Raw genomic sequence first — 45,557 nt, 5'->3', positions numbered from 1 at the left:
ATTTTACCATTCTCTATCACCAAGTCTTTTCTATAAGAAACGATGGCATTTCTGAAAAAATAATAGAGCCTCGTGAGAACAACGAGTTCTCGGAAAAAGCAACAGAGCTTCCTACCATTTTTTATTCTCCCATTATAGTAGACTGGTAATCTTTAAATTCACTACAAAATCTATCGCGAAGGAGCAGATATGCATTACTAAAATCTTAAAAGCGAAACGCGATAAAAAAAGAGTAGATAGTGCACTTAAATGACTTTATCGGGGGTCTGTTTTAAAAACCAGATCGTCTTTGGTCTTAGAAAAAACTTTCATAACCGCTTATCCTTTAAAATTTCATATATTTTCATAGGAGAGATTATAAAAGTTTTCAAAGAGTTTAGAACTAATATACATTTTTTAATATATAGTAGTTTCTCTTAAACCTACTGCATAGTCTAGCGTTTTTAAGATTTGAAATTTTTTTAAAAAATTTGAAAAACCCGTAAAACAGGGCTTTTAAAAAAATCAAAAAACTAAAATTAGGGGTAAAATTTGATAGATGGTGTCCCCGACAGGATTCGAACCTGTGGCCTCAAAATTAGGAATTTTGCGCTCTATCCTACTGAGCTACGAGGACAAAATCGGCAATTTAATCGCCGATAATATTCATAACATCGTCTAGTTTTTTGTGAAGATCTTTGTCGTTGATGGGCTTTGTCATAAAGTCATAAGCACCCTTATTTAAAGCCTCTCGTTTAGCGGTCTCGTCCGTCGTAAGGACAATGACGGGGATATGAGCTATACTTTCTCTAGCGTGAAGATTATCTAAAAATTCCAGCCCATTCATCACAGGCATTACGATATCTAATAAAATCAAATCAACGGGTTGAACTTCGAGTACGGCAAGAGCGTCCAAACCATTTTTGGCTTGGAGTATGGTTTGGAATTTGCCGTATTTTTTTAGCATAACTTCAAGTAGCTTTAAATTTATAGCGTCGTCATCAACTGTTAAAACTTTCAAATCTCTCATTTAAGACCTCATCCTTATATATATTTTTGTGCGAGTTTCTCAAGACCCGACTTGGTGATATTGTAACTAGCGACTTCGCTAAATAGTGGATTTTCATCGTTGTCGTTAGAAAACAGCACTAGCTTGGTCGCAGGCGCTTTTCGGCGTAAGCTCTCTAACGCCGCTAAGTCTAGCCCCGCTAGCTTTTTATCAACCAAAACAAGCTTATAGCTGCCCGTAGCCGCCATAGAAATAAGCTGGTCGAAATTGCCCGCAATTTCTACGTCTTTATACTGGTGTTTTAATATGCTGGCAAAAATTTTACTTTCCATAATGTTTGCCTTGCATATAAGTATATCTTTTGTCGGCACTCGCGCACCCTTAGCTTTCACTACGTCATCGGAAACTATGCTTTTTTTAGGAACTAGCTTCATTATCGTCTTTGGCACTTTGACAGTTTTAATGACCGTCTTAGGTACCTGGCGTTTTACAAGCTTTTTAACCAGCTTCTTTGTAGTTCCACCGGCGGGCGCTGCATCAGATCGTTTATCACCGATAAAATTATCTAGCATTTGGGCTAAGATATCCTTTTTGATCGGCTTGGTGCAGTATTCGTCAAGCCCCGCCGCCATAAATTTCTCTCTATCGCCCTTTAACGCATTGGCAGTAACAGCCACGATCGGGATGTGGCGGAGATTATTCTCGTGTTCGTATTGCTTGATCTGCTTTGTAGATTCGATACCGTCCATAACAGGCATCGAAATATCCATAAATATGAGATCATAGTCGTTATTGGCTTTTCTGGCTTCCAGCGCCAAAAGTCCGTTTTCGACTATCGTCAAATTCATATTAAAGCTATTTAACGTATGTTTCATAAGCTTTTGATTGATCTCATTATCTTCCGCTATAAGAATTTTAGCGTTATATTTTCTATTGACCAAAGGTACATTTTCATCGGCAGGATTTCGCTCTACCGGCACTTCAACCTCTTCTTCGACTTCGACATCCTCTTCGACCATAATGGTTTCTTCCTGTTGCTCGTCTTCGTATACGGTGACGGGCACCTCGACCATCTCCTCTTCCTCAGGTTGTGGGATAACTACCGGTTCGACTTTTACGCTAACAGGCTCGATCTCAGGCTCTTCGACATGGTCGTTTTGAGTAGCAGGCTCCACCTTCGGAATATCTACAGGCTCTAGCTCAATATTCGGCTCTTCGGCAGGAATATTTTGAGCCGCTGGTTCTACTACTGGCGTTATCGATTCAAACTCGATATTTGAAGGCTCCTGTTTAACCTCTTCAAGTTTTGGCTTGATAGGTTTTAGTTCAGGCTCAATTGCTACCGGCTCTGGCTCAACAGCGATAGGTTCTGGTTCGATTGTATTTTCAGTTGGAATTTCAGGTTCTGAAAGTTTAACACTTGAAATTTCATCTTCATGAGCAGAAACACTTGAAGTATCAGGCTTCGAAGCTTTAGCGATAGGAATTTCAGGCTCGGTTTTAATGGCTACCGGAATTTCTTCTTCTACGCTTGGAATTTCAACCTTTTTGGCAGGCTCTTGCACCTTGGCACTCGGTTTGATATCCGAAAGATCGATCTCTATATCAGGAATTTCAATCTCAGCCTTAGGCGTCTCAACCTTAGCCTTTGGAATTTCTACTTTTGCAGGCTCAGCCTTTACTTCTTCTTCCTCTTTTTTAATCTTAGGAAGCTCTATTTCGATATCAGAAAGATCAATGCTAGGAGTTTCGGCTTTAGGAGCCTGGGTCTGCGCCGCATGTGTTTTGAGCCCCACAAAATCATCAGGGATTTCCAAAGATATAGGCTCATCAATATCGGTCTGGGCATCCTTTGTGCTTGAAGGCTCTACTTTTGGCTTTTCTGCGCGTGGAATTACTATTTCAGGAATATCAACATTAATCTTTGGCGATTCAGGCTCTGTCTTTTCAATCTTAATATCACTCATAGGCTCGATATCTATAGGCTTAATGACCGGTTCTTCTGCTTTAGGAGCTTCTTTTTTGATCTCTTGAGCAATACTAGGCTTACTAACAGTTTCCTCTTTATGCATAGAATGAACTTCTGTATCATGCGTACGCCTTCTGCTTTGCAAGATAGCGCGTAGCTCGTCTGCCGACGAAGTAGTAGCATGTCGTAATTCATCGAGCTTATTGATGATAGGTCTTTCTTTTACTACCGGCTCTTCCATAATCATTTCATCAGAGACAATAGGCTTTTCTACCTCGGCATCCAGCTTAATCTCATGCGTCTGTGGAGCAAAATCCGATCTACTTAGAGCAATTCCGGATTTTGAAATTTTATCTAGCGTCTTAACGAATTTAGTTAAATTAAAAGGCTCTGTAAGAGTAAAAATTTTAGAATTTGAAATACTAATACTTTGAAGCTCTTTTGGCTTAAGAGTCAAGATCGTAGGCATACTCAATATATCGCTAACCTCGCCGTAATTCTTAAATCTAGTGATAAGAGCGTCATATTTGTTATTATTTTGCGCTGAGCGGAACTGCGCGTTCGTATTAAATATCGAAATTTTACCGCCTAGCTTGCTGATGTAGTTTTTAACGATATCATTATACATCGTATCGGCGCTATCGGCTAAAAGCGCGAAATTTAATCCTTTGATACTTTCAAATACTGCGTCCGCATCGGTCTTTTGTGTCTCTTTAAAAGCAAGGGTGAAGTAAAATCTAGTACCCTTTCCTACGGTAGATTTAACCTGAAGTTTACCGCCCATCATAGCTACGTATTTAGACGAAATCGTAAGACCAAGACCTGTTCCGCCATATTTACGTGTAATTGTAGAGTCAGCTTGAGAAAAGGCGTTAAATACATTTGCGAGCTTATCTTCAGAAATTCCAATGCCGGTATCCTCGACGCTAAACGTTACGATCGCCTCTCCTGGAGCTTTGCTAGGCTCCCTTAAAATTTCAACTACGATAGTGCCGTGCTCAGGCGTAAATTTGACAGCATTTGACATGAGGTTGATAAGAACCTCTTTGATCTTCGTAATATCGCCGTATAGATGATGCACGAGTGTAGGATCGATGTAGAGCAGGATGTCGATATTCTTTTCGGCAGCCTTGGCAACGTAAATTTCAACCGCGCTTTCGAAATCTTGAATAGGGTTAAATAAGATATCCTCAAGCTCGACCTTATTACTTTCGATCTTGGAGACATCCAAAATGTTATTAATGATCGTTAGAAGGTTTTCGGACGATTTTTCGATAGTATCAACGTAATCGCGCTTCTCCTCATCCAAATCGGTATTTTTAAGAAGCTCCGTAAAGCCGATGATGCCGTTAAGCGGCGTCCTGATCTCGTGAGACATATTAGCTAAAAAGATCGATTTTGCCTTGTTGGCATCCTCCGCAGCGCCCTTTTGATACGCAATCAGATCGAGCGCGTCCTCGATAAGCGAATATGCCTTGTTAACACCCTCACTAGTCCTAACGTCGATATGCTCGTGCTGATTCGTCAAATCGCCGATTCGGCTAAGCACATTGCCGAGGTCGGTAACGTTCTGTCTTAAACGTCTTGTAATACCCAAGGCAAAAACGACCAAAATAGCCGCTAAAGCCCATATACCAAGAGCGATAAATAGGTTTCTTAGCCTTTGCGCCAAGTAAGTATCGGCATGCGCCGCAAGCTCAGCATTGATCTTTTCAGAAATTTCGCTTAGCTTTTTATATTTAAGTGTAGTAGAGGCAAACCACTCTTGAAAAGGCACGCTATAGTGTCCCTCGTCCGCTTCTTGCTGCAATGTGGCCGAAATTTTAGCAGTCTCTCTTAATGCGTTTTGAAATTCCTCTCCGTCTAGAATTTTTAAAATCGCGGCTCTAGCATCCGATTCCGGCAAGAAGTAGTAATTAGGAAGCGAACTAGATAGGTTGAAGCTAGCCCAAGTCCTTAGCTGCGCCTGATTCATCGCCTTGCTACCGATGATGTATTCGATAATATAGTCGCGCTCCGATGCGGTGGCATCCATCGCCTCATAAGTATTAAGCAATGAAACCGTCCAAACGGTGATATTTGAGCTTACAAGACCCTCTCTTAGCACTCGTTGGATTGTTTTTACATCATCATCGAATTTTTGAAAATATGAGCTGAAAAGCTCACCGAAGCTTTTGCTTTGAGCATCGACATCCCTTCTTACCTGCGGAAGTTTGTCTAATAAACCGTCTATATCGGTCTCGGCAGCCAAAAGCTCGTCGTTACCGGTGCCGTAAGCGAAAATATCAAAAATAGTCTTTTTTACGACATTTTCGCTGATATTTTTGCTTTCTTTATACTTTGCAAGCGCATCATCGGTTTTTTTACGTTGACCCGATAGAAGGGTTCCCATACCGGGGTTTCCCTCGCTACCCAAAAACGCCGAAGTGATACCGCGCTCTTTATCTACCTGCTCTACTAACGCTGCGAGATTGCTGTTTTTAGCAATTTGCTGCTGCAAAATTCCCACTCTGGCGTAATCCTGCAAAGATATAAACAAGAAATATGATGCAAACGCGAAAATCAAAAGTAACGGGATACCGCTAACAAGTCTCAAAGCACTTGTAGTATTTAAATTCATACAAAATCCTTCAAAGCGCAGCTTACGCGACGTTAAATTTTATTCAACCGGAGAAACGAAGTCGCTTCCGTCACGCTAGGCGGAGACGATTTAGCCGTCCTGCAAAGTTAATGGGTGATTTTACTAAACAAATCTTTAAATATAGCTTTTTGCGTTAGGTTTTCGTTAATGATTGTTTAAAATTTTTTCCGCGGTTTGGATATTCGTAAGCGATCTGATCTCATCGAAGCTCGCCGCATAAATGCTCTCAAAATCGCCGTAAAAGTCCAAAAGCTTCTTCAGGCTTCCCTTGCTAACGCCCAAGCTTAGCAGTTTTGAGCTTTGCAGATCGAGTTTGCGTTTGCTTTTTTGGTGAAACGAGATTGCAAAGCGGTGCGCTTCATCGCGCAGGCGCTGAAAAAACTGCAACTTTTTATCGTCCGTAGGCAGCGAAAAAATCCCGCCCTTCGTGCAAATTTTATCTTTCGCGGCTCCCTTTGCGCGGTGGGCTTTAGCGTCGATCTTTTCTTTAGAGATAGCGATTATATCGACGTTTGCTCCGACGCTTGAGATTATATCATCTGCTAAGCTTAACAGAGCCGTTCCGCCGTCGATGAGCCACAGATCTGGCGCTGCAAGCTCGTCAAATTTAAGCGCGCGGCTAGTTAGATACTCGCGCATCTGATCGTAGTCGTTGTTTGAGCTAAGGTGTTTGTGGCGGTAGTTTTGCTTGTTAAACTCGCCGTCTTGAAAGCTTATCATAGCTCCCACGGCCGCGGCGCCGAACATATGCGAATTGTCGAAAACTTCGATATTTACGGGCAAATTCGTAAGATCAAAATAATCCTTCAGCTCCTGCAAAAATGCGTAATCGTGCGTTTTTAGATGCTTTTTGATATTGATCTCGCAGTTTTGATATGCAATCTCGCAAATTTTACGCTTTTCACCGATTTTCGGCGCGTAAATTTTAAAGGCTCTTTCGTGCCGCTTGGATAAAATTTCGCATACCAGATCCGCATCGTCAAACTCGTCGTAAACGTAAATTTTAGCGCACGCCACGGGAGCCGCGGCCGGAAAGGCGCTTAAGATCATCTGCTTGTAGGCGTTTGCGATATCATCGGCGCTTGGGGCTTTGCAGTTGATTATATGCGAGCTTGAGGCTGAAATTTTACCCTCGCGTATGCTAAAATGCACGGCGCAGACGAGCCCGTCGCGTGCGGCAATCGCAAAGACCTCGAAATCATCGAGCTTTGCCAGATCGACCTCAACCTTTACGTTCATCTGCTTTAAAATTTCGATCGTATCGCGGATCTGTGCGGCTTCTTCAAAATTTTCGCTCTGCGCGAGCCGCGCCATCCGATCCTGAAGCTGCGGCACCATCTTTTGGGGATTTTTCAGAGCCGCAAGCGCGCTCTGCACGATACGCGCGTAATCCTGCTTTGAAATTTTATCCTCGCACGGAGCGGCGCAGCGCCCGATCTGGTGGAACAAACAGGCCTTTTTGCCCTTGACGCAATTTTTCTTCTGCACGAGCGGAAACTGCATGTAAAGCGTCTGTAAAATTTCCTTCGCACCGTGAAAATAGGGGCCAAAATATCTGATGTTTCTGCCCTTTATGATCTTTCGCGTGATCTCAAAGCGCGGAAAATCGTCGTCTAAATTTACGTAGATATATGGATAGGTCTTATCGTCGCGCAGCAGGATGTTGTATTTGGGCTTAAGCTGCTTGATGAAGGAATTTTCTAGGATCAGCGCGTCGCTCTCGCTGGGAGTTACGATGTATTCTAAATGCGCCGCCTCGCTTATCATCTTGGCGATGCGCGCGCTTAGACGAGGGCTCGGAGCGAGAGCGGGCGTGAAAGAAAAGTAGCTTTTGACGCGATTTTTTAAAATTTTAGCCTTGCCGACGTATAGAAGCTTGCCCGCAGCATCAAAATACTGATACACGCCCGGTGCGGCAGGCAGGCTCTTAATCTCCTCTATTAGCAAGGATCAGCCCTCTTATCTCTTCAAAAATTTTATAAATTTGCGGATCTTGGATTTTGTTTGTAAACTCCCCTTTTGCGCGCTCTGAAGATAAAATTTTGCTGCCAGGACGCAAATGAGCTTTATAAATTTGCGCCCTTCTTCTACTCATCACTCTATCTGCGACGAAAAATTTTATCTCGCGCACGCCGCAAAGCTCCGCCGTCTCTCTAGCAGCTACGAAGCGCTTTAATACGTCTTTTATTAAATTTATATTACTATCGCGTTTTAGTTCGCAAAGCCCAGCCGGGTGCTTCGCGGCTATCATCAAAATGCCATCTTTGACGTAGATGAAAGCGATCAGCCTTTGCCAACTAAGCGGCAAAATCGCTAAAAACTCGCCTCTTTCTCGCATCTTGGCATATAAAGGATCTTTTCTGATATGAGCTATTATTTCTCTTGCATTTTCCATAAGCGGATTTTAGCATTTTTTATCTTAGTTTTGCTTAGCGGCTGCGGATACAAAGCGCCGCCGTTTTACTCGGACGCGGATGAGCAAACCGTGAACGCAAAGGCATCCGCCGCGGATGGCAACAAAACAAACGGCGCGAAAGGCAGCGTTAGAATTTTACGCGATAAATAGCCTACTTTTAGCTTTGCTTTGTTATACTTTTAAAAATTTTTACAAAGGAATTTCATGCAAACGGCAGACATTTTAGTGCTGGACTTCGGCTCCCAATACACCCAGCTGATCGCTAGGCGCTTGCGCGAACAAGGCGTTTACACCGAGCTGATCGCATACGACGCACCGATCGATAAGATAAAAGCCAAAAACCCTAAAGGCCTTATTTTAAGCGGCGGACCCGCTAGCGTTTACGCCAAGGATGCGTATTTTTGCGACGATAGAATTTTTGAGCTTGGAATTCCAATTTTAGGTATCTGCTACGGCATGCAGCTCATCGCGCATAAATTTGGCGCCAGCGTCGTGCCTGCGGGTAAAAAAGAGTATGGCAAAGCCTCTTTGAAACTGCTTCGCGCTAGCAGGCTATTTGGCGGCGTGGAGGATAACTCTACTGTCTGGATGAGCCACTCGGACAAGGTCGAGAGCCTGCCGGAGGGCTTTGAGGTGATGGCAAGCTCGGATGAGAGTGAGTGGTGCGTATTCGGCGACGAGATCCGTAAAATTTATGCGTTGCAATTTCACCCCGAGGTCTGCCACAGCGAGTTTGGCGATAGAATTTTAAAAAATTTCGCTAAAGAGATCTGCGGAATAACCAGCACTTGGAATATGGGTAGCTTCGCCAAAGAGCAGATGATCAAAATAAAAGAACGCGTAGGCAGCGCCAAAGTGCTTTGCGCGGTAAGTGGCGGCGTGGATAGTTCGGTCGTAGCGGCGCTTTTGGCGCATGCGGTGCCGCAGAGCCTAATAGCGGTTTTCGTCGATAACGGACTACTCCGCACTGGCGAGCGCAAGGCGGTAGAGGAGATGTTTAGGCTCAAACTCGGCGTGAGCTTAGACGTGATCGATGCTAGCGAGCTATTTTTAAGCAGGCTAAAAGGGGTGATCGATCCAGAGCAAAAACGCAAAATCATCGGCGCGACCTTCATTGAAGTTTTCAGCAAAGAAGCGGCAAAACACAAAAACGTAAAATTTCTAGCCCAGGGTACGCTCTATACCGACATCATCGAAAGCTCCGTCGCAGGCTCGAGCAAAACGATCAAAAGCCATCACAACGTAGGCGGCCTGCCTAAGGATATGAAATTTGAACTGATCGAGCCTCTGCGCGAAATTTTTAAAGACGAGGTGCGCCAGCTGGGACTTGAGCTAGGTCTTTCGCGCGAAGTCGTTTTCCGCCATCCATTCCCAGGTCCTGGCCTTGCGATCCGCATAATGGGCGAGGTAAATACGCCGAGCCTCGAGCTGCTGCGCAAAGCCGACGTGATCCTACGCGACGAGCTAAAATCAAGCGGCTGGTACAACAAAACATGGCAGGCGTTTTGCGTACTGCTAAACGTGCACTCCGTCGGCGTTATGGGCGATAACCGCACCTACGAAAACGCCGTGTGCATACGCGTAGTGGACGCCAGCGACGGCATGACGGCTAGCTTCTCGCGCTTGCCGTACGATCTGCTAGAAAACGTCTCACGCCGCATCATAAACGAAGTAGACGGCATCAACCGCGTAGTTTACGATATCTCGAGCAAGCCGCCCGCAACGATAGAGTGGGAGTAAGATGAAACAAATCTGCATCATTTTAGCGCATCCTTACGAGAGAAGTCTAAATGCGGCTATTGCAAACGCAGCGGCAGAAAAGCTGCAAAATAGCGGCTACGAGGTTAAATTTCACGATCTATATAAGGAGAAATTTAACCCAATCCTTAGCGGCACCGAGCTCGTGAGCGACGAAAGCGACGACGAGCTGTTAAAAGCGCATCAAAAAGATATCGCAAACGCCCACGGCATCGTGATTGTCCATCCGAACTGGTGGGGCGAGCCGCCCGCCATCCTCAAGGGCTGGATTGACCGTGTGCTAAGGCAGAGAGTAGCCTACGATTTTGCGCCGGGCGATAACGGCGGCGGGCTTCCGATAGGGCTTTTAAAGGCTAAAGCCGCCGTAGTTTTCAACACCTCCAACACCCCCGAGGCCAGAGAAAACGAGATATTCGGCGATCCGCTGGAAAGAATTTGGAAAAACTGCATTTTTGATTTTTGCGGCGTGAAAACCTTTGAGCGGCTGATGTTTAGAGTGGTCGCAGATAGCGACGAGGTCGAGCGAAAGGTCTGGTTAGAGCAGGTAGCGCAGACGCTGGATAGGTACTTTCCGAAGCAGATATCGCTTTAGATTTAAAATGCACTGCTCGCAAAATCCGCGTGGCGTAGAATTTTGATTGCCTATTTTAAACAAATACGCGCCGAATTCGCTCGCACATTTGGCGCAAAATCTATGAAATTTAGGAGGTAATCATGCTTAGATTAATCGCTGCGGTCGCGATTTTAGCGGCTCTCATATACTTCATCATGGGAGGCGGCGGCAAAAAGACGATCAAAGATTACAAAAATTTCAGCCGTGAGGAGCTGGAGACTTTATGCCTCGAAAAGAACGACAAGATCGCCTGCCAGCGTATCGCCGTGGACTATATCAAAGAAAATAAACCGAAAAAATGATCTAAATTTGCGAGGCTAATTTTGTGGTTTCGCTAAAACAGCGCGCGGTTAAATTTCTTTCTAGCCCGGTCCAAACGCTGCGCGGATAAATTTGCCTGCAAAGCACGGCTGAAATGCCAATTAAATCGGTACCGAGCGCCGCGCAAATAGCGTAAATTTAAAAGCAATAATTCAAGTATTAGCATGCGCGCTGAAAAACCGCTAGCCAAAATTAAAAGCGATAAATCGCGCTGTGTTCTTTGCGCGCAGATAAAAGGAGCGACGGATGAAAATTTTATGGCAAAGTAGGCTTCAAAACAGGCTTCGAGATATCGGCGAAAATATCCTGATAAAGGGCGATCGCGCATTTTACGTAGGCGATAACGACGAACAAAAGCAGATGAAGCTTAGAAAATTCTCGCTCGCAAGCGGCGAGCAGCTAGCCGGCGCGCCTTTCCGCGATTTTACCCGTGCCGCGACCTTTGACGATGACGGCCGCACGCTCGTAGTTCTGGGCTTTGTAGACACGATTTATAAATTTAACGCCGCGGATCTCGCGCTCATCTCAAAGCACAAGAAGGGCGTGCTAAAATACGGCAATTTTATCGCGCTAAGTAGCAAGGGCGGCGATAAAAAGGCTATTACGGCGACTGACGACACGCTTTTTATTTACGATTTTGTGTCGCAGACGAGCACGCGAAAGCGATTAAAGGGCTGCGTAGCGATTTTTAAGCAAGATGAGCTAAACTTCTTGATTTTTACGCGCTCGGGTCAAATTTACCGCCTAAATTTGAGCGGTTGCGAGCTTAAAATCATCGCTAAAACTTGCCCTATGACGCAGGTGCAGCGCGCAAGCGGCGGATATTGCATTCGCGTGGGCGAAGCAGGCGAAAACGGCGAAATAGAGGGTGCTAACGAGCTTGTTTTTACGGACGCGAATTTTAACGTTAAATTCTGCGTGAAGCTCGATTTCGATTTCGATAAATTCGAGCTTGCGGCGGATGGACCGGACGGCTGGCGCGGATACTTTATAAACGAGCCGAATGAGCTGAGGGTTCTTGATCTGCGTAGCGAGGCGGGCGGCTTTGAGCACAGCAAAACGGGCGATCTCGAGAGCGGCGAGCACGACGGCTCGGACAAATTTGCGTACGATAAAGCCGAGGAATTTAGATGTGACGAAGCGGACGAATTTAATCGCGGCGGCTCGGGCGAATTTACGCAGGTCAAGGCGAGCAAATCCAGATGCGAAGCGACGGATAAATTTGAGTACGACGAGCCCTTTAAATTTAAACTCGGCGAGCAGGTCCAATACCTCGCGGCAAAGCCTGTGCTAGCGCATAAATTTAAACAAAAGAGTGCAAGAATTTTAGGCGTCGTTACAGCTGCTTCTTGCCGAGCTGCGAGCGCAAAATACGAAGCGAAGAAGAAGGACGCATTTGTCGAACAAAATTTAGCGTCCAGAGGCAACCACGGCATCGAAAACCTTGAATATTCACTCCTCGCTCCCGGTAAAAATGAAAAACGCAGACACATCGCGCACCCGAGCGCGCCCGCGATCTCGTACTAGTCGATAACGCCTACGACGAGGACGCGGAGCAAATTTTAACCTGCTATGAGATATGAGTATGCTCGCCGTGAAGCGCAGAATTGCTTCAAAAGAAATTAACCATTATAAATTTAAAGATTTTAAACAGGTTTTATAAAGCCTTAAGGCCTAGATGCAGCATATTAGCCTAATATAAATATTAGGTACGACTACAATAAAGTAATTCTATTATAATATTTGCACAATGCACTATCCGATAAGTATTTTAAATTTTGCAATTTTCAACCCACTGCTCTATTTTTTCTACCTGTTCTTTTTGTAAATACTTTTGCAGGTGTGCTTTGTTTAATAAGTACAGAAGAGAAAGGATGTCTTTTGCAGTCTTTTGTTTTTCAATTTCGCTAATGCAAGAGAAAAAATCAAGAGTTTTTGTTTTATCCTCTGCATGACTTTCACCGTGCAAAACCAAACGATACATTAAATTTTCAAAATACGCTTGTTGTTCTGGGCTTAAATTGACTACTATTGCCTTGTCTCTTGCGATATCTTCTATACCGCACTGATAATTAAATGTGCCAAAGGTTTCTAGTACTTTTCTCATGTTGTTGCCAATATTTATATTTTCTGATATAGAGTTATTTGCATAATCATAAATCTCGTTCAAAAGAGTTTTATATTCTGAATATTTTTTACCAAAATCCACAAATTGATGTTCTTTGAGCTCTTTTTGTATAAAAATAACATCTTTCTTATTTCTATTTTCTCGTTCATCATAAAATTCTACTTTTGGCAAATTGCTTATAATCTTTTGCATATCAAACGCGCTCATCAAATCATGAGTTAAAATTATCATCTTGCTTTTATTGCAGCCGGTCATAATTTTATGAATTTGGTAATTTAAAAACGACATTATCCCAACTTTATTTTCAAAATCAAAGCTAGAAATCGGATCATCTATAACTATAAATTTTGGTTTTGTATAAAATTCCTTACTATTCTCGCCTTTGAAAATTTCGGTAAAAAAATAGCTTAATGCAATAGCGTTTCGCTCGCCGGTCGAGACGTCTTTGGCTTTTACTCTATTGCCGTTTGATTTTAAGACATATTGCCCTTGATTTTCGCTAAGTTCAAGCCTACCTTCTTTAAAAAATATATATTTTAGATGCTCATTAATCTTATCTTGAGCTATATTTATCTGCTTTTTTTGAGCATTTAGTTCTGAAATTTTACTACTTATACACCCCAGTCGTCTGTCATTATGTTCTTTTTTGATATTTAAAGTCTGCTTAATCCTTAGCTTTTCTTCATAATAGTTAAAGTTATCTTTTATCTCGCAATAGGCTATTTGTTTATTCAATCTTTCAAGCTCTTGTTTTAGCTCGTCTGCTCTAGCTTTTTGTGCCATAAAAGCTTGTCTTTTTTGCTCAAGCTGATCTAAATCTCGATTCAATTCATTAACTAAGTTATCAAAATTTGTATCTAAATTTAGGGCGACGAATGGATTTTGTATCTTTTGATTTAGTTTTTCAGTGACTTCAGTTTGACAAATTTCAATTTGCATTTTTATAGTATCAAACAAATTTTTATCTAGTTTATCCATATCCGGCAAATTTTTTAAATTATTTAGTGAATCCTGAATTTCCTACTTCTTGTTTTCCAAATTCCTCCGATGGTTTCGTATGTCCGGATTAAAGATTGTTTCTAAGCTTGATAAAATTCCTTTTTTATATTCGTCTGTTAGTTTTTGAAAGCAATATGGACAAATATCTTTATCGCTTTCCATTATATTTTTAGTTACTACATGGTCTGCTTCTGCTATAGCTCGTTTTATTTCTTCTTCTCTTGGACTTAATTGTTTTTGCTCTACTTGGTATAACAAAAGCTGTTTAATATCTTCAAAATTTAGCTGTTTTATCTCTTCTGTAAAATTTAAATCGCTTCGGATATCTTCGTAAGATTTAAGTTTTTCATCAAAGTTATTTTTTAATTCATTCACATTTGCATCTATTGCAAAAGCATTTATGATATTTTCTGCACTTTCAAAAGAACAAACATCACCTGATATGCGCTCTCTATTGTTTATTTGTTTCCATCTGTTCCCAAATTTTTCTTTTAAAATTTTTATTATATCATCCTTGTATTTTTCAGGATTATCCGTGTTTTGTCTATCATTATATTTTTGGAACTCTTCTTGATATTTACTTTTTCTTTCTTCTAATTTTTTTGTTAATCCTTTTTGCTTTTTGAAGCTTCTTATCTATATTTGCCACGTCCCCAAGTAAAACTATCGCGTCCAAACCATTATCTTTAATTTTAACTTTACTATTTACATATTCTTCATTAAATACGAAAATATTATTTTTCTGATCTTCGTTTGTTAAATCTACTGCTGCGCCGCTTTTGTCTATAATTTGACTAGCAATAAGAGATTGACTGTTGTGTTTGACGGCATCAAAAGCTTGGGAAATAGTGCTTTTGCCGCTTCCGTTTTTGCCATAGATCAAACACAACCTATGATGCTCTTTCTCGAAAAAATTTAAATTTACTTCGCTTTGAAAGCACTTTCCCTGAATTTTTATGCCACAAAAATTACTAAACATTCTATTTACTCCAATGTATTGTTAAATTTTAAAACCTCTAAAATTCTCTCTATTTTTCGCATATCTTTTATGCCGTTTTCGTCCTCGACTTTTGAGTTTAGATCGAGCACTCGCGGACTAAATTTGATCGCATCGCACGCGTTATGTTCGCCGATACCGCCCGCCATGCCGAAGTCAAATTTGACGCTCCGCAAAATATCCCAATCAAAGCTGATACCGTTGCCGCCCAAATTTGCGCCTTTAGTATCAAATAGCACTAGATCACAGCTCAAACCCTCAAGCAGCGGCATCTCAGCGCCAATGCTTAGCACCTGCCACGCCTCGATGCCCGCCGCGTTAAGGCGCGCTTTGAAATCCGCGCTTATGCGTCCATAAATCTGAGCGCAGTCTAGCTCACAAATCTCACAAATTTTTAAAATTTGCCCCTCGTTTAAAGTTTCCGCGCCAAAAATTTCAGAATTTAGATCTTTTATCGAAGCAGGTGCGTCAGGGTTTGCGTTTAAATTTACGCTCAAATCCTCGCGCTGCTTTTCGCAGAATTCCGCGGCTTCATAAAATTCTACGCTTCCACTAGTGCCCGCGTAAATTTTATTTTCACAAATTTCTTCGCCGCGAGTTTTGCCGCTAAAATTTTTACATTCACACGCGGCGGCGCTGTGTTTTTCGGAGCTCAAAGCAAAGACTCCGACGCACTTTGCGCCGTTTTTATGCGCGATGCGTGCAATCTCGCGCGCCGTTTCTACGCTAACGCGGCGCTTGGAGCTTGACACAAAAATTACGCCTAAAAATTCCACGCGCGCGCCTGAGCCGTCGCCCTGGCCTCGCAAATCGCTGCCAAAATTTTTATCGCAATCGGAATTTTGCTCGGACGTAAAATTTGCATGATTTTGTGCGCGGCAGGTAAAATTCTCGCCGCCCTGATTAAAATTTGGCGCAAAATTTTGGCCGTCAGAATTGAAATTTCGCGTAAAATTCTCGGCGCCCGAATTAAAATTCCGCCCAGAATTTTCGCCGCAAAAATTAAAATTTTTTATTGAGCTCTCACTACCCGATTGCGGTAAATTTTTGGCGCCGTCCGCACGCTCTAAATTTGCACAGAAAGCCGAGCTGCACGCCAGCACCGCGCGGGCTTCGGCAGCGCTTTTGATGCCGCAAATTTTGATCCTACTTCTGTACGACATATAAAAATTCCGTCACGTAAAGCTCGCGCGCGCTTAAATTTCTGCTCGCGCGGTAGGTCGGGTAGCGGATCTCTATCGTGCGCACAGAGCCGATGTGCGCGAGGTTTTTTAAAAATTCCGCCTTCGAGATAAAGCCCTCGGAATTAAAAGAGATTATTAAAAATTTCGCTGGAAATTCCGCCAGCAGCGCGAAAAATTCCTCCGCAGCACTTGATTTTTTGTTGTAAGCCGAGCGGTTCCAGTCTGCAGGGATTCCCGAGACCCTGCTAAGCCCCGCAGCATTTGGGCGCTTGCCATCGTTTATAAAATCCGTGATCAAATTTAGCATAAAATAGTTCGAGCCGTAGGGGTGCTGATTGTAGGGCGGATCAAAATACGCGACGTCAAGCTGCGAAAAACGCTCGCGCGCGCTCTGTGCAAAGCGCGCGGCGTCCTCTTGAAAGACTACGCTTTCGCAGGCGAAATTTGAAAGCACGGGCAGGCGCAAAGAAATCTCGCCCATTATGCGAGCTAGCGCGTTTTCGCCGCTACCGCCGAACTTGCCCACGCCCGCTTTATCCTTGTAAAAGCCCTTAAAAACGCCGCCCGTGTTTGAGTGGATGCTCGCCTCGCTAAGCAGCGGCGCGGTGAAAAAATCGCGAAATTTTTGTGGGATTTTATCGATCTGCTCGCAAAGCCCGCCCAAAATCAGGGCGTTTCGGCGCGTGTAAAAAGCGCGCTCGCCCGCCTTGATATTCTCATCCTTCTTCGGCGCGTACAGCTCGCTAAAAAAGCTCTCCTTCGGCGTAAAATTTCTTAAAATTTCAGCGTGCAGCTCGCTCAAGTCTCGCCACAGCTCGTCGCTGAAATTTGAAAGATAGCAGGAGTTTATCGCGCGCGAGTAGCCCTCCAGGTCGTTTGCGATCACGAGGTTTGAGTGCGCTTTAGCCAGTCGCGCGACGATGCCGCTGCCACTAAAAACGTCCGCGAAGCTGATCTTGTCCCGCCCAAGCTCCGCCTTAATCTCGCAGATCGCCCGCTCTATCGGCGCTAGCAGCGAGCGCTTGTTGCCCAGATAGCTGATGAGCTGCTCGCTTAAAAACTCCCTCTTTTCGCCGCTAGTCATCTAAGCTCTCGCTCCTAAGTAGTTTTCGTAAAATTCCCACGTTTTGCCCGATTTGATCGCCTCTAAAATGAGCGGCTTAGCCTCCGCAGGGCTTGACACGACATCGGCGCAGTATAGCGCAAACATCGCGTTTAGCACAACGATGTCAAATTTCGGTCCGTCTAGCTCGCCTTTTAAAATTTGCTTTAAAATCTCGGCATTAGCCTCGCCGTCGCCGCCTTCGATATCGCTGTGAAACGCTCGCGCGAAGCCGAACTGCTCGGGATTTACGCGGTATTCTAAAATTTTGCCGTTCTTGACCTCGTGGATTAGCGTCTCGTCGCACAGGCTGATCTCGTCCATGCCGTCCATGCCGTGCACCACCAGAGCGTGCTTGCGCCCCAAAATCATCAGCGTTTCGGCGATGAGCCCGTTTACTTCCTCCAGATAATTTCCTACGATCTGATTGCTTAGGCTTAAATTCGGATTTAGAAGCGGTCCCATTATATTAAAGACGGTGCCAATTTTTAGGCGGTTGCGCACCTCTTTGACCTCGGCGGTGATTTTGTGAAAAAACGGCGCGTGAAAAAACGCTAGCCCCGTGCGATCTAGCAGCGCTCTAATCTGCGCAAGATCGCTAAGTAGCGGCACGCCCAGAGCATCCAGAGCATCGGAGCTGCCCGATCTGCTAGTAATCGCGCGGTTGCCATGCTTGGCGACGCGCACGCCGAAGCTTGCCGCGATAAAGGCCACGGTCGTGGAGATATTGATCGTCTTTAGCCTATCGCCGCCCGTGCCCACGATGTCAAACATCGGACTCGGATCGTCGTAGGTGATCGAGTATTTTAATATACTGCGCACGAGCGCCGTGAGGCTGCTTGGGTAGAGCGATTTTTCGCTGATCAGCACGAGCAGCCCCGCAAGCTGCACGATGTCGTAATCCTGCTCGTAAAGCGCCTTGCAAATGACGGCGTAATCGTCGCTGTCTAGCGGGAAGCCCTTTTGTAGCTTCAACATAAACGGGGCGAAATTTATCACGAGTTTCTCCTTTAAAATTATCTTTTTGCCGTAATTGATGAAATTTTCGATGATCTTTTTGCCGTATTGCGTAAAAAAGCTCTCGGGATGAAATTGGATGCCGAAAACCGGCTTATTTCGGTGCTTCATCGCCATTATAACGCCATCATTTTCGCTCTTTGCTAAAATTTCAAACTCGCGCGGCAACGTCGCTTCGTCCACATAAAGCGAGTGGTAGCGCATCACTTCAAATTTACGCGGCAGCCCGCTAAAAAGCACTCCATCTGCGTAAATTTCGATCGCCGAGCTCTTGCCGTGCAGCGGTACATCCAGCTGCTTTATCTTCGCGCCCGCCGCATATCCGATCGCCTGATGCCCCAAGCACACGCCTAAAATCGGCACGTCCAGATCCGCGCGCAAAATCTCTAAGCAAACGCCGCTATCTTTTGGGTGATTTGGCCCGGGGCTTAGGATTATGTGCGACGGGGCAAGCTCTCGCACCCGCTGCAGCGTTATCTCGTCGTTGCGGAAGTAACGCACCTCCTCACCCGTGAGCTCCAAAATGTATTGATAAATATTGAAAACGAAGCTGTCGTAATTATCTATCATTAAAATCAAAATTTTATCCTTTTTTAGGGCGTTTGCGCCTCTTTAAAATTCTAAATAGTTTAAATTTAGCCGCTTTGCGGCGAGCAAATCCGATGCCGCTTTAACGCCGCTAGCGGGCTAAATTAAAATTCCGCGTCGTCTGCGACATTACCGCATCTGTCGCGACGTTGCGCGCTTTACGATGCAGAATGAAGCTAGCCGTAAATTTTAACGCTCTCACAGCGAACACGCTTTAAATTTAGCCGAATCAAACTCGCACCGAAAAGCGGCGCGTCAAGCTAGCTAAATTTAAAGCGTCTAAGCTTCCTCGCATAGCTCTTCGATCGCCTTGAGCGGGCTTTTGCGCTTTTTGCAGATCTCCGCGTATTCGCTCTTTGGCGAGCTGTCGTAAACGATACCCGCGCCCGCGCCGATAAATACGAGATTGCTTAGCCCTTCGCAGCCGAAATTTTCCGCGTTAAATTTAGCAGCCTCAAACCGCATCGCGCGGTTAAAGCTCCCGTTTTCTAAATTTAGCGCCCCACAGCCTGCGCGAGTTTTTAAATTTAATCTCGCGTCGCGCTCGCTTGCGCGAGCTAAATTTTGCGCCTCTCCGCTGCCCTTTTGCGCCGCAGCACCGCAAAGCCCCGTCGTCTTGGGATTTTCACCGTCGCAAAGCTCCGTCGTTTCGGGATTTTCACCGCTGCAAACAGCGTCTAAATTTAAGCTGGAATTTCGTTTAAAATCCTCGTCCGAGCAGGAATCTTGCGCGTAGCGATTTACGAATATCGCCGAACGGATCAAGATCGCCTGCATTACGTCGCCGCTAAAGCGCCAAAATCCGATTCCGCCGCCGTAGATGCCGCGCTCATAGCGCTCCAGCTCGTTTATGATCTGCATCGCGCGGATCTTTGGACTGCCGCTTAGAGTGCCCGCAGGAAAGATCGTGCTAAGCACCTCAAACGCGCTTACCCCGCGTGGTTTGGTGCCGTAGACCTCGCTTACGATGTGCATCACGCTTTCGTAGCGCACGACGCGCATCGCGTTTTGCACCCGCACTGAGGCGGGCGCAGCGAATTTACCGATGTCGTTGCGAGCTAGATCGATCAGCATCCGATGCTCCGCAAGCTCCTTTTCGTCGCTTAAAAGCTCGCGCTCAAGCGCCGCGTCCGCTTCGGCATTCGCGCCTCTGCTGCGCGTGCCCGCGATGGGAGCAACGAAAATTTCGTCCTTTTTGATCTCCATAATGAGCTCGGGACTGGAGCCCGCGACGCAGCCGTACGGCGTCGGGAAGTGAAACATATAGGGGCTCGGATTGTTCTTTTTGAGCCGCTCGTAAAACTCCAGGCTGCCCAGATTCGTGCCGACTTCTAAAATTTCGCCTAGCACGACCTGAAACACGTCGCCGCTTTTTATCTTTTCTTTCGCGACTTCGACCATCGCGCTAAAATGCGACTCCTCGGCGCCCAGATCAGTTAAAATTTTAAATTTAAGCTCTTTTTTCTGAGGCTCGGGCTCAGACGCGTCTTGCGATTTCGATCCGTCTTTTATCGCAGCGTCCGCTCTTGCGGCGCTCTGCGGCGTGCCTTCCGCTTCGGCGGCTTGCTGCGAAGCCTGCGGGCTAAGCCCGCGCAGGCTTTCGTAAATTTGGGCATCTTTGCCGTAAAAATCGTAAATTTTGCTGATTTTATCGTAGTGCAGATAGTTTGCAGCGTCGGCGTAAAAAAACGGCGGGAAGTCATACAGCGCCTGCTTCGGCGCGCCGATATTTTCAAACGCGCGCACGATGTCGTAGCCCAAAACGCCGAAAAGCCCTGCAAAGCTCGCGTTTTTAAACTCGCTTGCGCCCGCTTTTGCGCCCTTTACCCCATCAAATTTAAGCCTCAAAGCCTCAAAACTCATCTTAAATCCGTCGAAATAATCGCAATCGATGCCGATGATGACCTGAGCGTCGTCCTCTGCGAGGTAGCTTTGCGGATGCGTCTTTAAAATTTCGCGGTAGTAAAACAGCGGCTCTTCTAAAAGCATTTTCGTCCTTGGAATTTTTAGCGCCATTATACGCTGCTTAGCTTAAATTTGAGCGGGCGGCGCGAGCTTAAGCGGGCTTGAATACAAGCAAAATTTTAGTAAAATTAGCAAATTTCAAGGAGAGCGTATGAAAATTTTATTTTCCCCAAGCGAGATGAAAAGCGAGCTGGGCGGCAGTACGCGCATTTGCGAGCGAAATTTCATCTTTGCAGATCTTTACGAAAAGCGCCTGCAGATGCTGCGCGCTTATGCGGATTTCGTGGATAAAGCAAGCGAGGCGGAGCTTTGCAAGCTTTTAGGGCTAAAAAAATGGGACACGGCCCTGCGCGAAAATATCTTTGAAAAAGGCTGCGCGAAGGCGCTTTTGCGCTACACTGGCACCGCGTATCGCGCCCTAGGCTACGCGTCGCTAAGCCCCGGCGCGCAGGAGTTTGCGGAGCGAAACACGATAATTTTTTCAAACCTTTTCGGCCCCGTGCTGGGCGGTGACGCGCTGCCGAACTACAAGCTAAAACAGGGCGAGAAATTCGGCGGCATAGACGCGGCAAAATTTTATCGCGATAGCTTCTCCGCCGCGCTGGATCGGTATCTGGCGGATGAGTGCGTCGTGGATCTGCGTGCGGGATTTTACGAAAAATTTTATGAGATGAAGCGCGAATATCTGAGTTTTAGTTTCATCAAAGGCGGCAAGGTACTGAGCCACTACGCCAAAGCTTGGCGCGGCAAGGTGCTGCGTGAAATAGCCCTAGCAGGCGCTTGCAGCGAGGCTGAGGTGCTTGCGCTGCGCTTAGGCGGCGCTTCTGTGCTCGAGATCAAACAGATCGGACTAAAAAAAGAGATCGTGCTGGAAATTTCATAAGGCGCGAAAACTGCTCGGAGAAATTTACGATAAATTTTGCAGGTCCAATGCGGATTTTTGCGTAAAATTTAGCTCGTAAAATTTGCCACGAGTTCAAATCTCGCCCCATCCAAAGCGATTTTATCCAGAGAAATTTGCGGGCGGAATTTTATCGCGAGGATTTTGCGGCGGCTTTTAGTCTTTTTGCACCCTTTTGGCGAGCTTTGAACGAGCTTTTGGCGGTGAAATTTCGTCGTAAATTTTGCAAAAAATTCGCGCTCCGCATAAAATTTTACGACGATCTTATCGTGACTTTACACCGATTTTGCGGCAATTTTTAGAATACAGAGCGCATAAATTTCGCCGTAGAATTTTGTCTAAAATTTTACTTTGCAGGATTTTGCCGTATAAAATTTCGTCGCGATAGAATTCCGTCGAAATTTAATCGCGGCAAAAATACTGCGCCGCGATCTAAACGTAAAATTTTATCTCAAATTTGCGCTAAACCGCCACAGTCTAGACGCAGAATTTCGATCTAAAATTCTACCGCCAGACTGCAATGCGAACAAACGCAGGCGGGCTGATTTGCATAAAATTTCAAGCCGAAATTCCACGCCTTAAAATCTCGTAAATTTTAAAATTTTGCAAATCGCGCGCTGAAATTTCGAGCCAAAATTCTGCTTGTAAACTTTTAAGCCAAGCCAACTCCAGATAAAATTTCAAACCAAAATTTGGGGCATAAATTTCAAGCTGAAATTCTACAATCAAAATCCCTCGCCTAGAAATCTCACAAATCTGGCGCTGCCAAATCCAAAATTCCGCAAATTTAGCAAGCTTTAAATTTTAAAGCTATAAACTTCGCTTCAAATTTTAAGGATCAAAAATGCTAGAACTCCCCTTTGTCGGCGTCGTCGTGGGCTTCATATCGGGCTTTTTCGGTATCGGTGGCGGCACGGTCGTAATGCCCGTGATGATGGCTCTGGGATACGACGTCAAGACCGCCGCGGGCATCTCGGTGATGCAGATGTTCATCGTCTCGCTTTTCGGCTCATATCTGAACTACCGCGCGGGCAGACTCCGTCTAGATAGCGGTATCGCGGTGGGGCTCGGAGGGCTGTGCGGCGCGAGCATATCGGGCTTCATCGTAAAATACTCGCCAGAAATCGTGCTTGAGATCGGTCTTTTGCTGACGCTTGCGATCTCATTTCTTAAACTCTTTAGCACGAACGTAACAAGCGGCGGCAATGCAAATCCCCACGGCGCGGTGCTATTTTTCATCGGCTTTGCTATCGGCGCGATCGCGCTTAGCATGGGCGTGGGCGGCGCGGTATTTCTGACGCCGATTTTGGTTGGATTTTTGGGCGTCGATATCAAAAGAGCGGTCTGCATGGGGCTATTTTTCATCGTTTTCGGCTCATTCAGCGCGCTTTTGAGCCTTTCGTACAACGGCCACGTAGATTACGAACGCGGCGCGCTGCTAGCCGTGGGCGGGCTTTTGGGCGTGTATTTCGGCACCTCTCAGGCTCGCCGTGCAAAGCGCGAAACGCAGAAAAAATGGCTGCTCGTCCTTTATGTCGTGCTATTTGCACTGGCGCTAAAAAAGGTGCTGCAGTAGCGCCCGCTGTAGTAGCGCTGTAGCGATTGCCGCGCTATAGTTTTGCCTTGCCTCGGTTTTGCTACAAGCGCGGTTTGGGCGCCTATTACGGGCACGTCAGAGCGATTCTATGTGCGCCGTTTTGCTACGCCGCCCTTTTATATCTCTTGGTTTTGCTTTGTCGTCCTCTTACACTGCGCGCGTTTGATCGCCGTTTTGCGGCGGCGCGTAAAACGTCGCGTTTCGTCGCGCAAGTAAAATTTTAAAATGAAATTTCAAAAAGCGCGAGCGCAGAATTTTAACTAATCGCGTTAAAATAGCGAAGTCGCACATCTTTCGTCCTATGGAGGTTAGATGGCGAAATAAAATTTACAAATTTTAAAAGGACTTGGATTGACGAACTTGATTTTAGCTGGGCTAGGCGGCTGTGTAGGCGCGATGGCGCGAGTAGGCTTAAGCGGAGCGATCGCGCGCGCAATGGACCGCGCCGGATTTTGGAGCGCGTTTCCGATCGCTACTTTTTGCGTGAATGCACTGGGAAGCTTGCTGATAGGGTTTTTACTCGCACTAAATTTAACGCAGAGCCTGCGGGTATTTTTTATCGCAGGCGCACTGGGCGGCTTTACGACATTTTCTACGTTCAGCTACGATACGCTGCAATTATTGCTGGCGCGAGAATTTGCTATCGGTGTGCTAAACGCGGTCTTAAGCGTATGCGTTTGTATGTTGTTTTGCTATGCTGGGCTGCTCGCGGGCAGAGCGCTTGCAGGCTAGCCGTGGAGCACGTGAGCTTTAAATTTAAATCGCCTCTATGTTTGCGCTTTTAAATCAAAATTTATTGAAAGTGCCTGCGCTACGGAATTTTATCGCGCGCATATGCTGTAAAATCTGCGAGCGATGGGCACAATCCCACACGCCGTGCAGTTTTGCGAAAGGGCGCGCAGCAAGTAGTTTCGCAAAGTGCAATATCAAGCAGGAATTATAAGGCGAGCAAATCGTAAGACGAGCGAAAAGTAAAGCGAGCGAGAGGGATTGTAGCTAAATAATGGTGCTCGGCGTCGGGCAGGCTGGCAAAATCCAGATAAATTTGAAATTTGCGTGCATTCTCTGCGTATCTTGTTTGCCGCAGCTTTGTGAAATTTCGCTATCTTGCGCCTAATTATCGCGACGCCCTAAAAATTTCGCTATCTTGACGCGGATAAAATAAACCTAAGCCGCGCGATAAATTTTAAAAGCTCCGCGGACAAATTTTAAAGCTTGAAGCTTAGAATTTTAAAATTCTCACGTAAATTTTAGAAGCTAAATTAAAGCGCGCCGAAATCACGATCTTATGTGCCAAATCCTGCAGCGCTATCTTAGATTTATCGCAAGCGACTGCGAGCCCTCTTAATTTCATTTCTGCAAATTTCATTGACCTGCTCACCCTCGCTATTTCGCAAGATAACCTCGTAGTCCGTGATTTCGCGATCCTTGTTATACCCCTCAATATATCTGAATCTCGATAAAACTATTTTAAAGGATTCCACGTCGTCTAAAGTATATTTATCGCCGAGCTTTACGTAGTTAAAATTCCTACTAGTAAGCGTATGAAAATTGCTAAATTTTTGCTTTAAATTTAGCGTATAAATTGCCGTGGATGCAGCGCCGTTATCGCAGCTATTGATTTTGCTCTCATCAAAGGCAAGCGCGAGGCAAATTTCATCTCCGCAGATTACCTTTATATCTTTGGCGCGGCTGTTTATACGGATGGTCTGTCGCCACCCATCGCCCTCTATCTCAAAGACGTTGCGAGCGAGCTTTTTGGCTATTTCATCTCCGACATAGCCTCTGGCTTCTGGTTTATCAGCCCAACCAAGCGCAGAGTAGTTCGGTTTTTGCGGAAAATCCGCAAGCGGAGTTTGAAGCTCGCTTATAGCGTTTAAATTTTCCTCGGTGCCTTGCGGAGCTGCAAAAGAGGTGCCCCTCATAGAGTGTAGATTAAAGAAACCGATAAATTTCCTCACGACCTTATGCGCCGTTTGAGAAAATATCTTGGCTTCATTTTCAAAAAGCGAAATATCGTAGATGCCGTAGCTATAATATCCAAGCTCTCTACTTACCCACCTTTCGTCCGGCGAACGATCGATCTCATCGTATCCATAGTAGCGCTCTGGCATATCTTTTTGTAGCAAAAAGTCATCGCTGTCATTATCTTTGTATCTAAGCCAGACCCCAAAATCGTCCTTAATGTATAGATAATCAAACTTCGCACCTCCTGCGAATTTTTTCTCGCCTAGCCAAAATACGGGCCTTTTTTCTAGACTAGGCAAAGCGGCGACTGGGGGCAAATTTTGCAGCTCTTTTTCAAATTTTTCATCGATATAATCGCAAGCGCTAGTGGGCATACTAGGATCGCAACCCTCGGGCGTATCGGATGAAAAAAGCAAATTTAAAATCACAAATATATATAGCACAAAAAGCACGCACGCAACGCTCACGACCAAGGCGGTAATTTTTAAAATTTTTATAAAAGTTTTCATATCTAAATTTTACCTCATTGCACCTAAAAAGCGTAAAATTTTGCTTTAAATTTGAAATCCTCCGCGCATTATCTGTGCCTCGTCTGCCGCTTTGTTAAGGCTTTTTAGCGGCTCGCCTTTTTTGTTTAGCAATATGACTTCGTAGTCTACAGGCTCGCACTCTAACCCGCATTTCTCTCGGCGGCGGTTTGCGCAGCGTGCTAAATTTAACCTCGCGCCCGCCTCTTATCCGCGCTCTGATCTAAATTTAAAATTTCAAATTTTCGGCGCGCATTTAAATTTAATATCCTAGCTCGCTTAGCCGTTTGTAGTCATCGCAGCCGAGTTGATCCCCTAAATTGCACGCTTTGCGAAAATACTCCTTCGCGAGCTTTGCATCTCTGCCTACGCCTCTGTAACCATCATACATATTACCGACGTTACGGCAGCCCCTACTCATGCCCGAATCGCATACTTTCGTAAATAATTCGATCGCTTTTTTATAATCCGCGTCTACCAAACATAAACTACCCAGAACAAGACATCCTAGATTATCCCCCAAATCACACGCTTTGGAATATAGCTCGTTTGCTTTTTTATAATCTTGCTTTACACCCTCCTCACCCCGCTCATACAAGGCCCCGAGATTAATGCAGCTTTCCGTGTTATTTTGCTCGCATTCGCTTTGTAGCTTTTGGATAACGACATTCACCTCGGTAGCAAGCAGGGTTGCCGCACTTAAGAAAATCCAAATCGCTTTTTTCATGATCTGATCCTTATTGAAAATTTCGCTATTTTATGAAATACAGGCTTAAATTTAAAGTAATTTATCAAAACGGTAATACAAAATAGCTGCAAGGGCGACAAATAATCGTAATTAAACAATAAGGCGGCGGTGAAATTTCGCAACCTTATGCGTCAAATTTCGCAGTGTGATGTGCTAAATTTCACGATCTTATGTGTCGCTAGTCAACTTTTTCTCGGTGACAGTTTGTGAGGCGCACTAAATTTTAACTTCGCGCGCATTTTATCCGCACCCTAGTCTAAATTTAAAATTTCAAATCCGCGGCGAAATTTCACGACATGACGGCAAAGCGTCGCGGGCCGGCGATGAGTACGGCGCGACCGCGCCCTTTCGCCGCTATCAGCACTTGACGTTTTTTGCCTTGCTATCTTGCATCGCGCGGAAAAATTCCGCCCTGCTCAGCGGGACTTCGTCCGGATGAGCGCTTCTGAAATGGCTCAGATAGCCCTCGTAATCGCCGAGCCCGATGAGCGGCGCAAGCGCGGCATCTGCGCGCGCCAAAAACCTCGCCACGGCCTTCGGGGCCGCGAGCGGATTAAATTTAAACTTTTTCATAAACGCCCCTATCTACGTACTCGCTTTCTGCCAGCTTGAAATATCCCTCACTCGCGCCGCCTTTTGAAATTTTAAGGCACATCCTTATCGTTTGGGCGATGACTACGATCGTAACGACGACGAAAAGAGCACATAGCACGGCGTCGATGACGTTGTTTCTGATGATAGCCTGCGCCTTTTCGATCGCCGCAGGATCGCTTAGGCTAGCAAGCTTGGCGGCGGTGTTTTGCGCGATAGCCACGTGGCTTACCGCGTCGTGTACGCGCTCGCCGTTAGCCGGCATAAGCTTTAAGATTGCCGCATAAAGCGTGGTTATAAGCACCCAGATTGCGGGAGCGATCGTAACGAAGGCGTATTTTTGCTTGCCCATTTTAAAAAGCACCACCGTCGCAAGCAGCAGCGCGATGCCCGCGAGCATCTGATTGGACGCGCCGAAAAGCGGCCACAGCGTGTAAATTCCGCCCATAGGATCGGTAACGCCGCTGTAGAGCAGATAGCCCCAGCCCGCCACGCAGATCAGCGTCGCGATGATGCCGTAGAGGAAATTTTTGGTATCGGAAAAGGGCTTATAGAGGTTGCCTAAAATTTCTTGCACCATAAAGCGCCCCGTGCGCGTGCCCGCATCGACCGCTGTGAGAATAAACAGCGCCTCAAACAAGATCGCGAAATGGTACCAAAACGCCATTAGCTCCTTGCCGCCGATGATCTGATGCAGCAGCATCGTTAGTCCCATCGCAAAGGTAGGAGCGCCGCCCGTGCGGCTCATCATCGTGGTTTCGCCGACGTTTGAAGCCAAGGCGCCGATCTGCTCGGGCGTAATGCTAAATCCGATAGAGCTTATATACGCTGCGGCGCTTACCGTGTCTTTGCCCAGCACCGCGGCGGGTGAGTTGATAGCGAAGTATTCGCCTGGGCTTAGGATGCACGCAACCACAAGCGCCATTACGCCAACGAGGCTCTCCATAAGCATCGAGCCGTAGCCGATGAAAAGAGTGTGGGTTTCGCGCTCGAGCATCTTCGGCGTCGTGCCGCTGGAGATCAGCGCGTGAAAGCCTGAGATCGCGCCGCATGCGATCGTGATAAACAAAAACGGAAATATCGGGCCTGCAAAAACGGGACCCGTGCCGTCGATAAATTTCGTCGTAGCGGGCATTTTAAGCTCCGGTGCGACGAAAATTATCGCAACCGCCATACCGATGATGACGCCGAGCTTAAGGAAAGTACTTAGATAATCGCGCGGCGCAAGCAGCAGCCACACGGGCAAGATAGCCGCTACAAAGCCGTAGCCGATCGTAAGAAGCGCGAGCGTCTCGCCCTTTAGCGAAAAGACATCGTGCCAGTACGGATCGATCGAGACGTAATGCCCGCCCCAAAGCGAAAGCATTAGCAAAATAAAGCCGATGATCGATGCCTCGCTGACCTTGCCCGGGCGCAAGAACCTCATGTAAATTCCCATAAATACGGCGATCGGTATCGTCATCGCGATCGTAAAAAGCCCCCAGGGCGAGTTTGCGAGCGCCTTTACGACGACCATCGCCAAGATCGCTACGATGATCAGCATGATGAAAAAAATCCCGATCATCGCGATACCGCCCGTGAGCTTACCCATCTCATCTTTGATCATCTCGCCGAGGCTCTTGCCGCCGCGTCGCGTAGATAGCACGAGCACGATGAAATCATGCACCGCGCCTGCGAGCACGACACCTACTAAAAGCCAAATAGTGCCGGGCAAATAGCCCATCTGTGCGGCCACTACGGGACCTACGAGCGGTCCGGCGCCCGCGATAGCGGCGAAATGGTGGCCGAAAAGGACGTATTTGTTCGTAGGGACGTAATCGCGTCCGTCGTTTCGGATCACCGCAGGAGTTGCGCGGCGATCGTCCAGCTCAAAGACGCGATACGCGATAAAGCGCCCGTAGAAGGTGTATCCGATCAGATAGATGCACGCGCTGGCTACTACGAGCCAGACGGCGCTGATGCTCTCGCCTTTATTTAGCGCAAGCACGCCGAAACACCACGCCCCTATGACGGCGACCGCCGCCCAAAGGATCTTTTGCCAAAATTTCATACCCACTCCTCAAAGCTTAGCGAGCGGCTTTGGCGCAGTTCGTCGTTTTAATAAAACGGCTTGCGGCTTTAAAGCCGGGCTCGTTAAATAAAATTTAGCGCGTATTTTATCGACGTTTTTATAATTTAAGCTGAATTGCAAAATTAAAAAGAGCTCTTTCGGCGTCTAAATTTAATACCTAAATTTTGAATTTTAAATTTAAAATGCCGCTGCGTGGCACGCTAAATTTTGATATAAATCGCCCTAAATTTAACCCCGCAGCTCTTGGCCGTTATAGAATTTATCGCGGTTTAAGAAATCAAGCGATAAAATCCCATGATAACGATTTTAATTTCTTAATAAAAATCGCGAATACTTTTAGGAGGAAATTTATGCCGGATCAAGTGTGCGGCTATGTATTTTTGCGCGCCCATATCAAAAGCTATGCAAGCTGCAAAAATGATGGCACCAGCCGTGAAAATTTCATGAATTCCGCGCGCATAAATTCCTGGCGCCGTTTAAATTTTAAAAATATCCGCCGCGACGAAATCTGCGCGTATAGTTCGCCTGGTGGGCTATGAGCTTTAAATTTTATCTCTTTCTAATCGTAGCTTTCATATTGCTTGCTTTAGTAGCCGTAAGTAGCGGCGGAGCGAGCATTTCGCTGGGCGACATCGTAAAATTTTTCACCTTCGGCGAGATAGACGAGACCAAGCAGCTAATTCTAACGCAAATGCGCCTGCCGCGCCTCGTGCTTGGAATTTTAATAGGCGCGCTGCTGGCAACCTCGGGAGTGGTGGTGCAAAGCGTATTTTTAAACCCGCTTGCGGATCCCTACATCATCGGCATCGCCTCGGCAGCGACTTTCGGCGCGGTCATAGCTTACCTGCTGGGGCTTAGCGACGTTTTTTACGGAATTTTCGCGTTTTTGGCCGCCAGCGGACTTTCGCTCGTGATCTTTAAGCTCGCGGCCCATACTCGCTCGATCTCGACTCTGTTGATCGTAGGTATCGCTGTGTCGTCCTTTTTGGGCGCATTTACATCCTTCGCGGTCTATCTAATCGGAGAGGATAGCTTTAGGATTACGGCGTGGATGATGGGCTATCTAGGCGGAGCAAACTGGCAAAAGATCGCGCTTTTGCTGCCGCCGCTGCTATTTTGCATGGCGTATTTTTACGCAAAGCGCCACGAGCTAAATATCATCTTAAACGGCGACGAAGAGGCGAAATCGCTGGGACTCAACGTCGAGAAGTCTAAAAAGAGCCTACTCATCGTCTCCTCGCTCATCATCGGCTTTTCGGTCGCATTTACGGGGATGATAGGCTTCGTGGGGCTCATCATTCCGCACACGCTTCGCATGGCGCTTCATACGGCGAGCAACGCCGTTCTGATCCCTGCTAGCGCGCTTACCGGCGGAGTTTTTTTGGTTTTTTGCGACGTAATCGCTAAAAACGCCCTCTCGCCGGTAGAAATTCCGATCGGCGTGGTGACCTCCTTTTTCGGCGCGCCCTTTTTTCTGTACCTCGCGTTTAGGAAGCATGCATGAAAATTTCGGCGCTAAACTTCAGCTACGGCAAGCGGGCGATCTTGCGAGGCATCGAGTTAAATTTAAAGCGGGGTAAATTTTACGGGATTTTGGGTCCTAACGGCTGCGGCAAAAGCACCTTGCTAAAAAACATATTGCAAATTTTAAAGCCCGCAAGCGGGATCATCGAAATAAACGGCAAAAAAGCAAGCGAATATAGCCTCAAAGAGCTTGCCGCGCTCATCGGCTTCGTGCCGCAAAAAACAGCCCTTGCAGCCGCACTAAACGTGAATGAAATTTTACTTGCGGGCAGATTTTGCCGCCTAAAAAGCGCATTTAGCGGCTACGATGCCAGCGACCGCGACAAAGTAGAGCGAATCGCCGAGCTTTTGGACGTGAAGAAATTTTTAAATCGCAGCGCATTTGAGCTAAGCGGCGGGGAGTTCGGGCGCGTGCTGCTTGCCAGAGCGCTCGTCAGCGAGCCTGAAATTTTACTGCTCGATGAGCCCACGGGCGCGCTTGATATGAACTACGCCATCGAGGCGATGAGCATCTGCGAAAACCTGACGCGCTCTTTAAATTTAACGAGCGTCATCGTGCTGCACGATCTAAATTTAGCCTCGCTGTTTTGCGATGAAATTTTGATGCTAAAAGACGGCGCAGTGAGGTATCGCGGTAGCGCGAGCGAGCTTTTTACGCCGCAGATCATAAAAGAAATTTACGGCTTTGACGCCTTAATAGTAGAAGAAAACGGGGTAAAATTTATACTACCCAAAAAGGAGAAATTATGAAAAAAATTCTTATAGCTTTGACTGCGGCGAGCTTTGTATTCGCCAAAGGTCTAGTCGTACTTGATCCCGCTGCGGTCGAGATCATCTACGCTTTGGGGGCGCAGGATCAGATCGCTGCGATCGCCACCACTTCGATGAGCAAGATCCGCCCGGAGGCAGAAACCGCGAAACTACCGAGCGTAGGCACCTATGTCAAGCCGAATATGGAAAAGATCGTCGAACTTAAGCCCGATCTGGTCATCACGAGCTTTCACTCCGCGGGCGTTAGCGAGGATCTAAAAAAGCTAGGACTTAAGAGCCTTGCGATGGATGCGAACTCCACCGCAGAGATCTGCCAAAACGTAAAAAAGGTCGCCGCAATCGTAAAAAAACAGAGCGAGGCGGATAAAATTTGCGCGCGGATGGATGGAATTTTTGCAGACAAACCCGCTCTTCGCGGCAAAAAAGTAGCGCTATTTTTCGGTTCAAACGCCACTATGGCCTTTAACGACAAAACCCTAGTAGGCGATATCTTCGCTCGCCTAGGCGCCAAAAATATCGCAGACGGCCTAAAAGGCAGCACACCTTCGGTATCTGCCGAATACATCTTAGAACAAAACCCCGATATAATCGTAGTTGTGGGCGGCGAGACAGAGGATTTTTTAAAAGCAAATCCGATCCTTAAAAATACCAAAGCCGTAAAATCGGGCAAAATTTTAAAGGCTCCGACGCTTATCTTACGGGGCAGCCCGCAGATCGGCGAGACGGTGGATGAAATTTACGCGGAGGCAACGAAATAGATGTTTAAAGAACGCATTAAATCCCACCACCGCTCCAAACTTTTCGAGAGCGTTTCCGCAAGCGAAAACGAGCTGTTCGACGCGCTGGAGCAGCCCTCAAAAGACAGCGACTGCGTGATCTATCTGCATGTGCCCTTTTGCGACAACATCTGCTCGTTTTGTTCGATGATGCGCTCCAAACTCGGCGACGAGCTGGACGAATACGCTAAATTTTTGATACGCCAGATCAAAGACTACGGCGAGATGCCCTACTTCGACACCAAAAAGATCAAAAGCATCTACTTCGGCGGCGGCACGCCGAGCGTCTTTAGCGAGACGCACTTCGAAAAGGTTCTAGGCGCGCTGCATAAAAATTTTAAGATCGCGGACGACTGCGAGATCAGCATAGAGACCACACTGCATAATCTAGATACGCAAAAAGCGCTCGCCCTGCAAAGCTTCGGCGTAAACCGCTTTAGCATCGGCGTGCAGACCTTCAGCAGACAGGGGCGCGCGCTTCTAAACCGCGTGCATAAGCCCGCTCGAGCGATCGAGCGACTAAAGGAGCTTAGAGAAAAATTTGACGGCATGCTCTGCTGCGACATCATCTACAACTTCCCGAACGAAAGCGTGGAGGAAGCGCTAGAGGACGCGCGCTACGTAGATGAGCTAGGACTTGATAGCGCCAGCTTTTACTCGCTGATGTTTTTCGATGGCTCGGAGCTATCCAAAAAGATCGACACCTCCTACTACGATCTGCCGACTGATAAAAAGCTGCACCATGCCTTTGCAGAGGCGCTGCTGCAAAGCGGGAATTTCGAGGTTTTGGAGCTTACTAAGCTTGCTCGAAAAGGTCGCGATAACTACGGCTACATCAAGCTAAGCCACAAGGGCACGGATATCCTGCCTATCGGCAACGGCGCGGGCGGACACGTAGCGGGCTTCGGAATTTACGGCGTGTCGGGACACAAGATGATCTCGCGAATCGATGAGCGCGAAGCAAAATACGGCGTGCTAAGCAATCTATTTCAATACCCGATCGTAAGCTTAAACGAGCTAAAAAAGGCCCTAAGCGCGAATATTTACGACGAAGTAGTACAAAAGCTCAAAGAATTTCAAAGTTGGGGGCTTTTGGAGCTTAAGGATGAAAAATCGGTCTTGAACTTGGACGGAATTTTTTGGGGCAACAACATCAACGAAGAGATAGCAAACATCATTAGAAAGGACTTTGTATGAAAAAAATCGTGCTTTACACCTCGCAAACGGGTAACACGAAAAAAGTGGGCGACGCGATCGCCGAGCAACTAGGCTGCGAGAGTCTAAATTTCCGCGACTTTGAAGGCGAGGTCGATGACTACGACTTCATAGCCTTGGGCTTTTACGTCGATAAGGGCGAAGCCGAAGCAAAATTTATGCGCTTTTTACGCAAGATTCACGGCAAGAAGCTTGGCGTTTTCATGACTCTGGGCGCAGAGCCAGACGGCGAGCATTCGCGCAAGTGCCTGGATACCTTTGAAGAGGGGCTTAAAGCAAACGGCAATGAGATCATAATGGAGTTTGCCTGCCAAGGCGCGATCGATCCGAATCTACTTGAAATGATGCGCAAAATGGCGGCCGGCGGCAACTCGCCCCACCCTATCACCCCCGAGCGACTTGCACGCTGGGCGGAGGCTGCGAAGCACCCGGACGAGAAGGATCTGGCGGACGCGAAGGCAGCCTTCGCGGGGATAGAATAAAATTTAAAGCAAGCCGTGCAAACCGCTGCGCGGCGAAATAAAACCAAATAAAATTTCATACTACTTAATGCGCGGTTTGGAATTTTATCTTTTACTAAATTTGGACGATAAATTTCATTCCTACAAGTAAATTTGCCGCTGCAGGCGCAGGTTTTGCTCTAGAATTTAAACGATAAAATTTCATTTCGCGCGCAACGAATCGAATAATGCCGCCGACTTTGCGCCGCAATGCGTGCTCTTAGCGCGAAAAGCGCTTTTACGAACGAGCTGCTTGCGAGTACTGCAGCAGCCGCCATTATCCAATACACCGCCCGCCATTTTGCGACGGCCTGAGCGCGAAAAACTCGCTTCTGCGAGCAAGCTGCTGCACGAGCGTGCGGTCGCGATCATCGGCTACCCCTGTCGTCATGTGCCGTATGTGCCGCTGTTAGACGCCGCTCTCCCGCCGCGCGATACCCATCCACCGCCGTATGATAAGCCGCCCGCCATGCTAACCGCTCTGCCGGCACGATAACCTGTTCAACGCCGCCAATCGCTCCGCCGCTTTGTCGCAGTACTGAACCCAAACCGAACCGCTAAATTTTAAATTCTACAAAAGTCTCATCGCACATAAATTTTAATTCGGCAAATGCGCAAAATTTAGGTAAAATTCCACCCAAACGCTTTGACGGTCAAAATTTAAAAGGGCGAAGATGAGAAATTTCGAGTACGCTAGTCGCATTAACGAGGCTGCGGGGATAGATTTAAGCTTAGATTGCGAAGAGATCGATCTGCAGGATAAGCTTTATGGGCTTTTTCAGTGCTTTATGCCCGAGGGTGCGGGCGTCGAGGCGGTGTTTGCGCCGCTGTAAAACGGCACCGAGCTGCAAGCGCGCATAATGCCGATCTACGCAGTCACGGCGCAGCGGACGCGAGAGACGTTTGGTCGAGGCGTGGCGCCCAGGTATTTTTGCCCGCCGCAGGATCCGAAATTTGGTGGCGAAGCGCTTAAGAGCTTAGCTTTAGCGTACGTTCGAAATTTAAAAATTTTCGCCGATTTTCTAGGCAAGAACGAGCTTTTAAAAATGCTTGGCGAAATAAAATCCGCGCGCGTGCAGGAGAGCTTTGATCTCGCGCATGACAAAGATGGGCTTGCGGACGCCGTCTATGAGGCGATCACAGAGTGGATGATAGATACGCCTAAACTCGATGCGAAGCTATGGGTGCTCGGCGAGGCGTACTATTCGATCAACTGCGACTACCTGCTACCTGTGTACTTGCAGTATCCAAACTACGCGGGCAAAGGAAGCGAATGGGCGCCCACGAGCGACTAAAATTTGAGTCTTTCAAAAAAAGGAAGCGAGCGACGTCCACGAACGGCTAAAATTTAAATTCAACAAGTATGGGCACAAACGCTTATCACATATCCAAAAAAACCTGCGTCTTAATCGAGTATCTAGCAGGTTGCCTGCGTTGCATCAAATCACTTAAAATATTTCTGCTTTGCGTAGCCACTGCTTTCAGCGCCCTACTGAAGCAAAATCTCCACACATCGTTGATGTTTGGATAATTAAATTTCTTCCATCACCCTGCTGCCCTCACTTTGTATGAGGTACCCAAATAATTTACTTGCACTAACGCTTGCTAGTTAGAATTTATCTAAATTTTAAAGAGGAATTTTGACGCAGAATTTTATGGAATTTCGCTGCTGCAAATTTCGCAAGCGATAAAATTCTATCGATTTACGCTCTTAAATTTGCTCAAATCGCCGCCTGTTTTATAAAATTCTTCAGCGTCGATCATAGTGCCGTCAGGCAGCTTACAAACGGTGTAATCCACGCCGTTGCCGTCTTTGCGGACGATCAGCTCGCCGCCATTTTTGATACAAAAATCCCCAGCAGCGCTAGCCTCTGCGCTCACCGAAGCGAAAGTGCCCACCGCAAGCGCTACTGCAAAAAATCTCTTAAAACTCATTTAAATCCTTTCGTTTAATTTTGCCCGTTTTTAGGGTTAAGCTTAAATTTAGACGCCAGATACGCTAAACCTGCGCCTACATAAATAAACCGCCTTTCATCCTCAAATACCGATAATAACGTTTTAAATATTAAATCCTACCTAATAAATCCCAGTAGCGCCAAGTCCGCTCGCCGCTGCAAAATCGAAGCCACCAGACTTCATCCAATGCAAAATTTAACATCATAAAATTTTGCCTTCAATAAAATTCTAGCAGCGAAATCTAAGCCGCATCAAAGCTATTTCTGCCGTAAAATACCGGCTATAAAAGCGAGGACTATGGCAAATACCAGCTTAGCGGCAAGGCAAGCGCGGATCCTAAACAATCTCGTCTATAAGCGCGAGCCGCGTTCAAACCCCCTAAATTTAACCGCCGCTAGCCGTTTTTGCGCGCAAACTCGCTCATAAAAGCGACTAGTTTTTCAACGTCTTCGTAGTTTATCGCGTTGTAGATCGAGGCGCGGATGCCGCCTAAGACGCGGTGTCCTTTAAGCCCGATCATCCCCTCCGCCTCCGCTTGCGCGACGAAAACCGGCTCAAGCGCAGCATCTGCGATATTAAAGCTCACGTTCATCAGGCTACGGCTAGTTTTTTGCGCGTGGCCGCGGTAGAAGCCGCCGCTAGCATCGATCGCGCCATAAAGTAGCGCCGCTTTGCGCTTGTTGCGCTCATGCATCGCCGCGAGCCCGCCGATTTCGTCCTTGATCCAGCCGAGCATTAAATTTAGCATGTAAATTCCAAAGGTGTTTGGGGTGTTGCTCATCGAGTCCGCATCCGCCTGCGTCTTGTAGCGCAGGATTATCGGCGTTTTGGGGTTTGCGCGATCCAGCAGATCCTTGCGGATCGCTACCATCGTAACGCCCGCGGGGCCGCCGTTTTTCTGAATGCCGCCGTAAAACATCCCCACGCTGCTAAGATCCACGGGGCGCGAAAACAGATCGCTCGAGCTATCGACTACGAGCGGGCAGCCGCACTGCGGCAGCTGCGGATACTGCGTGCCGTAGATCGTGTTGTTCGAGCAGATGTAGCCGTAATCGGCGCCGTCAGAAAATTTAACCTCGGGGATGCGGTCGAATTTGCTCTCTTCGCTGCTTGCGACCACGCGGTAGTTTATGCCGAGTACGCCCGCTTCCTTGATCGCTTTGCTCGTCCAGTTGCCCGTGTTGGCGTATTCTGCGACGCCGCCCGCGTATAGGTTCATCGGCACCTGCGCAAACTGAAGGCTCGCACCGCCTTGCAAAAATAAAATCGTAAAATCATCCGAAAAGCCGTAGAGATCGCGCACGTGGTCCATCGCACTATGCAAAATCTCCTCGAAAATTTTGGTGCGGTGCGAGATCTCCATTATCGAAAATCCGTGCCCCGCGTAGTTTAGCAGCTCCTCTTGCGCCTGCTTTAGCACGCCCAGCGGGATGGTGCTAGGTCCCGCGCTAAAATTTATTACTCTATCCATTTTGCCTCCTTTAGATGATTTTTGCGTTTTTGCTGAGCTGCTGCGAGCAAAGGACGAACTCGTCGCCCGCGGCAAGCTCGCCCAAGCTCACCGTTTTGCCGCCCTTTTGGATTTGAACGAGGTCTTTGGTGATCTCAAAAAATTTCGCCTTTTGCGCCAAAAGCTCATCCTTAGCGCTTAACGCAAGTTCTGCGGCGCTTAGCTTGGAGCCGATGAAACTTTTAAATTTAAGCTCGAAATTTAAAAGCTTTACAAGCGAGCCTGAAATTTTTGGCTCGACCGATTTTGATTTAAGCTGTAAAGCTGCAAGGCTCAGCACGTTTTGTGCGGATGAAATTTTATCTTTTATCAGCCTGTCAAACGCGTCGCTTGCGCCGTCTAAGCTCTGAAAGATCGCGCAAATATCGGGCAGTAGGTCGATCATCGCGGCGGTGGGCGTGAGGCTTCGGTGATCGGCTACGAAATCGCTGATGCTAAAATCGATCTCGTGCCCTACCGCCGAGATGACGGGCGTTTTGGCTGCGTAGATCGCGCGCGCCAAGGCCTCGTCGTTGAAGCACCACAGATCCTCGCGCGAACCGCCGCCGCGAGCGATGACGATCGCATCGTAGCCCTTCTCGTCGGCTACGCGCAATGCGCTTATGATCGAAGCAGGCGCGCCTTCGCCTTGCACTAGCGCGTTATACAGATCGATCTTGCAAAGCACGAAGCGGTCCTGCGCCGTGCGAAGCATATCCGCCTGCGCCGCGGAACCCGCGCTCGTGACGATCGCGATGCTTTGGGCAAATTTCGGAAGCTGTTTTTTGTGCGCGGCATCGAAAAGCCCCTCTTTGCTAAGCTTCTGCTTTAGCGCGGCAAACGCCGCTTCCAGCTCGCCCTCGCCGCTTTTGCGGATATTTGAGACCTGGATCTGATACGCGCCCGTGGGGGCGTATAGCGAGACCTTGCCGTTTACGATGAGCTTATCGCCGACGGCGGGGATAAAATTTATCCGTGCGGCGTTAAATTTAAACATCGCGCAATCGATCGCCGCGCTCGCGTCTTTGATCGTGAAATACCAGTGCCCGCTCGTGCTTTGAATTCTAAGCTTAGATATTTCGCCCTCGACCTCGACGAAGCTAAAGCTCGTCTCCAAAAGCGTCTTGGCTTGGGCGTTGAGCTCGCTTACGCTAATCATCGTCGCTCTTCCGCGCGATTTTCTCCGCGATGAAAAGCGTGCTGACGTCGAAGCTGAAGCCCTTTTGCACGCGCAGCTCAAAGCCTGCGTTTTTGAGCTTTTCGCTAAAGCTCGCGGCATCTAGGAAGCTACCGATGGAGTTTGGCAGATATTCGTAAGCTTCTTTGTTTTTCGAGATGAAAGCGCCGATTTTGGGTAAAATTTTACTCACGTAAAAATCTCTGATTTTAAACGCGAGCCCACCGCTTGCGGCTTTAGTAAATTCCAAAACCACGAGCGAGCCGCCCGGTCTGATGATCCGATTAAACTCCGCAAGCGCCGCGTCCAGCTCTACGACGTTTCTTATGCCGTAGCTGATGCTTAAAATATCCACGCTCGCGTCATCTAGCGTCGTGGCGCTCGCGGTTGCTTTGATAAACTCGCAGCTAGGAAATTTTTGTCTAGCTACCTCAAGCATCCCTTCGCTAGGATCGATCCCCACGATCCGCTCGATCTGCACGCCGTGCTGCGTCGCGCCGTCGCGCCATGAGCTTATCATATCGCCCGTACCGCACGCGACGTCGGCGATACTCACGAGCTTTCCTTTAAGCTTTTCAAGCGTCAGCTCGACCGCTTTTTTGCGCCACGAAACGTCCACGCCGAAGCTGATGGCGCGGTTTGCTAGATCGTAGGTAGGCGCGATCTCATCGAACATCTTTATGATTTTTTCCTGTTTTTGCACGGGTATTCCTTATTCGTATGCTTTGATTTTGCGCAGCGATCTTTTCAGCGCGCGCAAAAGAGCCTCTTTTTCATTTAAAATTTTTTCCTCCAGCTCGGTGCGGCGATCGTTTAGGCGGGCGTCCAGAGCCAGCAGATACGCAAACGCGACGCCGCTTTTATCGCTTGCTTTTTGATAGATCGCGATGAAATTTTGCCACACGCTGATATCTTGCAGCGCGCCGAAATCCTCGCAGGCGGCCTTAGCGCGCTTAAACAGCCCCCTAACGCAGCCTTCATCAAAGCTTCTTGCAAAAATTTCAAGCGCGTATCGTAGCCTCTTTAGCCCTATGCGCGCATCGTGAAATGCTTGCAGCGGTGAGCCTTGCTTTAAATTTTTTAGCTCTGCGCGCAAGCTTTTGATTAGCTTACAAAGGCGGGCGGAGGCGAACTTTTTTGAAATTTTTTCATATTCGCTGCGCGCGTAGATGCCGTCTGCGCCGTTTAAAAATCCGCTAATGGCGCCGTTTAAGTCTGTAAATTCCGCGCTAGAGAGAAATTCTAAAATTTTATCCTCCGAGCGCTTTGCGATAAGATTTAGCTGCTGCAAAAAGCTCGCAGGCGCGTCGTCGGCCTTTAAAAACTCTGCAAAAACATGAAGGTCTCGCAGCTGATTGGTGCGGCTCATAAATTTTGCGAGCAGTTTTAAAATTTCATCCTTTTTTTCAGCTTCGAAAAGCGGCGAGGATAGCTTCAAAACGGCTCTAAATTTGCGGATCTGCACGCGCAGCTCGTGAAGCGCTTCGGGGGCTAGGCTTTTTTGATATTCGCTCTTTGCGCCGCACGCCCTCATCCACGCTAGCTCAAGCGCCAAGCGCGCGAGCTTAACGCTGTCCGCATAGGGCGGCGCGAAAAATTTAACTCGGCTAAATTTTTTAAAAACGTTGCGTGCGTGCGCGAAATCAAGCGAGCGCGGCGGGATGCCGTAGCGCGCCAGATAGCGGCTTTTGTAGCGATAATCGTCGGTAATCTCGTAAAAATCGCTGCTACCGAAGGTTTTTGCAAAATCAAAATTTGCGCTTGCCGCCTCGCTTTGAAATTTCGCTCGTAAAATCACGAGCGTGCTTAGCTCGCCTCCGTAAAACTCTAGCCAAAACTCCGCTTCGTCGCTGGCAAAGCCGTAGCGGTTTTTTTGCACGACGCGGGCGATCTTGCTTTTTAAAGCCTCTTTGAAATCATCTTTTGAAATTTTAAAATTTAGAGTTTGTCTGTCGAGATCCTCTTTTTTATGGTGCAAAGAGCATTCGTCGTTTTGGCGGATGTAATAAATTTCGGGATAGAACGAAGTATAAAACCAAGCGATCTTTACCTTGCGACATTTCAGCCCCGCACGCTCTAGCGTCCGCAGAATCGAATCGTCGCTCAATAAAAATTTACGCTTAGTTTGCATACCCGCTCCAAAAATAAAGTGGGTAATAATAGCAGAAAATTCTTTAAACTATCTACACTTTTCGCAGTCTTCGACCGTAGCGGTGATATTTAGCTTGCGGATGAAATTGCCAGCTTTGCGCTCGATGTTTTTCAAAACGTCCTTATTAAAGGCATCATCCATGAAAAGATCCGTGACGTTGCCGCATTTTTCGCATACGACGTGGATGTGCGGCATCTGATAGATGTCGTAGCGACTCTTTTTATTCGGCGCATTGACCTCGACTACGACCCCTTCGTCGAGCAGGGTGTTTAAATTTTTATAAACCGTCGCCAGCGAAATGGATGGATAGTCCTCTTTGATCCCCTCGTATAGGTCATCTATGCTTGGATGTTCGTGGCGATCGAGCACCTTCAGGATGCACAATCTTTGCGGAGTTGCTTTCAAACCGCAAGTTTTGAGTAGTTCTACGTGGCTCATTTTTGTCCTTCAAAAAATTTTAAAGTGATATTATCAAATTTTACTTTAAACAAAGTTGATATTAACTAATACTTTTTATCACTTAATATTCGCTCGGTTAGAGTTTGGATATCCAAGCCCAAGCTGCGCTCCACGTCGATGGTCTTGCCGTGCGGTAAAAAGATATCAGCAAATTCGAAGCTCACGATCTTTACGTCCGAAATTTCATTTTCTTGCAAAAATGCGCTTAAAATTTCACCGACGCCGCCCTTTTTGGCATTGTCGCTAAAGATGTACCAAATTTTATCTTTGCGAGCTAGGCTTCGCAAAAACTCGGCGTCCAAAGGCTTTACAAAGACTAAATCCACGACGTCCACCTCCATCTGTCCCTCTAGCGCTTCAGCCGTTTTATACGCTCTGCCCGCGCCGTTTCCGTAGCCGATGAGAGCTACGTGCGCACTGTCGCTGCGCTTTAAAAACACCGATTTTGCAAGCTCTACCGCAGGCGCGCCGGTCTCGTCGCAGTCCAAGATAAAGCTTCCGCGCGGATAGCGTATCGCCAAAACCCCTTTGTGCGCGTAGGAGTACTCGATGATTTGTTTAAAGCTCGTCTCGTCACGCGGCGCGCACATGCTGACGTTTGGGATCGCGTTCAAGAAGCTCACGTCAAAGACTCCCTCGTGCGTCTCGCCGTCCTCGCCCACGATGCCCGCGCGATCCATCGCAAGGACTAAATTTAAGTTCATAATCGCCGCGTCATGGACGATCTGATCGAATGCGCGCTGCATGAAGGTCGAATATATCGTAACGTACGGCTTAAAACCCTCGCGCGCCATCGCAGCCATCGAGCTTAGCGCGTGAGGCTCGGCGATCGCGACATCCCAGAAGCGATGGGGAAATTTCTCGATCAGCTTATCCATGCCGGTACCGCTTGGCATCGCAGCGGTCACGCCCACGACGTTTTCATGCTTGGCGGCTAAGCTTAAAAGCGCCTCGGCGTAAATTTGCGTGGCGCTTTTGGCGGCGGATTTTTTCTTAAATTCTCCGCTTTGAATGTCGAAAGGCCCTACGCCGTGCCAGCTCTCCAAATAGCCCTCGGCCTTGTCGTAACCCTTGCCTTTGATCGTTTGAGCGTGTACGACGACGGGCTTGCGCGCGCTTTTTGCCGTCTTTAGCGCCGATATGAGATCGGCTAGGTCGTGGCCGTCTACCGGGCCTATGTATTCGAGCCCGAGCTCCTCAAAATACATCCCAGGTATAATGAGCTTTAAGGAATTTTCAAAGCGCTTTGCCATATATGTCGCGCTCTGCGGAGCGTGGGAGAGCAGCTCTCTTACGTGGGATTTAAATTTTTGATAGGTCTCGCCCGCCATCGCTTGGCTTAGGTATTTGCTAAAGGCGCCGATGGGCTTGCTGATACTCATTTTGTTGTCGTTTAGGATGATGATGCAGGGCAGCCGCAGATCGCCGAGCTCGTTCATCGCCTCATAGGTCATGCCGCCGCTCATCGAGCCGTCGCCGATTAAGACCACGGGGATTCTATCCTCGCCTTTGAGCTTGATAGCCTTTGCCGCGCCCACGGCCAAAGAGATCGACGTCGAGGCGTGCCCCGCCACGAAGTAGTCAAATTTGCTCTCGCTAGGCTTCGTGTAGCCACTGATACCGCCGAACTGCCTAAGCGAGCCGAACTCCTCCCAGCGATCCGTCAAAAGCTTGTGCGCGTAGCTTTGGTGGCTTACGTCGAAGATAAACGGATCGCTCGCGGCGTCGAATACGTAGTGCATCGCCACAATGAGCTCGACCGCGCCCATGTTTGAGCTTAGATGGCCGCCGTTTTTGCTCACGACTTCGATTATGCGCGCCCTGATCTGCGTGCAAAGCTCCCGTAGCTCCTCTAGGCTTTTATTTTTAATATCCACTCAAAATCTCTCCCAAAGCGCCCAAGACGCGATCGTTTTGCTCAGGCGTGCCGATCGTGATGCGCACGGCGTTTAGCCCGTAGCTTTTTAAATTTCTAATGATGACGCCGCGGCGCAGAAGCTGCTCGCAAAGCTCGCTACTATCTAGCGGCAGGCTAAGTTTGAACGTAATGAAATTTGCGTAGCTAGGGATAAATTCCAAATTTCGCTCGCGCGCAAAATCCTCGAAGCGGCTCATCTGTGCGGCGTTGTTTTGCAGGCTCTTTTGCACGAAAGCCTCGTCTTTTAGCGCCGCAATCGCCGCTGCGAGGCTAAGCGTCGTGATGTTAAAGGGCGGTCGCAGCTTATAAAGCGCGCTTATGATTACGCGCGGCGCGATGCCGTAGCCTACGCGCATACCGCCTAGGCCGTAGACCTTTGAGAAGGTACCTAGATAGAGCACGTTTTTAAAATTCCCAATTAAAAGCTTAGGATCAAGCCTCTTGCGCTCATCTTTAAACGCCGCAAATTCGTTGTATGCGGCATCGATCACCAAAAGCGTATTCTCATCCACGCTGTCTGTGAACTCATACACAGCCTCCGCATCCAAGCACTCGCCTAGCGGGTTGTTCGGCACGCACAAAAAGATGACCGAAATTTCATCCCTGTGCGCGTTATAAATTTTTAAAAGCTCAGCCAGATCGTGCTCCTGCGCGTTCGTTTTGTAAACTTTAGCCTCGCAGTGGCTTGCGTAGATGCCGTACATCGCAAAGGTAACGCCCGCTTGCAGTATCGCGCGTCGCGAATTAAGCTTGGCGTGCAGCGCAAACTCGATAATTTGATCGCTGCCCGCGCCGATGATGATATTTTGCGGCTCTACGCCGAATTTTAAGGCGAGCGCGCCCTTTAGCTCATACATCGAATCGTCGGGGTAAAGATGCGCGTAGGCGGCGTTTTGCGCGATCGCCTCCTGCACCGCCTTGCTCGTGCCGAAGGGGTTTTCGTTGCTGGCAAGCTTTAGCACGTCCTGCTTGCGGATACCAAACTCCCGCACCACAAGCTCGATCGGCTTGCCTGCTTCGTAATTGCTTAGATTTTCTACAAATTCGTTAAATTTCATCACTCCCCTCCATTTATGTAACTTCCCAGCCAGGTAATTTCGTGGCCGTTTTTCTGCGCGTTTTGCAGCACGCGCGCCACGCGTTCGTCGTCGATGTGCCCCTCAAAATCGACATAAAATACGCATTTAAAATCCCTAAGCTTAATAGGGCGGCTTTCTAATTTAGTTAAATTTATACCCTCGTTGCGAAACATCTGCAAAAAGTCCACGAGCCCGCCCGGGCGGTCGTCGGTTTTGGCTAAGATGCTCGTTTTGTTGCGGTCGCTCTTTTGGTTTTTAAAGTCGCTCAGTACGAAAAAGCGTGTGCGATTGGCGGAGTTGTCCTCGATCTTTTGAAACATCATCGGCACGCCGTAAAGATCGGCGGCGATCTTGGAGCAGATCGCGGCGGAGTGCGGCGTGGCAGCTGCCATCTGCGCTGCAAGCGCGGTAGATTTGGTCGCGGTAAATTTAATGCCGCTAAGGCCGTGATCGTCTAGAAATTTAAGGCACTGATTGTATCCTTGCGGATGCGAAAATATCTGTTCTACTGCGCTTACGTCGTCGCAGTGGCTCGCAAAGCAGTGGTGGATATCCATATAAATTTCGGCGACGATTTTGACGCCCTCGTATTTTCGCAAGCAATCAAGCGTCGCGCCCACTGCGCCTTCGGTGTTATTTTCGATCGGCACGACGCCGTATTTAGCCTCGCCGCTATCAAGCTCCTTAAAGACCGCCTCGATGTTTGAAAGCGGCAGATAGGAGCTTACCGCGCCGAAACGGCTCTTGGCGGCTTGGTGCGAATAGGTGCCGAAAGGCCCTAAAAACGCGACTATCTGCGGCTTTTCTAAATTTCGCGAAACCGAGAAAATTTCAAAAAATATCGCCTCGATCGCCTCTTTGCTTAAATTCCGCGCCTTCCCGCCGTCCAGCCTGCTGATGATCGAGCGCTCGCGCTCCGGGCGGTAGATCGCGCTGCCCGCGGTCTGCTTCAGCTCGCCGATCTTCTTGACGAACCCCATGCGCTCGTCGATAAGGCGCAAAATTTCATCATCCAGCCTGTCGATACAAACGCGCAGATCATTGATGTTTTGCATCACAACCCTCCTTTTGCTCGCCCCTAAATTTCGATTTTAAAAATTTCACGCCGCCTCTTTTGCCGCACGCTTTGAAATTCTTGCTGTGCGAACTTAAAATTTCATCGCTTAGGATAGCCGCGCCGCAACTTCCGCGCGCTAAGAAGGCGCGATAAAATTCGTCGCAGCGGGATCTGAAATTTAAAGGGGCTCGGTTAAAATTTAAAACGGGGCTTCGTTTTGCCGTAAAATTTACAGGCGCATTTTGTTCGGATTTGAAATTTGAAGCGGGGGCGCATTCAGGCTCGGAATTTAAATCGGCGGTGCGTTTAAAATTTAGGGCTGTGCTTGCTACTGCGTTAAAATTTAAAACCGCTGCGCACTCGGATTTGAAATTTAAAACCGCACCCTGTTTTAG

General features: G+C 47.5%; 42 protein-coding genes and 1 tRNA gene (1 of these 43 cut by a window edge). 17 read left to right on the top strand and 26 right to left on the bottom strand.

Going from position 1 to position 45,557, the window contains the following annotated elements:
• Nucleotides 1–539 precede the first annotated feature (539 nt).
• The 5 genes from Q0393_RS01655 to Q0393_RS01635 form a co-directional block, all read right to left on the bottom strand.
• A tRNA-Arg gene (locus Q0393_RS01655) sits at nt 540–616 on the bottom strand.
• Between the two features lie 12 nt (nt 617–628).
• The gene (locus Q0393_RS01650; RefSeq protein WP_005869488.1) at nt 629–1,009 is read right to left on the bottom strand and encodes a response regulator; all 381 of its coding nucleotides are present in this window, start codon (nt 1,007–1,009) and stop codon (nt 629–631) included.
• 14 nt (nt 1,010–1,023) lie between these two features.
• Entirely contained in the window at nt 1,024–5,577 is a 4,554-nt protein-coding gene (locus Q0393_RS01645; RefSeq protein ID WP_298977380.1) for an ATP-binding protein, read from the bottom strand.
• 165 nt (nt 5,578–5,742) lie between these two features.
• Nucleotides 5,743–7,545, bottom strand: a complete 1,803-nt coding sequence (gene uvrC / locus Q0393_RS01640) for an excinuclease ABC subunit UvrC (RefSeq protein WP_298977379.1) — start codon at nt 7,543–7,545, stop codon at nt 5,743–5,745.
• The gene (locus Q0393_RS01635) at nt 7,526–7,936 is read right to left on the bottom strand and encodes a hypothetical protein (protein WP_298062167.1); all 411 of its coding nucleotides are present in this window, start codon (nt 7,934–7,936) and stop codon (nt 7,526–7,528) included. The genes uvrC and Q0393_RS01635 overlap by 20 nt, the downstream gene beginning before the upstream one ends.
• Nucleotides 7,937–7,963: 27 nt before the next feature.
• Here Q0393_RS01635 and Q0393_RS01630 point away from each other — a divergent pair, with 27 nt between their 5' ends.
• The 5 genes from Q0393_RS01630 (at nt 7,964) to Q0393_RS01610 (ending at nt 12,233) form a co-directional block, all read left to right on the top strand.
• Entirely contained in the window at nt 7,964–8,164 is a 201-nt protein-coding gene (locus Q0393_RS01630) for a hypothetical protein (protein WP_298062169.1), read from the top strand.
• A 54-nt stretch (nt 8,165–8,218) separates the two neighbouring features.
• A complete protein-coding gene (guaA, locus tag Q0393_RS01625; RefSeq protein WP_298062171.1) occupies nt 8,219–9,754 on the top strand; it encodes a glutamine-hydrolyzing GMP synthase in 1,536 nt (511 codons plus the stop codon).
• Nucleotide 9,755: 1 nt separating this feature from the next.
• Nucleotides 9,756–10,364 (top strand): NAD(P)H-dependent oxidoreductase, encoded by a 609-nt coding sequence (locus tag Q0393_RS01620; RefSeq protein WP_298977377.1) that lies wholly within the window; start codon nt 9,756–9,758, stop codon nt 10,362–10,364.
• 122 nt (nt 10,365–10,486) lie between these two features.
• Nucleotides 10,487–10,687, top strand: coding sequence for a hypothetical protein (locus Q0393_RS01615; RefSeq protein ID WP_297893680.1), 201 nt, complete (start codon nt 10,487–10,489; stop codon nt 10,685–10,687).
• Nucleotides 10,688–10,952: 265 nt separating this feature from the next.
• Nucleotides 10,953–12,233: a hypothetical protein gene (locus tag Q0393_RS01610; RefSeq protein ID WP_298977376.1), complete on the top strand. Its 1,281-nt coding sequence runs from the start codon at nt 10,953–10,955 to the stop codon at nt 12,231–12,233.
• A gap of 244 nt (nt 12,234–12,477) precedes the next feature.
• On the opposite strand, the gene Q0393_RS01605 is transcribed toward Q0393_RS01610, so the two are convergent.
• The 7 genes from Q0393_RS01605 to Q0393_RS01575 all read right to left on the bottom strand — a co-directional run bounded on the left by Q0393_RS01605 (nt 12,478) and on the right by Q0393_RS01575 (nt 20,710).
• Nucleotides 12,478–13,812 carry an AAA family ATPase gene (locus Q0393_RS01605; RefSeq protein WP_298977374.1) on the bottom strand — a complete coding sequence of 445 codons (1,335 nt, stop codon included), beginning with the start codon at nt 13,810–13,812 and terminating at the stop codon, nt 12,478–12,480.
• A 42-nt stretch (nt 13,813–13,854) separates the two neighbouring features.
• Nucleotides 13,855–14,208 (bottom strand): hypothetical protein, encoded by a 354-nt coding sequence (locus Q0393_RS01600; RefSeq protein WP_298977373.1) that lies wholly within the window; start codon nt 14,206–14,208, stop codon nt 13,855–13,857.
• Between the two features lie 202 nt (nt 14,209–14,410).
• Nucleotides 14,411–14,812 carry an AAA family ATPase gene (locus tag Q0393_RS01595; protein WP_298977372.1) on the bottom strand — a complete coding sequence of 134 codons (402 nt, stop codon included), beginning with the start codon at nt 14,810–14,812 and terminating at the stop codon, nt 14,411–14,413.
• A 5-nt stretch (nt 14,813–14,817) separates the two neighbouring features.
• Nucleotides 14,818–15,993, bottom strand: coding sequence for a phosphoribosylanthranilate isomerase (locus tag Q0393_RS01590; protein WP_298977371.1), 1,176 nt, complete (start codon nt 15,991–15,993; stop codon nt 14,818–14,820).
• Nucleotides 15,977–17,098, bottom strand: a complete 1,122-nt coding sequence (locus tag Q0393_RS01585; RefSeq protein ID WP_298977370.1) for a DNA adenine methylase — start codon at nt 17,096–17,098, stop codon at nt 15,977–15,979. The genes Q0393_RS01590 and Q0393_RS01585 overlap by 17 nt, the downstream gene beginning before the upstream one ends.
• Entirely contained in the window at nt 17,099–18,712 is a 1,614-nt protein-coding gene (trpD, locus tag Q0393_RS01580; RefSeq protein ID WP_298977368.1) for an anthranilate phosphoribosyltransferase, read from the bottom strand.
• Nucleotides 18,713–19,000: 288 nt separating this feature from the next.
• Entirely contained in the window at nt 19,001–20,710 is a 1,710-nt protein-coding gene (locus Q0393_RS01575) for an anthranilate synthase component I family protein (protein WP_298977367.1), read from the bottom strand.
• Between the two features lie 127 nt (nt 20,711–20,837).
• Between Q0393_RS01575 and Q0393_RS01570 the strand changes: the two genes are divergently transcribed.
• From Q0393_RS01570 to Q0393_RS01560, 3 genes are all read left to right on the top strand, one after another.
• The gene (locus Q0393_RS01570) at nt 20,838–21,569 is read left to right on the top strand and encodes a YaaA family protein (RefSeq protein WP_298977366.1); all 732 of its coding nucleotides are present in this window, start codon (nt 20,838–20,840) and stop codon (nt 21,567–21,569) included.
• Between the two features lie 862 nt (nt 21,570–22,431).
• On the top strand, nt 22,432–23,163 hold the full coding sequence (locus Q0393_RS01565) for a sulfite exporter TauE/SafE family protein (protein WP_298977365.1): 732 nt from the start codon (nt 22,432–22,434) through the stop codon (nt 23,161–23,163).
• A 372-nt stretch (nt 23,164–23,535) separates the two neighbouring features.
• On the top strand, nt 23,536–23,916 hold the full coding sequence (locus tag Q0393_RS01560; protein ID WP_298977364.1) for a CrcB family protein: 381 nt from the start codon (nt 23,536–23,538) through the stop codon (nt 23,914–23,916).
• Nucleotides 23,917–24,503: 587 nt separating this feature from the next.
• Here Q0393_RS01560 and Q0393_RS01555 read toward each other — a convergent pair.
• The 4 genes from Q0393_RS01555 to Q0393_RS01540 all read right to left on the bottom strand — a co-directional run bounded on the left by Q0393_RS01555 (nt 24,504) and on the right by Q0393_RS01540 (nt 29,068).
• Complete coding sequence (locus tag Q0393_RS01555; RefSeq protein ID WP_298977362.1) at nt 24,504–25,661, bottom strand: hypothetical protein; 1,158 nt, start codon at nt 25,659–25,661, stop codon at nt 24,504–24,506.
• 280 nt (nt 25,662–25,941) lie between these two features.
• Nucleotides 25,942–26,406, bottom strand: coding sequence for a tetratricopeptide repeat protein (locus tag Q0393_RS01550; protein WP_297923898.1), 465 nt, complete (start codon nt 26,404–26,406; stop codon nt 25,942–25,944).
• Nucleotides 26,407–26,784: 378 nt separating this feature from the next.
• Nucleotides 26,785–27,000, bottom strand: coding sequence for a CstA-like transporter-associated (seleno)protein (locus Q0393_RS01545; RefSeq protein ID WP_298977361.1), 216 nt, complete (start codon nt 26,998–27,000; stop codon nt 26,785–26,787).
• Complete coding sequence (locus Q0393_RS01540; RefSeq protein WP_298977360.1) at nt 26,987–29,068, bottom strand: carbon starvation CstA family protein; 2,082 nt, start codon at nt 29,066–29,068, stop codon at nt 26,987–26,989. The genes Q0393_RS01545 and Q0393_RS01540 overlap by 14 nt, the downstream gene beginning before the upstream one ends.
• A gap of 371 nt (nt 29,069–29,439) precedes the next feature.
• On the opposite strand from Q0393_RS01540, the gene Q0393_RS01535 reads away from it, so the two are divergent.
• From Q0393_RS01535 to Q0393_RS01495, 9 genes are all read left to right on the top strand, one after another.
• A complete protein-coding gene (locus Q0393_RS01535; protein ID WP_298977359.1) occupies nt 29,440–29,628 on the top strand; it encodes a hypothetical protein in 189 nt (62 codons plus the stop codon).
• Nucleotides 29,625–30,593, top strand: coding sequence for an iron ABC transporter permease (locus tag Q0393_RS01530; RefSeq protein ID WP_298977357.1), 969 nt, complete (start codon nt 29,625–29,627; stop codon nt 30,591–30,593). Before Q0393_RS01535 ends, Q0393_RS01530 begins: the two co-directional genes overlap by 4 nt.
• The gene (locus Q0393_RS01525) at nt 30,590–31,363 is read left to right on the top strand and encodes an ABC transporter ATP-binding protein (RefSeq protein WP_298977356.1); all 774 of its coding nucleotides are present in this window, start codon (nt 30,590–30,592) and stop codon (nt 31,361–31,363) included. Before Q0393_RS01530 ends, Q0393_RS01525 begins: the two co-directional genes overlap by 4 nt.
• Entirely contained in the window at nt 31,360–32,142 is a 783-nt protein-coding gene (locus Q0393_RS01520) for an ABC transporter substrate-binding protein (RefSeq protein ID WP_298977354.1), read from the top strand. Before Q0393_RS01525 ends, Q0393_RS01520 begins: the two co-directional genes overlap by 4 nt.
• Nucleotides 32,143–33,357, top strand: coding sequence for a radical SAM protein (locus Q0393_RS01515; RefSeq protein ID WP_298977351.1), 1,215 nt, complete (start codon nt 32,143–32,145; stop codon nt 33,355–33,357).
• On the top strand, nt 33,354–33,857 hold the full coding sequence (locus Q0393_RS01510; protein ID WP_298977350.1) for a flavodoxin family protein: 504 nt from the start codon (nt 33,354–33,356) through the stop codon (nt 33,855–33,857). Before Q0393_RS01515 ends, Q0393_RS01510 begins: the two co-directional genes overlap by 4 nt.
• A gap of 319 nt (nt 33,858–34,176) precedes the next feature.
• Nucleotides 34,177–34,371 carry a hypothetical protein gene (locus Q0393_RS01505; RefSeq protein ID WP_298977349.1) on the top strand — a complete coding sequence of 65 codons (195 nt, stop codon included), beginning with the start codon at nt 34,177–34,179 and terminating at the stop codon, nt 34,369–34,371.
• A gap of 178 nt (nt 34,372–34,549) precedes the next feature.
• Nucleotides 34,550–34,708: a hypothetical protein gene (locus tag Q0393_RS01500; protein ID WP_298977347.1), complete on the top strand. Its 159-nt coding sequence runs from the start codon at nt 34,550–34,552 to the stop codon at nt 34,706–34,708.
• A 27-nt stretch (nt 34,709–34,735) separates the two neighbouring features.
• Complete coding sequence (locus Q0393_RS01495) at nt 34,736–35,170, top strand: hypothetical protein (protein ID WP_298977346.1); 435 nt, start codon at nt 34,736–34,738, stop codon at nt 35,168–35,170.
• Nucleotides 35,171–35,570: 400 nt separating this feature from the next.
• On the opposite strand, the gene Q0393_RS01490 is transcribed toward Q0393_RS01495, so the two are convergent.
• From Q0393_RS01490 to Q0393_RS01445, 10 genes are all read right to left on the bottom strand, one after another.
• Nucleotides 35,571–35,810 carry a DUF333 domain-containing protein gene (locus Q0393_RS01490; protein ID WP_298977345.1) on the bottom strand — a complete coding sequence of 80 codons (240 nt, stop codon included), beginning with the start codon at nt 35,808–35,810 and terminating at the stop codon, nt 35,571–35,573.
• A 415-nt stretch (nt 35,811–36,225) separates the two neighbouring features.
• Nucleotides 36,226–37,302 (bottom strand): 3-phosphoserine/phosphohydroxythreonine transaminase, encoded by a 1,077-nt coding sequence (gene serC / locus Q0393_RS01485; RefSeq protein WP_298977343.1) that lies wholly within the window; start codon nt 37,300–37,302, stop codon nt 36,226–36,228.
• A gap of 10 nt (nt 37,303–37,312) precedes the next feature.
• The gene (gene xseA, locus Q0393_RS01480; RefSeq protein ID WP_298977342.1) at nt 37,313–38,479 is read right to left on the bottom strand and encodes an exodeoxyribonuclease VII large subunit; all 1,167 of its coding nucleotides are present in this window, start codon (nt 38,477–38,479) and stop codon (nt 37,313–37,315) included.
• Nucleotides 38,472–39,200, bottom strand: coding sequence for a bifunctional demethylmenaquinone methyltransferase/2-methoxy-6-polyprenyl-1,4-benzoquinol methylase UbiE (gene ubiE / locus Q0393_RS01475; RefSeq protein WP_298977340.1), 729 nt, complete (start codon nt 39,198–39,200; stop codon nt 38,472–38,474). The genes xseA and ubiE overlap by 8 nt, the downstream gene beginning before the upstream one ends.
• Nucleotides 39,201–39,209: 9 nt before the next feature.
• The gene (locus tag Q0393_RS01470) at nt 39,210–40,628 is read right to left on the bottom strand and encodes a CHAD domain-containing protein (RefSeq protein WP_298977339.1); all 1,419 of its coding nucleotides are present in this window, start codon (nt 40,626–40,628) and stop codon (nt 39,210–39,212) included.
• Nucleotides 40,629–40,676: 48 nt separating this feature from the next.
• Nucleotides 40,677–41,087 (bottom strand): Fur family transcriptional regulator, encoded by a 411-nt coding sequence (locus tag Q0393_RS01465; protein WP_005869540.1) that lies wholly within the window; start codon nt 41,085–41,087, stop codon nt 40,677–40,679.
• A 65-nt stretch (nt 41,088–41,152) separates the two neighbouring features.
• Complete coding sequence (dxs, locus tag Q0393_RS01460) at nt 41,153–42,985, bottom strand: 1-deoxy-D-xylulose-5-phosphate synthase (protein ID WP_298977338.1); 1,833 nt, start codon at nt 42,983–42,985, stop codon at nt 41,153–41,155.
• Entirely contained in the window at nt 42,975–44,084 is a 1,110-nt protein-coding gene (hisC, locus tag Q0393_RS01455; protein ID WP_298977337.1) for a histidinol-phosphate transaminase, read from the bottom strand. Before hisC ends, dxs begins: the two co-directional genes overlap by 11 nt.
• Nucleotides 44,084–45,160: a prephenate dehydratase gene (gene pheA, locus Q0393_RS01450; protein WP_298977335.1), complete on the bottom strand. Its 1,077-nt coding sequence runs from the start codon at nt 45,158–45,160 to the stop codon at nt 44,084–44,086. The genes hisC and pheA overlap by 1 nt, the downstream gene beginning before the upstream one ends.
• On the bottom strand, nt 45,144–45,557 hold the 3' portion of the coding sequence (locus Q0393_RS01445; protein ID WP_298977333.1) for a hypothetical protein. It continues 21 nt past the right edge of the window; the window shows 414 of its 435 coding nt (coding positions 22–435); the start codon falls outside the window, past its right edge — the gene reads right to left on this strand; it ends in the stop codon at nt 45,144–45,146. The genes pheA and Q0393_RS01445 overlap by 17 nt, the downstream gene beginning before the upstream one ends.

This window comes from uncultured Campylobacter sp., assembly GCF_938015785.1.
Classification (GTDB): Bacteria; Campylobacterota; Campylobacteria; order Campylobacterales; family Campylobacteraceae; genus Campylobacter_B.
The sequence above is the reverse complement of the archived record's forward strand: the minus strand, read 5'-3'. Positions and strand labels throughout refer to the sequence as shown.

What these genes read in the sequence shown, in the direction of transcription:
- Q0393_RS01620 (WP_298977377.1), top strand. Translation starts at nt 9,756, where the DNA reads ATGAAACAAATCTGCATCATTTTAGCGCATCCTTACGAGAGAAGTCTA.
- pheA (WP_298977335.1), bottom strand. Translation starts at nt 45,160, where the DNA reads ATGCAAAACATCAATGATCTGCGCGTTTGTATCGACAGGCTGGATGAT.
- Q0393_RS01540 (WP_298977360.1), bottom strand. Translation starts at nt 29,068, where the DNA reads ATGAAATTTTGGCAAAAGATCCTTTGGGCGGCGGTCGCCGTCATAGGG.
- Q0393_RS01530 (WP_298977357.1), top strand. Translation starts at nt 29,625, where the DNA reads ATGAGCTTTAAATTTTATCTCTTTCTAATCGTAGCTTTCATATTGCTT.
- Q0393_RS01645 (WP_298977380.1), bottom strand. Translation starts at nt 5,577, where the DNA reads ATGAATTTAAATACTACAAGTGCTTTGAGACTTGTTAGCGGTATCCCG.
- Q0393_RS01635 (WP_298062167.1), bottom strand. Translation starts at nt 7,936, where the DNA reads ATGCGAGAAAGAGGCGAGTTTTTAGCGATTTTGCCGCTTAGTTGGCAA.
- Q0393_RS01610 (WP_298977376.1), top strand. Translation starts at nt 10,953, where the DNA reads ATGAAAATTTTATGGCAAAGTAGGCTTCAAAACAGGCTTCGAGATATC.
- Q0393_RS01590 (WP_298977371.1), bottom strand. Translation starts at nt 15,993, where the DNA reads ATGTCGTACAGAAGTAGGATCAAAATTTGCGGCATCAAAAGCGCTGCC.
- Q0393_RS01595 (WP_298977372.1), bottom strand. Translation starts at nt 14,812, where the DNA reads ATGTTTAGTAATTTTTGTGGCATAAAAATTCAGGGAAAGTGCTTTCAA.
- Q0393_RS01525 (WP_298977356.1), top strand. Translation starts at nt 30,590, where the DNA reads ATGAAAATTTCGGCGCTAAACTTCAGCTACGGCAAGCGGGCGATCTTG.
- serC (WP_298977343.1), bottom strand. Translation starts at nt 37,302, where the DNA reads ATGGATAGAGTAATAAATTTTAGCGCGGGACCTAGCACCATCCCGCTG.
- Q0393_RS01500 (WP_298977347.1), top strand. Translation starts at nt 34,550, where the DNA reads ATGAGAAATTTCGAGTACGCTAGTCGCATTAACGAGGCTGCGGGGATA.
- Q0393_RS01545 (WP_298977361.1), bottom strand. Translation starts at nt 27,000, where the DNA reads ATGAAAAAGTTTAAATTTAATCCGCTCGCGGCCCCGAAGGCCGTGGCG.
- Q0393_RS01550 (WP_297923898.1), bottom strand. Translation starts at nt 26,406, where the DNA reads ATGAAAAAAGCGATTTGGATTTTCTTAAGTGCGGCAACCCTGCTTGCT.
- Q0393_RS01650 (WP_005869488.1), bottom strand. Translation starts at nt 1,009, where the DNA reads ATGAGAGATTTGAAAGTTTTAACAGTTGATGACGACGCTATAAATTTA.
- Q0393_RS01535 (WP_298977359.1), top strand. Translation starts at nt 29,440, where the DNA reads ATGCCGGATCAAGTGTGCGGCTATGTATTTTTGCGCGCCCATATCAAA.
- guaA (WP_298062171.1), top strand. Translation starts at nt 8,219, where the DNA reads ATGCAAACGGCAGACATTTTAGTGCTGGACTTCGGCTCCCAATACACC.
- Q0393_RS01515 (WP_298977351.1), top strand. Translation starts at nt 32,143, where the DNA reads ATGTTTAAAGAACGCATTAAATCCCACCACCGCTCCAAACTTTTCGAG.
- Q0393_RS01520 (WP_298977354.1), top strand. Translation starts at nt 31,360, where the DNA reads ATGAAAAAAATTCTTATAGCTTTGACTGCGGCGAGCTTTGTATTCGCC.
- xseA (WP_298977342.1), bottom strand. Translation starts at nt 38,479, where the DNA reads ATGATTAGCGTAAGCGAGCTCAACGCCCAAGCCAAGACGCTTTTGGAG.
- Q0393_RS01585 (WP_298977370.1), bottom strand. Translation starts at nt 17,098, where the DNA reads ATGACTAGCGGCGAAAAGAGGGAGTTTTTAAGCGAGCAGCTCATCAGC.
- Q0393_RS01570 (WP_298977366.1), top strand. Translation starts at nt 20,838, where the DNA reads ATGAAAATTTTATTTTCCCCAAGCGAGATGAAAAGCGAGCTGGGCGGC.
- Q0393_RS01465 (WP_005869540.1), bottom strand. Translation starts at nt 41,087, where the DNA reads ATGAGCCACGTAGAACTACTCAAAACTTGCGGTTTGAAAGCAACTCCG.
- Q0393_RS01555 (WP_298977362.1), bottom strand. Translation starts at nt 25,661, where the DNA reads ATGAAAACTTTTATAAAAATTTTAAAAATTACCGCCTTGGTCGTGAGC.
- Q0393_RS01565 (WP_298977365.1), top strand. Translation starts at nt 22,432, where the DNA reads ATGCTAGAACTCCCCTTTGTCGGCGTCGTCGTGGGCTTCATATCGGGC.
- Q0393_RS01510 (WP_298977350.1), top strand. Translation starts at nt 33,354, where the DNA reads ATGAAAAAAATCGTGCTTTACACCTCGCAAACGGGTAACACGAAAAAA.
- Q0393_RS01495 (WP_298977346.1), top strand. Translation starts at nt 34,736, where the DNA reads ATGCCGATCTACGCAGTCACGGCGCAGCGGACGCGAGAGACGTTTGGT.
- Q0393_RS01575 (WP_298977367.1), bottom strand. Translation starts at nt 20,710, where the DNA reads ATGCTTTTAGAAGAGCCGCTGTTTTACTACCGCGAAATTTTAAAGACG.
- hisC (WP_298977337.1), bottom strand. Translation starts at nt 44,084, where the DNA reads ATGAAATTTAACGAATTTGTAGAAAATCTAAGCAATTACGAAGCAGGC.
- Q0393_RS01615 (WP_297893680.1), top strand. Translation starts at nt 10,487, where the DNA reads ATGCTTAGATTAATCGCTGCGGTCGCGATTTTAGCGGCTCTCATATAC.
- Q0393_RS01490 (WP_298977345.1), bottom strand. Translation starts at nt 35,810, where the DNA reads ATGAGTTTTAAGAGATTTTTTGCAGTAGCGCTTGCGGTGGGCACTTTC.
- Q0393_RS01605 (WP_298977374.1), bottom strand. Translation starts at nt 13,812, where the DNA reads ATGGATAAACTAGATAAAAATTTGTTTGATACTATAAAAATGCAAATT.
- Q0393_RS01470 (WP_298977339.1), bottom strand. Translation starts at nt 40,628, where the DNA reads ATGCAAACTAAGCGTAAATTTTTATTGAGCGACGATTCGATTCTGCGG.
- Q0393_RS01630 (WP_298062169.1), top strand. Translation starts at nt 7,964, where the DNA reads ATGAGCTATTATTTCTCTTGCATTTTCCATAAGCGGATTTTAGCATTT.